The sequence below is a fragment of the Vogesella sp. genome, assembly GCF_046297735.1.
Lineage (GTDB): Bacteria > Pseudomonadota > Gammaproteobacteria > Burkholderiales > Chromobacteriaceae > Vogesella > Vogesella urethralis.
Window position 1 is genome coordinate 1 of the sequence record NZ_JBKBHK010000015.1, and the last position, 57,671, is coordinate 57,671.

Here is a 57,671-nt window from a genome sequence, read left to right on the forward strand (position 1 = left end):
TCACGCTGCCGCTGATCAAGGCCTCGGTCGAGAAATACGTGAAGGAAAAAGGCATCACCCTGCGCGATTGTGCTGCCGAGAAATAAGCCACACCCACCAGACCCACCCGGCCGGGGCAGCGGCCCCGGCCCCGGAAGGAGCCCCGCCATGCAAGCAACGCCTACGCCCTACCTGCTGTCGGTCAACAATATCGAAGTCATCTACAACCACGTGATCCTGGTACTCAAAGGCGTGTCGCTGGACGTACCGGAAGGCCAGATCGTGGCGCTGCTGGGCGCCAACGGCGCCGGCAAGAGCACCACGCTGAAAGCCATCTCCACCCTGCTACGCTCGGAACGCGGCGACGTCACCAAGGGCAGCATCGAGTTTCGCGGCCAACGTATCGACGCGCTGACGCCGGACCAGCTGGTGCGCCAGGGCGTGGTACAGGTGATGGAAGGCCGCCACTGCTTTGGCCACCTCACCGTGGAAGAAAACCTGCTGACCGGCGCCTACACCCGCGCCATCAGCCGCAGCGAGATCAAGCTGGCATTGGAGCGCATTTACCATTACTTCCCGCGCCTGAAAACCCGGCGCCAGAGCCAGGCCGGCTACACCAGCGGCGGCGAGCAGCAGATGGTGGCCATCGGCCGCGCCATGATGGCCGACCCGCGCATGATCCTGCTGGACGAACCGTCGATGGGGCTGGCACCGCAGATCGTGGAGGAAATCTTCGAGATCGTGCGCGAGCTGAACGAAAAGGAAGGCGTCAGCTTCCTGCTGGCCGAGCAGAACACCAATGTGGCGCTGAAATACGCCCACTACGGCTACATCCTGGAAAACGGCCGTGTGGTGATGGACGGCAGCGCCGACGACCTGCGCAGCAACGAGGACGTGAAGGAGTTCTACCTGGGCCTGGGCGGCGACGGCCGCAAGAGCTTCCGCGACGTCAAGCACTACCGCCGCCGCAAACGCTGGCTGGCGTGATGTTTTGCCACGGAAGCAACGGCTAACCTTTTGCCACGAAAAACACGAAAGACACGAAAAAACCCGGCAAACCAGAAACGCCATGCACGTATCGCTGCGGCGCTGGCGGATCGGGCGGCTGCCGGATGCCGTTCGTGAGATGCCTGTCGAAGCATGCATGGCTTCATGCCGTGCCACCCTGCAGCAGCGTCGTTCTCGCACCCTGCATGCGGTGCATCACGCGGCCTGGTGACACCCGGGGTTGGCGCTTGTTCGTGTTTTTTCGTGGATTTCGTGGCCAGAAACAGCTGCCGCGACGGCCACGACGCATCCATCAACCAGGAAACCGCCACCATGCCCCATCTCGACGCACTGGAAACCCGCGCCCACAGCGACCGGCTGGCTGCGCTGCTGGCACGCCTGCCGGCCCAGCTGGCGCACGCCAAAACCCATAGCCCGGCCTACGCCCGCCTGCTGGCCGACGTAGACTGCCAGCGCATCACCAGCCTGGCCGCGCTGGCCACGCTGCCGCTGACGCGCAAATCGGCGCTGTTGGCCGCACAGCAGGCCAGCCCGCCGTTTGGCGGTTTTGCCACCCTGCCTCCCGGCCAGATGGCGCGGCTGTTTGCCTCTCCCGGCCCCTTGTACGAACCCCAAGGCCAGCACGGCAACGGCTGGCGCCTGCAGCGCGCCCTGTACGCCGCCGGCTTTCGCGCTGGCGACGTGGTGCACAACGGCTTTTCCTACCACTTCACCCCCGGCGGCTGGATGATGGACGCCGGTGCCCGCGCGCTGGGTTGCGCGGTGTTTCCCGGCGGCACCGGCCAGACCGAGCTGCAAGTGCAGGCCATGCGTGACCTGGGCGCCAGCGGCTACACCGGCACGCCATCGTTCCTGAAGCTGATCCTGGAAAAAGCCGAACAGCTGGGCGTGGCGCTACCGCGCCTCAACAAGGCACTGGTCAGCGGCGAAGCCCTACCGGCTAGCCTGCGCGCCTGGTTTGCCGAACGCGGCGTCACCGTGTTCCAGTGCTACGCCACCGCCGACCTGGGGCTGATCGCCTACGAAAGCCAGCCCGGCGCCGGCATGGTGGTAGACGAAGACGTGCTGCTGGAGCTGGTCAGCCCCGGCAGCGGCCAACCCGTCGCCGACGGCGAAGTGGGCGAGGTGGTGGTCACTACCTTCGACAGCGCCTACCCGCTGCTGCGCTTTGCCACCGGCGACCTGTCGGCCACGCTGCCCGGCCCGTCGCCGTGCGGGCGCAGCAATGTGCGCATCCAGGGCTGGCTGGGGCGCGCCGACCAGAGCGCCAAGGTGAAGGGCATGTTCGTACACCCGGAGCAGGTCCACGCGGTGGCCGCCCGCCACCCACAGCTGGGCCGCGTGCGGCTGGTGATCCGCCAGCTCGACCACCAGGACCAGATGACGCTGCACGCCGAGTGCCCTACCCCGCACGACGCCGCTACCCTCGACAGCGTGGCCGCCACGCTGCGCGAGTTGACCAAGCTGCGCGGCGAGGTCTGCCTGTGCGCGCCTGGCAGCTTGCCGGCTGACGGCAAGATCATCGCCGACGAGCGCAGCCTGGTCTGATCGGCTGGCTGCTGGCCGGTGTGCGGGCGATGGCCGCCCCCTCGCCCATACCGCACCGGCCAGCACGGCTGTACCACTACCGCCACACGCCCCTTGTTTTCCGCCTGCGGCCAACATGCAAGGTGGAAAAAACCAAGCACTTGCTTTAATTTGATACTCAATTGACGTTTACGTTAACGTATACTCAAACCGTGCCCACACGGCCACACAGGAGAACACCCATGTCGCACCTGCCCACCGTCAAGCTGCTGATCGGCGGCGAATTTGTCGAATCGCGCACCACCGAATGGCGTGAGGTCGTGAACCCGGCCACCCAAGAAGTGCTGGCGCGCGTTCCGATGGCCACCGCCGACGAAGTGGCCGCCGCCATCGCTGCCGGCAAGGCGGCATTCACACGCTGGAAGAAAACCCCGATCGGCACCCGCGCCCGCATCTTCCTGAAGCTGCAGCAGCTGATCCGCGACAATATGAAAGAGCTGGCCGCGCTGCTTACCGCCGAACAGGGCAAAACCCTGGCCGACGCCGAGGGCGACATCTTCCGCGGGCTGGAAGTGGTGGAACACGCGGCCAACATCGGCACCCTGCAGCTGGGCGAGTACGCCGAAAACGTGGCCGGCGGCGTGGACACCTACACCGTGATGCAGCCGCTGGGCGTGTGCGCCGGCATTACCCCGTTCAACTTCCCGGCCATGATTCCGCTGTGGATGTTCCCAATGGCCATCGCCACCGGCAACACCTTCGTGCTGAAGCCGTCGGAACAAGACCCGCTGGTGACCATGCGGCTGGTAGAGCTGGCGCTGCAGGCCGGCGTACCGGCCGGCGTGCTGAATGTGGTGCACGGCGGGCCGGACGTGGTGAACGCGCTGTGCGACCACCCCGACATCAAGGCCATCAGCTTTGTCGGCTCCACCCGCGTCGGCACCCACGTGTACAACCGCGCCAGCCTGGCCGGCAAACGCGTGCAGTGCATGATGGGCGCCAAAAACCACGCCATTGTGCTACCGGACGCCAACAAGGAGCAGGCGCTGAACCAGCTCACCGGCGCCGCCTTTGGCGCGGCCGGCCAGCGCTGCATGGCGCTGAGCGTGGCCATTCTGGTGGGCGAGGCGCAACAGTGGCTGCCGGACCTGGTGGCCAAGGCACAAAGCCTGCGCGTGGGCGCCGGCATCGACAACCCGGACCTGGGCCCGGTAATCAGCTGCGCTGCGCGCGAACGCATCCACGGCCTGATCGAACGCGGCGTCGCCGAAGGCGCCACGCTGGCGCTGGACGGCCGCCAGGTCAGCGTGGCCGGCTACCCGCGCGGCAACTTTGTCGGCCCCACCATCTTCAGCGACGTGAAGCCGGGCATGAGCATCTACGACCAGGAAATCTTCGGCCCGGTACTGTGCCTGATAGCCGCCGACACGCTGGACGAGGCCATCGAGCTGATCAACGCCAACCCCAACGGTAACGGCACCGCCATCTTCACCCAGAGCGGCGCCGCCGCCCGCCGCTTCCAGGAAGACATCGACGTCGGCCAGGTGGGCGTCAACGTGCCGATTCCGGTGCCGGTGCCGCTGTTCAGCTTTACCGGCTCGCGCGCGTCCAAGCTGGGCGACCTGGGCCCGTACGGCAAACAGGTGGTGCTGTTCTACACCCAGACCAAGACCGTCACCAGCCGCTGGTTCGACGACGACGCCAGCAGCGGCAAGGTGCAGACCACCATCTCGCTGAAGTAAGTGCCGTGGCGCAGCGGGCGATACAGCCTGCTGCGCTTGCAATAGATCAGGCAAAAGGAAACACGATGGACTTTGCACTCAGCGACGAACAGCTGGCCTTCCAGGACAGCGCCCGCGAGTTTGCCCGCTGCGAGCTGGCGCCGCACGCCGCACACTGGGACGAACAGGAAATCTTCCCGCTGGATGTGCTGCGCCGCGCCGGCGAAATGGGCTTCTGCGGCCTGTACACCCCCACCGAATACGGCGGCCTGGGCCTGCCACGGCTAGACGCCGCCATCATCTTCGAGGCGCTGGCCGCCGGCTGCACCAGCACCACCGCCTACCTCACCATCCACAATATGGTGAGCTGGATGATCGGCAGCTTTGCCCGCCCCGACGTGGCGGCAGAATGGGTACCGGCGCTGGCCGCCGGGCACAAGTTTGGCAGTTACTGCCTCACCGAGCCGGGCGCCGGCTCCGATGCGGCCAACCTGCGCACCCGCGCTGAGCGCGACGGGGAACACTACGTGCTGAACGGCAGCAAGGCCTTCATCAGCGGTGCCGGCAGCACCGACGTGCTGGTGGTAATGGCGCGCACCGGCGGGCCGGGCGCCAAAGGCATCTCGGCGCTGGTAGTACCCGCCGACCTGCCCGGCATCCACTACGGCAAGAAAGAAAAGAAAATGGGCTGGAACAGCCAGCCCACGCGCACCATCACCTTCGACAACGTGCGGGTGCCGGCGGCCAACCTGCTGGGGCAGGAAGGCCAGGGCTTCACCTTCGCCATGAAAGGGCTGGACGGCGGCCGCATCAACATCGCCACCTGCTCGGTGGGCACCGCCCAGGCCGCGCTGGAAGCCGCCACCCGCTACGTGCAGGAACGGCAGCAGTTCGGTCAGCCGCTGGCCGAGCTGCAAAGCGTGCAGTTCCGCTTGGCCGACATGGCCTGCGAGCTGATTGCCGCGCGCCAGATGGTGCGCCTGGCCGCCTGGCAGCTGGACAACGGCAGCTCCGACGCCACCGCCTACTGCGCCATGGCCAAACGCCTGGCCACCGACACCGGCTTCAAGGTGGCCAATGAAGCGCTGCAACTGTTTGGCGGTTATGGCTATATCAAGGAGTACCCGCTGGAACGCTATGTACGCGACAACCGCGTGCACCAGATACTGGAAGGCACCAACGAGATCATGCGCGTCATCACCGCCCGCCGCCTGCTGCAAGACGGCGCGCTGGACAGCTTGCGCTAAAGAGCAAAAGCAGATTGGCCACGAAAACACGCGAAAGGCACGGAAAAAACGAGGGCAAGCCGGGCAGATCACACAACAGCAGCCTGCCTTTTCCGTGCCTTCGGTGTATTCCGTGGCAAAAACAAAACGCACTGTTACTTAGCTAGCAAATCGACAGCACAATCAGGAAACCACACCATGTCCTACACCAACCTCAACGTGGAAAAGATCGGCCACACCGCGCTGGTCACCATCGCCAACCCGCCGGCCAATACCTGGACGCTGGACAGCCTGCAGGCCCTGCAGCAGCTGGTGGCGGACCTGAACGCCGACCGCAGCATCTACGCACTGGTAATCACGGGCGAAGGTGAAAAATTCTTCAGTGCCGGCGCCGACCTCAAGCAGTTTGCCGACGGCAACAAAGGCCACGCCGCCAGCGCCGCCATGGCCTTCGGCGCCGCCTTCGAGGCGCTGTCCGGCTTCCGTGGCGTCAGTATTGCCGCCATCAACGGCTACGCCATGGGCGGCGGGCTGGAGTGCGCGCTGGCCTGCGATATCCGCATTGCCGAAGAGCAGGCGCAGATGGCGCTACCGGAAGCCGCCGTCGGCCTGCTGCCGTGCGCCGGCGGCACGCAGAATCTGCCGTGGCTGGTGGGCGAAGGCTGGGCCAAACGCATGATCCTGTGCGGCGAGCGGGTAGACGCCGCCACCGCGCTGCGCATCGGCCTGGTGGAAGAAGTGGTAGCCAAAGGTGGCGCCCGCGACGCAGCGCTAGCGCTGGCCGACAAGGTTGGCCGCCAGTCGCCGGTGGCGGTCAGCGCCTGCAAGACGCTGGTGCAGCGCGCGCGCCATGCGCCGCCTGCGGCCAACCTGATCCACGAGCGCGAGCTGTTTACCCAGCTGTTCGACAGCGAAGACCAGCGCGAAGGCGTCAACGCCTTCCTGGAAAAACGCACGCCGGTGTGGAAGAACGCCTGATCTTTTTTTGCCACGAAAAACACGAAAAGCACGAAAGTAAAACCAACCCGGCTACCGTTGGCAGACAGTAAAAAACCTGAGCCATGCGGAGAAATGTTTCGTGTCTTTTGTGGTTTTCGTGGCAAGACGGTTTTCGTATCAACACCTCGCCATTACCAAGGAACCCCATGAACGAGCTTGTGCTGTTTGACGAAATCGCCACCACCGCCGGCATGCGCCTGGGCGTGGCCACGCTGAACGCCGAGAAGGCGCTGAACGCGCTGAACCTCGACATGATCCGCTTGCTGGACGCGCGGCTGTCGATCTGGGATGCCGACGACGGCATCGCCGCCGTGCTGCTGCGCGGTGCTGGCGACAAGGCCTTCTGCGCCGGCGGCGACGTGCGGGCGCTGCGCGACGCGCTGCTGGCCGACGACTGCTACCCCAACCCGGTGGCCGAAGACTTCTTCACCCGCGAGTACGCGCTGGACTACCGCATCCACACCTATCGCAAACCGCTGCTGGTATGGGGCAGCGGCATCGTGATGGGCGGCGGCCTGGGCCTGATGGCCGGCGCCAGCCACCGCGTAGCCACCGCCAGCACCCGCATCGCGATGCCGGAAATCACCATCGGCCTGTACCCGGACGTGGCTGGCAGCTGGTTCCTGCAGCGCATGCCGGCCAAAAGCGGGCTGTTTCTGGGCCTGACCGGCGCGCCGCTGAACGCCCGCGACGCCCTGCTGGCCAACCTGGCCGACCACATCCTGCCGCAAGGTGGCTGGGACACACTGCTGGCGGCGATGGCCGCCAGCCACTGGCAGGCCGACCCGGCGGCCAACCATGCCCGCCTCACCGCTTTGTTGGGCGAGCTGGAGAACCTCAACGCCGACAGCGTGGCCGACAGCGCGCTGCAACGCAATCTGCCGGCCATCCACACGCTGATGAACAAGGGCTCGCTGCACGCTATCGACCACGCGCTGCGCCACACCGCTTTCGAAGACCCGTGGCTGGCCGCAGCCGCCAAGACCTACCTGGCCGGCTGCCCCACCAGCGCCGCCGTCACCTGGGAAATCTTCCGCCGCGCGCGCCATTTGTCGCTGGCCGAGGTCTTCCGCATGGAGCTGGCGCTGTCGCTGAACTTCTGCGCTGGCCCGGAATTCCGCGAAGGCGTGCGGGCGCTGCTGGTAGACAAGGACCGTCAACCCAAATGGGCCCGCCCCACGCTGGCCGACGTGGACAACCACACCGTGGCCGGCCACTTTACCCAACCCTGGCGCGCTGCCGACCACCCGCTGGCCGCGCTGGCCTGATCACCCGAAGCAAGGACACAAAATGACGCAAATCGCATTTATCGGCCTGGGCAATATGGGCGGCCCGATGGCGGCCAACCTGGTGAAAGCCGGCCACATGGTCAACGGTTTCGACCTGTCCGCTACCGCACTGGAACACTTCGCCGCTGCCGGCGGCCGCCCGGCAGACAGCGTGGCCCACGCCATTGACGGCGCCGAGGTCATCATCTCGATGCTGCCCGCCGGCCAGCACGTGGAAAGCCTGTACCTGGGCGAAAGCGGCCTGTTTGCCCGCCTGCCGACCGGCACGCTGGTGATCGACTGCAGCACCATCGCCGCCCACACCGCGCGTGGCGTGGCCGAAGCCGCCGCCGCGGCCGGGCTGCGCTTTCTGGACGCGCCGGTGTCCGGTGGCACCGCCGGTGCCGCCGCCGGCACCCTCACCTTCATGATCGGCGGCGATGCGGCCAACGTGGAAGCCGCGCGCCCGCTGCTGGCCAGCATGGGCAAAAACCTGTTCCACGCCGGCGCTGCCGGTGCCGGCCAAACCGCCAAGGTGTGCAACAACATGCTGTTGGGCATCCTGATGGCCGGCACCGCCGAAGCGCTGGCGCTGGGCGTACAAAACGGGCTGGACCCGGCCGTGCTGTCGCAAATCATGGGCAACAGTTCTGGCAGCAACTGGGTGCTGGATCGCTACAACCCATGGCCCGGCGTGATGGACATGGCCCCCGCCAACCGTGGCTATAGCGGCGGCTTCATGAGCGAGCTGATGCTGAAAGACCTGCGCCTGGCCAGCGAAACCGCCAGCCAGAGCCAGGCGGCCAACCCGATGGGCAGCCAGGCGCAGCAGCTGTTTGAGCAGCACGTAGCGGCCGGCAACGGCAAGCTGGATTTCTCCAGCATCGTGCAGCACTTCGCCGCACGCTAAGGCGCCGGCCACGCACCGGCATACGGCTGCCAAGCTGCCTTGATGGCGCTGGGCAGCCGTTGCATTTTGAATATTTGCTATAAAACCATGCGGTTTGCTCACATGGCAGCGCTATTCAATGTACACTTGCATCTTCGCGTCCCCACCAATCAACGCGACACCCCTCTGGCCAGGCAGCCTGCCGGCCCACCCCTTGAACTAATTGATTTGTCCGCCCGGATTGGTATTGCCATTGCAATGGGCAGACACCCTGATTGCACAATAAATGTCCGAACTGACTTTTGACGCACTAGGTCTGGCCGAGCCGCTGCTGCGTGCCGTGGCCGACACCGGTTACACCAGCCCCACCCCGATTCAGGCGCAAGCCATTCCGCAAGTGCTGCAAGGCGGCGACCTGTTGGCCGCCGCCCAGACCGGCACCGGCAAAACCGCCGGCTTCACCCTGCCGCTGCTGCACCGCCTGATGGACAAACCGTCCAAACAGAAAGGCCGTCCGCGCGCGCTGGTACTGACCCCCACCCGCGAACTGGCCGCCCAGGTTGAAGAATCGGTCCGCGAGTACGGCAAATACCTGCCGCTGAAATCGATGGTGATGTTCGGCGGTGTCGGCATCAACCCGCAAATCGCCGCCCTGCGCAAGCCGGTAGACATCCTGGTGGCCACCCCGGGCCGCCTGCTGGACCACGCCGGCCAGAAAACCGTCGACCTGTCCGGCGTAGAGATCCTGGTGCTGGACGAAGCCGACCGCATGCTGGACATGGGCTTCATCCACGACATCAAAAAAGTGCTGGCCCTGCTGCCGGCCGAACGCCAGAACCTGCTGTTCTCGGCCACCTTCTCGAAAGAGATCAAGACCCTGGCCGACAAGCTGCTGAACCAGCCCAAGCTGGTAGAAGTGGCCCGCCCGAACCAAACTAACGAACAGATCACCCAGAAGGTGCATCTGGTGGACCGTGACCGCAAGACCGAACTGCTGATCGAAATGATCAAGGCCGGTGACTGGCACCAGGTACTGGTCTTCACCCGTACCAAACACGGCGCCAACCGCCTGGCCGAGAAACTGGAAAAAGCCGGCATCGCCAGCATGGCCATCCACGGCAATAAGAGTCAGGGTGCCCGCACCAAGGCGCTGGCCGGCTTCAAGGATGGCAGCCTGCCGGTACTGGTCGCCACCGATATCGCCGCCCGCGGCCTGGACATCGAAGAACTGCCGCACGTGGTGAACTACGAGCTGCCCAACGTGCCGGAAGACTACGTACACCGCATTGGCCGCACCGGCCGTGCGGGCTGCCAGGGCGAAGCCATCTCGCTGGTATGCGTCGACGAGCTGGGCTTCCTGCGCGATATCGAAAAGCTGACCAAGCAGAGCATCGAACGCTTTACGGTACCGGGCTTCGAAGCGGACCCGGACGCCGAGCCGCAAGCCATCGAAATCGGCCTTGGCCGCTACATCCACGGCGCCCTCACCCCGACTACCGCCCCCAAAGGCGGCAGCAACAACCGTCGTGGCGGCGGCAGCAACAACCGTCAGCGCCAGGGCAAACCGGCTGCCGACAAGGCTGAAGGCCAGGCGCAAGAAAAACGCGCCCCGCGTGCTGCCAAACCGGCAGGCGAACAAGCGGCACAAGGCGCCCGCAAGCCCGCTGGCCAAAACGGCGAAGGCCGTCGCAACGGCCAGGGCAGCAAGCCGCGTGGCGATGCGCAGCCGCAGCAAGCCAAGGCCGCCGACAAGGCGCGCCAGCCGCGTCAGGAAAAACCGCGCAACAAGCAGCCGCAAGGCGAGCCGAACGGCAACTTCTACTACGATGACGGCCCGCGCCAACCGACGCTGACCATGCACGAACTGGGCATGGGCACATTGCCGACGCGCAAACCGCGCCAGCAAGCCGGTAACGGCATGGGCCAGCCTGCGCGCAACCAGGGCGGCCAAGGCTTCGGCAATGGCCGTGGCGGCAAACCGCGCCAGCAGCAATCGGCGTTGTTCAGCGCGCCAAAGCGCAAGCCGTAAGCCACGGCAGCACGACGCGAAAGCCCCGACTTGCCATGGCGAGTCGGGGCTTTTTTCTTGTGACGATGATCAGGCCCAGGTCGGCTTGTCCGATAGCGGCGCGGCAAAGCCAGGATGCCGGTAATCGCGGCCGGCACCCGGCAAACGTTGCCGGGCTTGCTGAGGCAAACCGTCACCCAGCCGGGCTAAGGCCAGCCCTTTGCCATATAGTGCCCGTAAGGGCTGGCGGACGGGAGATGCCATTATTGCAATGCAAATAGGACAATGGCAGAGAATGTACGCTACGGCTTTGCTCAGGCAACATCGAGCAAAGCCGCCTGTCACGCATCATAAGCTTGGCAGCTTGCGTTTTGGCCAAGCTTGCGATGACGGGTACTCAGACTTTGGGCTGTACGGTATAGCCCTTGGCTTGCAGCGCTTTTTGCCATTCGCTCAGTGCGATATCCACCAGCGCCGGCTGCCCGCTGAAACCGAACTCGATGTGCATCTGCGCAATACGCTCGTTGCCGAAACTGGGCAGGCTGGACAGACGCAAAGCCGGGTAGCGGGCGACAAAGTCCTGCATCAGGCTGATCAGGTCGCCTTCGCGTGCGTCCAGCGCAATGCAGCCGCGCTCGACGTCCGGGCTGTCGCTGAACAGCTGGCGGTAGTGGGTATCCAGCACCCATTCCACCATCGGCCACGCCATATTCGGGAAGCCGGGCACAAAGTGCACGTTGGCGCAGCTGAAGCCGGGAATCTGGTTGATCGGGTTGGGGATGATGCTGGCGCTGGCCGGGAAGGTGCCCATATTGATGCGGTGCGGGTAGGCTTCGTCGCCAAAACGGCCTTCGATCAGCGCCCGGGCCTCGGGGTGCACGGTCAGCGGCTCGCCCAGCGCAGCCGCTGCACAGGCGCGGGTGTGATCGTCGGGGGTGGCCCCGATGCCACCAAAGCTGAACACCAGGTCGCCACTGGCAAACGCACGACGCAAGGCGGCTTCGATACGTGCCGGGTCGTCGCCCAGGTACTCGGCCCACGCCAGCTTCATGCCGCGCGCGGCCAACATGCGGATCAACGACTGCATGTGCTTGTCCTGGCGTTTGCCGGACAACAGTTCGTCACCAATGATCAAGGCACCGGTTTTCATGGTTTCAGCTTCCAAGTTGTTGACGTATTGTATAGTACAACATTCCAACAAGCTCGCGCAGTGCCTGATGGGTTTGCTGCATCGCCACACCGGAAGGCAGCCACAGCACCAAGCCTTGGCCGTCGTAACGCACATAGCCGGTGGACCCCGGCAACACCTGCAGACCGGCCTGTGCAAAGAACGGCAACGCCCGCGGCATGTGCCAGGCCTGGGTTATCAGCACGATGCGCTGCACACCATCACGCGCCAGCAGCGCCTGGCTATAACGGGCATTTTCGAGTGTGGTACGCGAGGCCGGCTCCTGCCAGCGCGCACTCAGCCCGTAGTGCTGCTGCAGTACACGCGCCATCACCACCGCCTCCGGCTCGCCCCCCAACGGTGCACCACCGGATAGCAGTAAAGGCAGGCCGGTCTGCCGCGACAGCCAGGCGCCGTATTGCAGGCGCTGGTTAGCCGCGCCGCTCAGCACGTTGGCCGCGTACTCCGGCGCCGGCTTGACGCCGCCGCCAATCACCACGATGGCTTGGGCCGTACGCGCTTGCGCCAGCGTCAGCGGCGGGTAGCGCTCCAGCCAGCCATTAAGCCACAACGCCGTTACCGGCAGGCTGAGCAGGTAGGCCAGCAGCGCCATCATGCCCAGCACACCGTATTGCAGCAGCGGGCGGCGGCGCAAACAGAGTAAGGCAGCCAGCGCAGGCAGCAGGTAAACCAGTGGCGGCAATATCAGCGCGCCCAGCAGTTGGTGCCACAGCACCAGGGTGTCGGTTTGAGCAGTCATCAGGTTTTCCAAACATCAGGCTGCTGCATGATATCGGCAGTGCCGGCCGCAGCACAAAACAAAAACCCCCTGCCTGGGCAGGGGGTTTGGGGGGCATGCAGCGCTGCTTAGTCGCCGAGGTAGGCGTTACGCACGCGCTCGTCGGCCAGCAGCTCTTGCGCCGGGCCGCTCATGGTGATGCGGCCGCTTTCCATGACGTAACCGCGCTGCGACACTTCCAGCGCCAGCTTGGCGTTCTGCTCTACCAGCAGCATGGTCACGCCTTCCTTGGCTACCGTCTGGATGATCTCGAAGATCTTCTCCACGATCAGCGGGGCCAGACCCATCGACGGCTCGTCCAGCAGCAGCAGCTTGGGCTGGGAGATGATGGCACGTGCCATCGCCACCATCTGCTGCTCGCCACCGGACAGCGTACCGGCCAGCTGCTTCTGGCGCTCCTTCAGACGCGGGAACAGCTCGTAACCGCGTTCGATGTCGCGCTGGATACCGTCCTTGTCGTTACGGTGGTAGCCACCCATCTGCAGGTTTTCCTCGACAGTCAGCTTGCCGAAGATGCCACGGCCTTCCGGTACCATCACCAGACCGTTACGCACGAAGTTGTAGGAGGCGATGCTGTCGGTTTCCTTGCCATCAAACGTGATGGAGCCACCGGACTTTTTCACCATCCCCACCAGGGTCTTCAGCGTGGTGGTCTTGCCGGCGCCGTTGGCACCGATCAGGGTGACCAACTCGCCCTTGTTGATATGAAAATCGATGCCACGAACGGCCTGAATGCCGCCGTAAGACACTTGCAGGTTTTTGACGTCCAACAGGCTCATGAGTGTGCCGCTCCCAGGTAAGCTTCAATGACTTTCGGATCCTTGCGCACCACTTCCGGCACGCCTTCGGCGATCTTCTTGCCGTAGTCCAGCACGGCAATACGGTCGCACAGGCCCATCATCAGCTTCACGTCGTGTTCGATCAGCAGCACTGTCACGCCGTCGTTGCGGATCTTCTCCATCAATGCCTTCAGGTCTTCGGTTTCCTTCGGGTTCATGCCGGCCGCCGGTTCGTCCAGCGCCAGCAGCTTGGGCTCGGTCGCCAGCGCACGAGCGATTTCCAAACGGCGCTGATGGCCGTACGACAGGTTACGGGCACGCTCGTGTGCCACATCCTCGATACCCACGTACTTCAGCAGCTCCCAGGCTTTGGCTTCGATGGCTGCTTCCTCGTCACGGGTCGCCTTGTTACGAAGGATGGCACCCAGCGCCCCCGCTTTGGAGCGGATATGGCGGCCAACCATCACGTTCTCCAGTGCCGTCATTTCATGGAACAGACGGATGTTCTGGAAGGTACGGGCAATACCGCTTGCCACCACCACATGCGGCGGCGCACGGAACAGGTCTTTACCATCGAAGGTGAACACACCTTCATCCGGGGTGTACAGACCGGTCAACACGTTGAACATGGTAGTCTTACCGGCACCGTTCGGGCCGATCAGGCCGTAGATCTCACCCTTGTTGATATGCAGCGCTACATTGTTCAGCGCGTGAAGGCCACCAAAGCGTTTGTGGATGCCTTCGATTTTCAGCAGTACTTCAGCCATGGCTTAACCTTTCTTGGCATCTTCAAACTCGGCCTTGCGGCGCTTGGACGGCCACATGCCTTCCGGACGGGTCAGCATCATGATCACCATGGCCAGACCGAACAGCAGCATACGGGCGTTTTCCGGGTCGACAATCATCTTGCCGAAGGCGTGCATCTGCAGCGGGCCAATCACATCACGCAGGATTTCCGGTGCAATGGTCAGGACCACCGCGCCCAGAATCACACCCGGGATGTGACCCATGCCGCCCAATACCACCATGGCGAGGATCATGATCGACTCCAGCAAGCCGAACGATTCCGGCGAGATGAAGCCCTGGAAGGAAGCAAACAGGCCACCAGCTACACCACCGGACAGCGCGCCCAGGGCAAAAGCCAGCAATTTGATGTTGCGGATGTTCAGACCCATCGCCGACGCAGCGATCTGGTCTTCACGCATGGCTACCCAGGCACGGCCGATACGGGAGTGCTGCAGGCGGTAGGCCATGATGACCACACCGACGGTCAGGATCAGGAACAGGTAGTAGTACATGTGTACCGGGTTCAGCGTGAAGCTGCCGATCTCGATGGACTTGCCCAGCGAAATACCGCCAATCTGGATCGGGTCGATCAGGTTGATACCCTGTGGGCCGTTGGTCAGGTTGAACGGCGCGTTCAGGTTGTTCATGAAGATACGAATGATCTCGCCGAAACCCAGGGTCACGATAGCCAGGTAGTCACCCTTCAAGCGCAGCACCGGCGTACCCAGCAGCAAACCGAAGATGGCCGCAAACAGCGCCCCCAGCGGAATGGTGATGTAGAACGGCAGGTGGATGTCGAAGTGAGGCGAGCCCAGCAGCGCAAAGGTGTAAGCACCGACGGCGTAGAAGGCGATGAAACCCAAGTCCAGCAGGCCGGCAAAACCCACCACGATGTTAAGGCCCAGCGCCAGCATCACGTACAGCAAGGCGAAGTCGATGGTGCGAACCCAGGAGTTACCCAGGGTGCTACCCACCACGAAAGGCAGCACTGCCAGCACGATGGCCGAGGCAATGAACACGCCGAGTTTTTTGTTGGTATTCATAGCGAAACGTACCCCGTGTTAAGCGCGATCGGCCATCTTTTCGCCCAGCAGGCCGGACGGACGGAAGATCAGCACAGCAATCAGCACCATGAAGGCAAAGATGTCCTGATAGTGCGAGCCCAGGAAACCACCGGTCAGGTCGCCGATGTAACCGGCACCCAGACTTTCGATGATACCCAGCAGGATACCGCCTGCCACTGCGCCACCCAGGTTGCCGATGCCCCCCAGTACCGCTGCGGTAAACGCTTTCAGACCGATCATGAAGCCCATGTAGTAGTGGGCCTGGTCGTAGTTGGTTGCTACCATCACGCCAGCAATGGCACCCAGTGCCGAACCCATCACGAAAGTGGCAGAAATGATGGTGTTGACGTTCACACCCATCAGGCCGGCCACTGCCGGGTTCTGGCTGGTAGCGCGCATGGCGCGGCCCAATTTGGTTTTCTCTACTACGAGCAGCAGACCTACCATCATGACCAGACACAGCACCACGATGCCGACTTGCAGCTTGGTGATGGTGGCACCGAACACATCGATGGTCTCATGGCTGAGGATAGGCGGGAACGGGATGTAATTGCGGCCCCAGATCAGGATGGCCACCTGCTGCAGCACGATGGACAGACCAATCGCAGTAATCAGCGGCGCCAGACGCGGCGCATTGCGCAGCGGGCGGTAGGCCACGCGCTCGATGGTAAAACCGAGCAACATGCACGCAGGAATGGCGACCAGCAAGCCTACCAGCACCAACAAGGGGCCAGGCAGCACGACGCCAGCGTTCATCAGCACGGAAATGACGGTGATGGTAACCATGGCGCCAAACATCACCACTTCGCCGTGCGCAAAGTTGATGAGGCCCATGATCCCGTACACCATGGTATAGCCCAGTGCGATCAGGGCATAAATACTGCCCAGCACTAGTCCATTCAGGATCTGTTGCAGAAAAATGTCCACGGTGGGATCTCCTTAGATTGATGGTCCCGACAGCTTTTTTGGGGGTTTACCCTCTATATGCCATCTTGTTGCCCGGCTGCTGCAGACTGTCAACTGCGACAGCAAGCCGAGCGGATTATGGATGTGTATCCAATTGACTGTCAATCTTCCGGAATGCCAGTTTTCACCTTTTTGTCCATTTTTTTTAATTTTCTGCAAATTATTGATTTTATTGGATTTTTTTAGTCGAAATAGCGCCACAGCAATATATTGCAGTGCAAAATATTACGCATTCGGGATGTAATTTTGATAAAACCGGCATTTCATAAATTTTCACTTTTCAACTTATTGTGGGCAATAAATTTTCCTTTCCGAAAAAGCATAATTGCATTTGGTTTCGTTTTCCCGCCAATCGCAACAATAGCAACTTGTATACAATCTATCGTATTCGGTTTTGATCGTCGCATGAAAAAAGCCGCAGCCCGGAGGCTGCGGCTTTTTTCATGCCGGTGCGGTTGTTCAGACAAGCTGGAACGGATAGACCGAACCCAGCCCCAGAATGCCGCTTAGCTCATCCAGTGCGGTGCGACATTCCAGCAGCAGTTGCGGATCGGCCAGATCCTCTGGCGCCAGGCGGTCGCGATAATGACGGTCCACCCAAGCATTAAGCGTGCCAAACAGCTGCTCGCTCATCATCACGTTCGGGTTCACCGCCGCGATCTCGCTGGCAGACAGCGCAACGCGCAGGCGCAGGCAGGCCGGGCCGCCACCGTTCTGCATGCTTTGCTTCAGGTCGAACACCTTCACCTCGGCGATAGGGCCGCCGCTGGCTACCAGCTTCTGCAGGTAGGCCCACACACGCTCGATGTTGCGGCACTCTTCCGGCACCACGATGATCATCTTGCCGTCGGCCCGCGACAGCAGCTGGCTGTTGAACAGATAGCTCTTCACGGCCTCTTCCACCGTCACTTCGGCCTGCGGCACCTCGATGGGCACAAACTGTCCGCCCACGGCGGCCAACTTGCGCGACAGCTCGTCCAGCACCGCCTGTTGCTGCAGGAAGGACTTCTCGTGATGGAACAGCACATTGCGGTTGCCCACCGAGATCACGTCATTGTGGAACACGCCGGCATCGATAGTGTCCGGGTCTTGCTGCGCGTACACCACGCCTGCTTCGCTCAAGCCGTGCAGGCGCGCGACGGCATGGCAGGCTTCCAGCGTCTGGCGCGCCGGAAAGCGCGCCGGTTTCGGATAACGGCTGTCAAAAGCTGACGCACCGAACACGAAGAACTCCACCCCTGCCCCATCGTATTCGTGACAGAAACGGGTATGGTTGGCCGCACCTTCGTCGCCGAAGTGCATCTGTGCCGGCAGCGCCTCGTGCACCATGAAACGGCTGTCATCGGCAAACATCGCTTGCAGGATGCGGCGCGTGGTCGGGTGCTCGATGGAGCGGTGGAACTTGTTGTTCAGGTTGGCCGGGGTAAAGTGCACGCGGCCGTCGGCGGTATCGCCGGACGGGCTGACCGTGGCGGCGTTGGCCGTCCACATGCAGGAAGCCGACGTGGCGGCGGCCAGAATAGCCGGCGCTTCCTTGGCAGCACGGGCAATCACCTCAGCGTCGCTGCCGCCAAAGCCCAGGCGGCGCAGGCTGGCCACATCCGGGCGCTCGTGCGGGGCCAGTACGCCCTGCTTGAAGCCCAGATCGTGCAGCGCCTTCATCTTGGCCAGGCCTTGCTTGGCGGCCAGGCGCGGGTTGGACGCCGCGTTCTGGTTGCCGGTAGAGGCCACGTTGCCGAACGACAGGCCGCTGTAGTTGTGCGTCGGGCCGACCAGGCCGTCGAAATTCACTTCAAAGGCTTGGCTCATAGCGTCATCCCCGGGGAAAGTTGGGCCGGCACGGTCAGGCTGTCGCACTCGAGCGACGCCACCGGCCAGGCGCAGTAATCGGCTGCGTAGTAGGCACTGGGACGGTGATTACCGGAGGCACCAATGCCCCCGAACGGTGCAGCACTGGAGGCGCCGGTCAGCGGCTTGTTCCAGTTCACCACGCCGGCGCGCGCTTCCAGCAGGTATTGCTCGTACTGCGCACGGTCGTCGGACAGCACGCCACCGGCCAAGCCGAAGCGGGTGTCGTTGGCGATGTCGATGGCTTCGTCGAAGTCGCGGTAGCGGATCACCTGCAGCAGCGGGCCGAAGAACTCTTCGTCCGGGCGCTGCGCTGCGGTGCTATCGATAATACCGGGGCTGAGCAGCGCGCCTTCGTCCGACAGCCGGCGCATGGCCAGCAGTGCCTTGCCGCCACTGGCCAACAGCTTGTCCTGTGCGGCCAACAGTGCATCTGCTGCAGCATTGGAGATCACCGAGCCCATGAACGGCTGCGGCTCTTCATTAAACAGGCCCACTTTCAGCCGCGCCGTCACCTCTACCAGGCGTGCCAGGAAAGCATCGCCCTCGGCGCCTTCGGCCACCAGCAGGCGGCGGGCGCAGGTGCAGCGCTGGCCGGCCGAAATGAAGGCCGACTGGATCACGTGATGTACCGCCGCGTCCACCTCGGCAACCTTGCCCACGATCAGCGGGTTGTTGCCGCCCATTTCCAGCGCCAGGATTTTTTCCGGTTGGCCGCCGAAAGTCTTGTGCAGCAGGTTGCCGGTAGCCGAGCTGCCGGTAAAGAACAGGCCGTCGATGCCGGCGTGGTTGGCCAGCGCAATGCCGGTATCGCGTGCGCCTTGCAGCAGGCCGATCACACCGGCCGGCAGGCCGGCTTCCGCCCACAGGCGTACCGTTTCCTGCGCCGTCCACGGCGTCAGCTCTGACGGTTTGAAGATTACGGTATTACCGGCGATCAGCGCCGGCACGATATGGCCGTTGGGCAGGTGGCCCGGGAAGTTGTACGGGCCGAACACCGCTACCACGCCGTGCGGCTTGTGCCGCAATACCGCCTGCGCGTCGCCCATGGCGGCACTGCGCTCGCCAGTACGTTCGTGGTAAGCCTTGATCGAGATCTCTACCTTGTTGACCATGGTGGTCACTTCGGTCTGCGCTTCCCACAGCGGCTTGCCGGTTTCGCGGGCAATGATCTCGGCCAGCTGCGCCTTGTTGGCCGCCAGCAGTTCGCCAAAGCGGCGGATGATGGCGATGCGGGCATCCAGACCCAGGCGCGCCCACGGTTTGAAGGCAGCGCGGGCGGCGGCCACTGCGCGGCCAACCTGCTCGGCGCTAGCGGTCTTGCCCTGCCAGATCGGCTCGGCAGTGGCGGGGTTGGTTTTGCTCAGCAGGTCGCCTTCACCGGCAACCCAGCTGCCTTGAATGAACTGGGTAGTCACTATGCACTCTCCTTGGGCGACAGCGTGACAACGCGTACCGTATCGCCTTCTTTGATATTCAATGCCGCCGCTTGCTCGGCGTTCAGGGTGACGCTGCCGTCCCCACGTACCAGCTCGGCCAGGATGACGCGGAAGTTGTCGTAGCCGGTGTTGGCCACCAGGTACCAGTCGGCCTCGCCAGCCGGCTGGCTACCGATACAGGCCGACAGCAGGCGGCTGTCGCGCACCGCACGCACGTCCTGCACGTAGGCTTGCACCGTGGGGCCGGCGTCGAAAATGTCGACGTAGCCTTCGTAACGGAAACCTTCGCTGTGCAGCATGGCCACCGCCGGGCGGGTGTTGTCGTGGGTCTGACCGATGACGGCTTGCGCCTCCGGCGGCAGGAAGTCGATGTATACCGGAAACTTGGGCATCAGCTCTGCCACGAACGACTTCTGCCCTACCCCGGTCAGGTAGTCGGCTTCAGCGAACTCGATAGAGAAGAAATGCCGGCCCAGCGCTTCCCAGAACGGCGATTTGCCATCCGCGTCGGACACGCCGCGCATCTCGGCCACCACCACTTTGCCGAACAGCTGGTGGAACTGCGCCAGAAACAGGAAGCGGCTTTTCGACAGCAGGCCACCGTTCTTGTTGACGCGGTAATCGGGGTGCAGGAACAGCGTGCACAGTTCGCTGTAGCCGGTGTGGTCGTTGGACAGGAACAGCGTCTCGTGGCGGGTGTACACACCCAGCTCTTCGGAGGCGTGCACGATGTTGCCGACACGGTAGTTGTACCAGGGCTCTTTCAGGCCGACCGCCGCTTCCAGCGCGCAGATACCGCCAACACGGCCGGTGGCGGTGTCTTCCAGCACGAACACATAGCCGCGCTCGGCCAGGTCGGCCTCGCCGCTGAAGCTGCGCTCGGAACGCGCAATACGAGCGGCCAACCGGTCTTCGTTGACCGGCAGGCTGGTGAGGCCCACACCGGCGCTGCGCGCCAACTCCATCAGGCCCGGCAGGTCGCCGGCTTTTACGGGACGAATCACCATCATGCTTGTACTCTCCCGTGTTCCGGCAACAGCGGCACGGCGCACAGGCGCTGGCCATTGCCGACGCCCAGTGCGCGGGCGGTTTCCTGGGTAATGAAAATCACGTCGCCCACCACGCTGGCGTGGGCCTGGGTGGCGGCAAACTGGCCACTACGATGGTTGGACAGCAGCATTTCCTGGCTACCCGACGGCAACGACGGGCCGGCTTCCACCGCGTAGGTGTGTTGCTGGCGCAGGCTGAACAGCTGGTCTACCTCGGCGGTCAGCACCGCGCCGCCGTCGAAGATATCGATGTAGTCGTCAGCTTCGAAACCCTCGCGCGACAGGATGCTGAACGGGCGCTCGAAGTCGGGGTGAATCTGACCGATGGCGTTCTGCGCCTGGTCTGGCAGCAGTGGCACGTAGATCGGGTAAGTCGGCATCAGCTCGGCGATGAAGGTTTTGCTGCGCTGGGCGAAGGCCTGCTCTACCTGCGGGAAATCCATATTAAAGAAGCGGCGGCCGATGGCGTCCCAGAACGGCGACTGGTTGTCGGCGTCCAGCATGCCCTGCATTTCTACCAGGATGCGGCGGCCAAAGCGCTCGCGGGCAGCCGCCATATACAGCAGACGGGCACGCGACAGCAGCTCGTAAGCGCGCATTGTGTACTGCGGGTCGCAGTAGAAACCGCACAGCTGTACCAGGCCGGTCAGGTCGTGACACATGGTCAGCACGTGGATGCGGTTATTCACCTTCAGTGCGCGCGACGCATGCACCATGGTTTCGCTGCGGTAGCTGTAAAACGGCTCTTCAAAGCCGGCGGATGCGCTGATGGAGGCGGTACCGACCACGCGGCCTTCGTCCTCCAGCACAAACATGTAGTACTCGCGTCCAGTACCCGCAATCGCCTCGTGTTCGAAGGCGCCCAGCGAGTTCTGGATCTTTTCGTAAAGCTTTTCCCGATTGTTCGGCAAGCTGGTTACGCCGATTCCGCTCTCCACCGCCATGTGTTCCACATGCGGCAGATCGGAAATGCGTACAGGGCGCACGATCAGCATGTCAGCCTCTCTCTCGTTGTAATGTGAATGCAGGCGCAGGGCGGCCCGCACCGCTGCCCGGGCAGGCAGCGGCGTTCCTTTGTATTGGGATGAAACGGGACGAACTTAGCTGCGGCTAGCGGCAACCACGCTGGCTACGGCGGCATCGAAGCGGGCCAGGCCGTCATCGATATCCTGCTCGCTGATCACCAGCGACGGCGCAAAACGCACCACCGACAGGCCGGCTACCAGCACCATCAGTTGCTGGGCTTCGGCCGCTTTCAGGAAGTCGCGGGCGCGGCCGGCAAACTCGTCGGACACCACGGCACCGATCAGCAGGCCCATGCCGCGTACTTCCTTGAACACGTTGTACTTGGCGTTGATGGCGTTCAGGCCGTCAACAAAGCGCTGGTGCTTGGCACGCACGCCAGCCAGTACTTCCGGGCGGCTAACGATTTCCACCACTTTGCCAGCCACGGCGGCAGCCAGCGGGTTACCGCCGTAGGTGGTGCCGTGGGTGCCTACTGCCAGGCTCTTGGCAATGGCGTCGGTGGTGAGGATGGCGCCGATCGGGAAGCCACCGCCCAGGCCCTTGGCGCTGGACAGGATATCCGGGGTAATGCCGTATTCCTGGTAGGCGTACAGCGAGCCGGTGCGGCCAACGCCAGTCTGCACTTCATCGAATACCAGCAGCGCCTTGTGCGCGTCGCACAGCTCGCGCGCGGCTTGCAGGTAAGCCTGGGTCGCCGGCAGCACGCCGCCTTCGCCCTGTACCGGTTCGATCACCACGGCGCAGGTCTTGTCGGAGATGGCCGCTTTCAGCGCATCGATATCGTTGAACGGTACGTGGGTAATGCCGGCCGGGTTGGGGCCAAAACCTTCAGCGTACTTGGGTTGGCCGCCAACGTTGACGGTAAACACGGTACGGCCGTGGAAGGAGTTGGTGCAGGAAATGATTTCGTACTTGTCGGCGCCGAAGTGGTCGGCGGCGTATTTGCGTGCCAGCTTGAAGGCGGCTTCGTTGGCTTCGGCACCGGAGTTGCAGAAGAACACGCGGTCAGCGAAGGTTTTCTCTACCAGCGCGCTGGCCAGCTGCAGCGCCGGCTCGTTGGTGAACACGTTGGACACGTGCCACAGTTTGCCGGCTTGCTCGGTCAGCGCCGCCACCAGCTCCGGGTGGCAGTGGCCCAGCGAGTTCACGGCAATGCCGCCAGCCAGATCGATGAACTCGCGGCCGTCCTGGTCCCACACGCGGGAGCCTTCACCGCGCACCGGAATGAAACCGGCCGGGCTGTAGTTGGGGACCATGACCTGGTCGAAAGTGGCGCGAGTGACGGTCTTGCTCATTGATGAGTTCCTTCCTGCAATTTGTCGCAATTATTGTTCGTTACAGCCTGTGCTGCGTTTTGCACACGCCGTTACACAAGTCTTGCAACGATTCTAATCGAATCCTCGGCGCGCACCATATCCGCATTGCGACATGGGCTTACACATTTACCAGCCTTGTCCAACAATACGCACCACGTAAAAATCCTTTCAATTCATGATATTAAGAGGATACTTGCCAGATGCACGGCATACGGCATCACTTTCCACTGCAGACAAAAACCAGCAGGCCTGCCGGCCAATGGCGACCAAGTTGCGGCAAGGCAGCACCGTACGCTACCGCTCATGACAAAATGAATACTGGCAGGCTGCGCTCTACATACTGCCAAGCAGCATAATTTCAGCGGCAAAGTATCAAATTTGCAGCTACCTTTTACAGCATATGCAGTAGAGTTAAGCCCTCATTCGCAAGCGGGCGCGATAACCGCTTGTCGTCACCGGTAACCAGTCGCAATCACAAAGGAGACAGGCATGTCCGAAGCCAGGCTGCTGATCGTGGAAGACAGCAAGACACAGCGTGCATTCTATGCCGGAGTTTTCGAGGGTCATTACGCGCTGCGTTTTGCCACCAACGGCAAGGAGGCCTTGGCGTGCGTAGCAGAAGAAGTGCCTGACGTCATTCTGCTGGACGTAGAAATGCCGGAAATGGACGGTTACGAGGTGTGTCGTCAACTACGCGGCCAGGATCACGCCATGCCCATTCTGTTCGTCTCGGCCCATGTCGAGCTGTCGGAACGGCTGCTAGGTTACGATGCTGGCGGTAACGACTTCCTGTGCAAACCGATCGACCCGCGCGAGCTGGTACTGAAAGTAGAGCTGGTGCTGCGCCAGCGCACAGAACAAATGCGACTGCAAGAGAATGGCCGCACGGCTTTTTCGGCCGCCATGACCGCCATGAGCGCCATGTCGGAAATGGGCGTGTTGATCGATTTCATCCGCAATGTTTCCAAACTGGGTAACTATGTGGACATCGCCGGCGCCATCTGCACCACACTGGAAGCCTATGGCCTGCACGGCTGCCTGCAGATTTACGGCAGTGAAGGTGAACACCTGCAGTCCACCGATGGCCAGACCACACCGCTGGAAGCCAGCATCATTGCCAATGCCCGCTCGCTGTCACACATCTACTCGTCCGGCAGCAATACCTCGTTCAATTACCCGCACTGCTGCCTGGTCATCCGCGACATGCCACTGGAAGACGAAGACCGCTGTGGCCGCCTGCGCGACCACCTGGCCATTCTGGCCGAAGTGGCTGCCGGCCGGGCCCAGGCGCTGGACGACCTGAACCGCGAGATCAAGCAACTGGAAACACGGCTACAGAGCCAACAGAGCGCCTTGGTCACCCTGCGCCGCCGCCTGCCGGCAGCCAGCGCCACGTTGGGTCTGAGCCCGGAGCAACAAACCGGCCTCGGTCGCATTTTTGACCAGCTGCTGATCGCCACACCAGGGGAATGAGCCACGTCGCGCTGTAGCCACTGGCCTACAGCGCGCTTTTGCGGCAAGCTCTGCCTCCCTGCCCGCCGGTGCGGCCCCTGCATGGAGAGCAAGCATGACTACCCCCCTCAACGTCGCCCTGATCGGTTACGGCTACGCCGGCCGCACTTTTCACGCGCCGCTGCTGCGCGCCGAACCGCGTTTCCGCCTGCACACCATCGTCAGCAGCAAGGGCGAGCAGGTACTGGCCGAACAAGCCGGCGTGGCCGTGTGCAGCGACCCGGCGCAGGCACTGGCCAATCCGGCTATCGACCTGGTGGTGATTGCCAGCCCCAACGACAGCCACTTCCCGTTAGCCGAACAGGCCTTGCAAGCCGGCAAGCACGTGGTAGTGGACAAGCCGTTCACCACCACCGCTACCGAAGCCCGCCTGCTGCAGGTGCTGGCCGGCCAGCGTCAGCGCCTGCTGTCGGTGTTTCATAACCGGCGCTGGGACGCCGACTTCCTCACCCTGCGCCAACTGCTGGACGCCGGTACCCTGGGCCAGATCAGCCTGTTCGAGTCGCGCTTCGAGCGTTACCGCCCGCAGGTGCAGGTGCGCTGGCGCGAATCGGCTGTAGCCGGCGGCGGCCTGTGGTACGACCTGGGCCCGCACCTGCTGGACCAGGCGCTTCAGCTGTTCGGCACCCCGCAGGCGCTGCACGCCGACCTGGCCACGCAGCGCAACGGCGCCGTCGCCACCGATTACTTCCACGTCACACTGCACTACCCGCGTCTGCGCGTACTGCTGTCGGCCAGTTGCTTGGTCAGCGGCGGCTCGCCGCGCTTTGCCGTACACGGTGCGCTGGGCAGTTACGTGAAATACGGGCTGGACACCCAGGAAGCGCAGCTGAAAGCCGGCGGCCAACCAGGCGCTGCCGGCTGGGGGGACGACCCGCTGCCAGGCCTGCATTACGTGCAGCAGGACGGCGAGCCGCACGGCCACGCGGTGCCGATGCTGGCCGGCGACTACCGCCGCTACTACGCGGGCATCGCCGCGGCCATTCTGGACGGTGCGGCCAACCCGGTACCGGCCAGCGAAGCTGCGCTGGTGATGGAGCTGATCGAGCTGGGCATCGCCAGCGCGGCGCAAGGCCACACGCTATCGGTACGCTGAACGGCTACACCCACTCCACCTTGCTGACAAACAGGTAGCCGGCGCCGTACACGGTCTTGATCAGGCGCGGGTTGTAGCTGTCGTCGCCCAGCTTGCGCCGCAGCCGCGAGATACGCACGTCGATGCTGCGGTCGTACGGCGACATATCATCCAGCCCCAGCAGCTGTTCGCGCGGCAACACGCGGTTGGGGCGCTCCAGAAAGCGCTGCAGCATCTGGCCTTCGCCCGCGCTGAGCGTGCGCTCGCTGCCGTCGGCAGCCACCAGTTTGTAGCTGTCCATCTCGTAGCGCCAACCGGCAAAGCTGGCGCAGCGCGGCGTCTGGCGCACCGCGGCGTCCACCGGTTGCTCGCAACGGCGCAGGATGCTGCGCACGCGGGCCACCAGTTCGCGCGGCTCGAACGGCTTCATGATGTAGTCGTCGGCGCCGGTTTCCAGCCCCATCACGCGGTCGCCCACGTGGCCACGCCCGCTGAGGATGATGACGCCGCAGCGCTGCTGCTCGCGCACCTGGCGCACGATGCTCATGCCGTCCATGTCGGGCAGGCCCAGGTCGACGATCACCAGATCGGGCGCTTGCTGGCGCAGCCGCTGCAACAAGGCGGCGCCGGTGCGGAAGGTTTCGCAGCGGAACTGGTAGTCGCGCAGGATGGTAGCAATCAGGCGGGCGATGGACAGGTCGTCCTCCACCACGTACACCAGCTTGTCAGCCAGCGGGGTTTCAACGGCATTCAGGCTTGCGGCAGACACAACATGACCTCGTCTAGCAATGCGGCCAACTCGGCCGGGGTAAAGGGTTTTTCCAGTTTCGGAAACGCCGGCACCTCGTGGCGGCCTTCCTCGTAACCGCTCATCAGCACCACACGGATGCGCGGCCGCAAGCGGCGCGCGGCCACCGCCAGCGCACGGCCGTTCAGTGGGCCTGGCATCACGATATCGGTGAGCAGCAGGCCGATGTCGTCGATGTTCTCCAACATGGCCAGCGCCTCGTCTCCGCTTTCCGCTTCCAGCACCGGGTAGCCCAGGCTGGTGAGCTGCAGCCGCACCACGCGGCGCACTTCGGCGTCGTCTTCCACCAGCAGCGTCAGCGGTCGCTCGCGCCCGCCGGCCTTGCCGCTGAAATCCAGCCGCCCAGCCGGGCGGGCGGCCGGCTCGGTCTGCGGCAGCCACAGCACGAAGCGCGTGCCCTGCCCTGGCGTGCTGGCCACGTGTACGGCGCCGCCCGATTGGCGGGCAAAGCTGTACACCATGGCCAGGCCCAGGCCGCTGCCGCTGCCAAAGCGTTTGGTGGTAAAGAACGGTTCGAACACACGCAACAGGGTTTCCGGCGCCATGCCGACGCCGCTATCGGCCACTTCCAAGCGTACATAGCTGCCGGCCTGCAGCTGGCGCTCGGCGGCCTCGCGTTCGTTCAACGGCTGCTGATCCACCAGCAGCTGTAGTTGGCCGCCGTCCGGCATCGCATCGCGGGCGTTCAACACCAGGTTGAACACCGCGCTCTCCAGCTGGTGCGGGTCGGCCATCGCGTACAACGGTTGCGGCGGCCACTGCGTCTGCAGCTGGATGGTTTCCGGCAGCGAACGCCGTATCAGCTGCAGCATGCCCTGCAACAGGCTGCCGGTATCGACGGCGCTGGGCAATAGCGGCTGCTGGCGGGCAAAGGTGAGCAGCCGCCGTACCAGCGACACCCCACGCTCGGCGGCCTGCAGTGCCGGCTCCAGATAATCCAGCACCGCCGGTTGCTGCTGGTGACGGCTGCGCAGCTCGGCCAGGTTGCCGATGACCACGGTCAGCATATTGTTGAAATCGTGCGCCAAGCCGCCGGACAGCTGACCGACGGCCTCCATTTTTTGCGCCTGCACCAACGCCGACTGGGTCTGCTTCTGCTCGGTGATATCGAACGACAGCACGAAGCAGCCCAGCACCTCGCCATCGGCGGCGATCTCCGGCACCAGCGTGCTGCGGGCAAAGATATGGCTGCCGTCGTCCTTCTGCATCGTGTATTCGTAGGTAACCTGGCGCCCGGTCAGCGCCTCGTTCACATAAGCCACTACCGCCGCGTAGAACTTGCTGCCCAGCGCAGCCTCGATGTGCTGGCCGACGATGTGTTCGTTACGGCGGCCGAACCAGTCGCTATAGCCCTTGTTGGCATAACGGTAGATATGGTGCTTGTCAAAGTAGGCGATCAGCGCCGGGATGGTGTCGGTAATCAGCCGCAGCCGCTCTTCGCTACGGCGCAGTGCGGCGGTGATCTGCTCGTTGGCCGCGTGGACCTCGCGCAGTTGCTGGTTGGCTGCTTCCAGCTCGGCAGTGCGCGCCTGCACGTGCGATTCCAGGTCGGCCTTTTGCTGTTGCTGCAAGCGCTCGTACGCCTGTTGCTCAGTCTTGTCGGTATACAGTGCAATAAAACCGCCGGCCGGTAGCGGTTCACCGCGTACACGCAGCACCGAACCGTCGGGGCGGCTACGCTCGGTATCGTGCGGGTCGAAACGCCACGCCAGCGCCACCCGCTCGGCCACCTGCTGTTCCGGGTCGCCAGGGCCGTACTCGCCGCGGTAGGCGTTATAGCGGATGTAAGCGTCGAACGGCGTACCCACCTTGCCCAGCTCGGGCGGGAAGTCCAGTAGCGCCAGAAAGCGCTGGTTGCACGCCACCAGCTTCAGGTCGGCGTCGAACACGGTAACGCCCTGGTCCAGCAGGTCTAGCCCGGACAGCAGCAAGGCGTTGTGCTGCAAGGTAGTGTTGGCTGCGGGTGACTGTTGCGACATGACGACGGTTTTCTGGCCTGCGGCCATGACAAATGATGACAGGGGATGATTTTAGGCCAGCTGCCGACGGAAAAGCAGCGCTGTAATCATTCGTTACAATTGCCACAAACTTGTGCAACGGTGCGCGGCAATCATCGTGTGATAACGACAGCATCACACAGAGGAGAGTTAGCGGATGTCCCTGCACAGCTACCAGCAAGACCTTCCCCAGACTGCGGCCAACCATGTGCCCTTGTCGCCGCTGAGCTATATCGAACGCGCGGCAGCGGTGTACCCCGAGCGCACCGCCATCATCCACGGTGCCCAGCGTTACACCTGGCAGCAGGCTTATCAGCGCAGCCGGCGCCTGGCCAGCGCACTGGCCCGCCACGGTATTGCCAAGGGTGACACCGTGGCCGTGATGCTGCCCAATATCCCGGCCATGCTGGACTGCCACTTTGGCGTACCGATGTGCGGCGCAGTACTGAATACCCTCAACACGCGGCTGGACCCGGAAGCCATCGCCTTCATGCTGCAGCACGGCGAGGCACGGGTGCTGATTACCGACCGCGAATTCTCGTTCACTATCGCCCCGGCGCTGGCGATGCTGGACAAACCACCGCTGGTGATCGACGTGGACGACCCGGAATACGCCGGCCCCGGCCAGCGCCTGGGCAGCATCGAATACGAAGCTTTCATCGCCGACGGCGACCCGGACTACGCCTGGCAGCTGCCGGATGACGAGTGGGACGCCATCTCGCTGAACTACACCTCCGGCACCACCGGCAACCCCAAGGGCGTGGTCTACCACCACCGTGGTGCCTACCTGAACGCCAGCTGCAACATCCTGGACTGGGGCATGCCGCGCCACGCCACCTACCTGTGGACGCTGCCGATGTTCCACTGCAACGGTTGGTGCTTCCCGTGGACGATGGCGGCCAACGTCGGCACCAATGTGTGCCTGCGCCGCGTCGACCCGCGGCTGATCTTCGACCTGATCAAGACCCACCGTGTCAGCCACTACTGCGGTGCGCCCATCGTGCACAACATGCTGATCAACGCGCCGGACGACTGCAAACAGGGCATCGAGCACCAGGTGCATTGCCTGGTGGCCGGCGCCGCGCCGCCGTCGGCGGTGATCGAGGGCATGGAGCGGCTGGGCTTCAACATCACCCATGTGTACGGGCTGACCGAAACCTACGGCCCGGCGTCGGTGTGCGCCAAGCAGGACGAATGGGCGGCGCTGGACATCGGCGGCCGCACCGAGCGCAACGGCCGCCAGGGCGTGCGCTACACCATGCAACAAGGCATGACGGTGATGGACCCCGCCACCATGACCGAAGTCCCGCACGACGGCGAGACCATGGGCGAGATCATGTTCCGCGGCAACCTGGTGATGAAGGGCTACCTGAAAAACGCACGCGCCACCGAAGAGGCACTGGCTGGCGGCTGGTTCCACACCGGCGACCTGGCCGTTATCCAGCCGGACGGCTACGTGAAGATCAAGGACCGTTCCAAAGACATCATCATCTCTGGCGGCGAGAATATTTCGTCGATCGAGGTGGAAGACGTCTTGTGCCGCTTCCCGGGCGTGATTTCCGCCGCCGTGGTGGCACTACCAGACCCGAAATGGGGCGAGGTGCCGTGCGCCTTCCTGGAAATGCGCGAAGGTGTAGACGGCGACGAGGCCGCCGTCATCGAGCACTGCCGCGCCCACCTGGCGCGCTTCAAGGTGCCCAAGCGCATCATCTTCGGCCCCATCCCCAAAACCTCTACCGGCAAGATCCAGAAATTCCTGCTGCGCCAGCAAACCAACGCTGCTGCCGCCATCCAGTAACCAGCCGCACCGGCTCGGCCTGCGGCCAACCCTGCAACAGGGGTGTTCTGGTTGGCCGCAACGCGCCGGCAAGGCAGGCTTCGCAGCACCGCTGCGAACATTTCCCCCCTTTACCCCCGCTTCGGCGGGGTCTTTTTTTGCCTGTACGCCCGCTAGCGCACCATCGCCTGTTGCAGCTGTGCGACGAACGACGTGCTATTACCCGGCGGCCAAACGCTAAAACGGCCTGCCAGGCGGGTAATTGGCAGCCTCGGGACGACGTTCATGTTTCGTTACATTTCACACACAGTTACGCAAGGTTGGCAGGGAATCATCACTGCATAACGGAGCAAACGCTCTACGCAGCCGCCACAGAGCGGCACCCCGCAACAACACAACCGAGAAGCAGGAGAAAACATGAGTACCCAAGCCTCACACGCCATCCGGCAACACCCGCAATTCGCCATCCTGGTGCGAAAGCGTTCCACCTTGGCCTGGACGTTGGCCGCGCTGACCCTGGCCAGCTACTACCTGTTCATGCTGGTAGTAGCCGTGGCGCCCGCCAGCCTGCACCAGCCCTTGCAAGCTGGCGGTGTACTCTCGCTGGGGGTACCGGTTGGCGCCGCCATCATCGTGTTTACCTGGGCACTGACCGGCTATTACGTTTACCGCGCCAATACCGAGTTCGACCGCCTGACCGCCACCATCTTGCAGGAGAGCCAGCCATGATGCGTACGCTTGCCTTCCTGTTGGCCGCCATTGCCAGCCCAGTGGCTCTGGCCGGCCCGGCCGTGGCTGGTGCGGTAGAAAAGCAGCCGCTGAACATGGCCGCCATCGGCATGTTCATGGTGTTCGTGGTACTGACGCTGGGCATTACCTGGTGGGCCTCGCGCCGCACCCGCTCTGCCAGCGACTTCTACACCGCTGGCGGCGGCATTACCGGCTTCCAGAACGGCCTGGCCATCGCTGGTGACTACATGTCGGCGGCCACGCTGCTGGGCTTGTCCAGCATGGTGTTTGCCAAGGGCTACGATGGCTTCATCTACACCGTCGGCTTCTTTGTCGGCTGGCCCATTATTACCTTCCTGATGGCCGAACGCCTGCGCAATCTGGGCCGCTTTACCTTTGCCGATATCGCCAGCTACCGGCTGGATCAGACCAAAATCCGCACCTTTGCCGCCTTCGGCTCGCTGACGGTGGTGAGCTTCTACCTGATCGTGCAGATGGTCGGTGCCGGCCAGCTGATCCAGCTGCTGTTTGGCCTGGATTACCCGATTGCGGTCGTGGCCGTAGGTGTGGTGATGATGGCCTATGTGATTTTTGGCGGCATGATCGCCACCACCTGGGTACAGATCATCAAGGCCGTGTTGCTGCTGGCCGGCGGCACGGCACTGGCACTGATGGCAATGTCGCAATTCGGCTTCAGCTACGAAACGCTGGCACGCGAAGCCATCAGCATCCATAAAGACGGCGATGCCATCATGGGCCCGGGCAGCATGCTGGCCGACCCGGTAAACGTAGCGTCGATGTCGCTGGGCCTGGTGTTCGGCATTGCCGGCCTGCCGCACATCCTGATGCGCTTCTTTACCGTGCCCAACGCCAAAGAAGCCCGCAAGTCGGTGTTCTACGCTACCGGCTTCATCGGCTTTTTCTTTCTGGTGGTGTGTACGCTGGGCTTTGCCGCCATCGCCATCATCGGCAAGGACCCGCAGTATTTTGTCGGCGGCGAGCTGGGCGGCAAGCTGGTAGGCGGCGGCAATATGGTGGCCATGCACCTCGCCAAGGCCGTGGGCGGCAACCTGTTCCTGGGCTTTTTGTCTGCAGTAGCATTTGCCACCATCCTGGCGGTAGTAGCCGGCCTGGCGCTGGCCGGGGCCTCGGCCATTTCGCACGACCTGTACGCCACCGTGATCAAGAAAGGCAAGGCTGACGAAAAGAGCGAGCTGAAGGTGTCGCGCATTGCCGCCGTTGCCATTGGCGTGCTGGCTATCGTGCTGGGCATCCTGTTCGAGAAGCAGAACGTGGCCTTCCTGGTGGGGCTGACTTTTGGCGTGGCGGCGTCCACCAACTTCCCCATCCTGATCCTGTCGATGTACTGGAAAGACCTCACCACCCGTGGCGCGCTGATCGGCGGCTTTAGCGGCCTGATCTCGGCGGTAACGCTGGTGGTGCTGTCCAAGGCGGTATGGGTGACGGTGCTGGGCTACGAAGAGGCCATCTTCCCGTACGAGCATCCGGCGCTGTTCTCGATGCCACTGGCCTTTGCCGTCAGCGTGATCGTATCGCTGCTGGACCGCAGCCAGGCAGCCGCTACCGAACGCGCCCGCTTTGACGAGCAATTCGTACGCGCACAAACCGGTCACGGTGCGGCAGCGGCGCACAATCACTAAACCACGCTGCCCCTACCGGCATCGCCGGTGGGGGCAGGCTCGCTACGTGGCCCTGCCGGCATCGCCGGCGGGGCTTTTTGCCTTGTGCGGCCAACGTTGGCCGCCGCCGCGTCACCGCAAAACAAAACCGCCTGCTGCACAGGCAACAGGCGGTTTACATCTGGCAGCCGTACCTTGCGGTACGGCTTGATCGCTGCTTAGGCGCCGGACTTCAGACCCAGGTCACCCTGGCTGGCGTTCGGGTTGTCCAGCAGGGCCTTGATCGACAGGCGAACGCGGCCGCGGTCATCCATCTCGATGGCCTTCACTTTCACGATCTGGCCTTCTTTCAGGTAGTCGGACACGTTCTTGATGCGCTCGTGAGCGATCTGCGAAATGTGTACCAGACCATCCTTGCCCGGCATGATGGACACGATGGCGCCCACGTTGTTGTCCAGAATCTTCACGACCGGACCTTCGTAAACCTTGCCCACTTCCACTTCGGCAGTGATCTCTTCGATGCGCTTCTTGGCCGCTTCGGCGCCTTCGTTCGACACGGAGGCGATGGTGATGGTGCCATCTTCCTCGATGTTGATCTCGCAACCGGTGTCCTTGGTGATGCCGCGGATGGTTTCGCCACCCTTGCCGATCACTTCACGGATTTTCTCCGGGTTGATCTTCATCACGTACAGGCGCGGCGCGTGGCTGGACAGCTCTTGCGGGCCTTCGATGGCTTCTTTCATGTGACCCAGGATGTGCAGACGGCCTTCTTTCGCCTGCTCCAGCGCGATCTGCATGATTTCCTTGGTGATGCCCTGGATCTTGATGTCCATCTGCAGGGCGGTCACGCCAGCGGCGGTACCGGCTACCTTGAAGTCCATGTCGCCCAGGTGATCTTCGTCACCCAGGATGTCGGTCAGCACGGCAAAGCGGTTGCCTTCCAGGATCAGGCCCATGGCGATACCGGCCACGTGGGCTTTCAGCGGTACACCGGCGGACAGCAGCGCCAGGCAGCCACCGCATACGGAGGCCATCGAGGACGAACCGTTGGATTCGGTGATCTCGGACACCACACGCATGGTGTAGCCGAATTCGTCTTCCGCCGGCAGCACCTGTGCCAGTGCACGCTTGGCCAGACGGCCGTGGCCGATTTCGCGGCGTTTCGGCGGGCCCATGCGGCCAGCTTCACCGGTGGAGTACGGCGGGAAGTTGTAGTGCAGCATGAAGCGGTCGGTGTATTCACCGGCCAGCGCGTCGATGATCTGTTCGTCCTGCTTGGTGCCCAGGGTGGTGGTCACGATGGCTTGGGTTTCGCCACGAGTGAACAGCGAGGAGCCGTGTACGCGCGGCAGTACGCCGGTGCGGATGGCGATCGGGCGCACGGTGCGGGTGTCGCGGCCGTCGATACGCGGCTCGCCGGACAGGATCTGACCGCGAACGATCTCGGCTTCCAGCGACTTGAAGATGCCCTTGATCTCGTTGGCCACCAGGGTGTCGGTGTCTTCGGTGATCAGCGCGGCTTTCACGGCAGCCCAGGCAGCGTTCAGCGCTTCGGAGCGGGCACCTTTCTGGCGGATGCGGAAGGCGTTGGCGATGGCTTCGCCGGAGATGTCACGGATCTGGGCGATCAGCGCTTCGTTCTTGGCCGGCGCTTCCCAGTCCCACATTACCGGGTTCACTTCGTCAGCAAACTCGTTGATGGCGGTGATGGCAGCCTGCATCTGGTCGTGACCGAATACCACGGCGCCCAGCATCACGGCTTCGGACAGCTCTTTGGCTTCCGATTCCACCATCAGCACGGCACGTTCGGTACCGGCAACCACCAGGTCCATTTCCGAGGTCAGCAGTTCGGTCTTGGTCGGGTTCAGGATGTATTCGCCGTTGGCGTAGCCCACGCGAGCCGCACCGATCGGGCCGTTGAACGGCAGGCCGGAGATGGCCAGCGCAGCGGAGGCACCGATCATGGCCGGAATGTCGGAATCCACTTCCGGGTTGAGCGACATCACGGTGGCCACGATTTGTACGTCGTGGTAGAAGCCTTCCGGGAACAGCGGACGGATCGGGCGATCGATCAGGCGGCTGGTCAGGATTTCTTTTTCGGACTGTTTACCTTCACGCTTGAAGAAACCGCCCGGGATTTTGCCGGCAGCGTAGGTACGCTCCAGGTAGTCCACGGTCAGCGGGAAGAAATCCTGGCCCGGCTTGACGTTTTTGGAGCCGACAACCGACACCAGAACCACGGTGTCTTCCACCGATACCAATACGGCGCCAGAAGCCTGGCGTGCTACTTCGCCGGTTTCCAGAGTGACGGTATGGTTGCCGTACTGGAACGACTTGCTTACTTTGTTAAACACTTGAGGTGCCCTTTATAGGTACTTTATGCAACGGGAACCCCTATCAATCAGCACCTGCTGGATGCGGATTTATAGAGGCTCCCCCCGTTGACTCAATAGATGCGTAAAACAGGTACTGCAGAAACGAAAAAGTCGCAGACGGGCTGCGACTTTTCCGAATTCAAACCGATTACTTGCGCAGACCCAGACGAGCGATCAGAGCGCGGTAGCCTTCAGCATCGGTGCGCTTGAGGTAGTCAAGCAGACGACGACGACGGCTCACCAGTTTCAGCAGGCCGCGACGGCTGTGATGATCTTTGGTGTTGGCTTTGAAGTGCGGAGTCAGGTCATTGATACGAGCGGTCAGCAGTGCCACTTGAACTTCGGTGGAACCGGTGTCGTTTTCTTTGCGCTGGAAATCTTTAACGATGACTGCTTTTTTTTCGGCGTTCATTGCCATGAGGAATTACTCCAATATCGGTTTAGGGCGGTGAAGCCCGACAAGTGTGACGAGCCGTGACCCATTCACACTTCACACAGTGGCTGCCGGAGCAGCGCAGACCCGGACCGGGTGCAACAGACCATCGTCTCTTGCCTCTGCCAGACCGAGAAATTCCCGCGTCACCTCGCGGTAAACTCGGAAACGGCGCATTGTCTCACACTTTTCGCCGCTGCGCACGGCTTGGCCATGACAAAATCGGTCGGCGTCACGCGCGGCCAACGTTTGTTCGGCAAAGTGCTGCACCAGCACGTCTACCGGCAAGAGCAGTTGGCCGCGCGCCTCGGGCGGCGTGGCTTCCAGCTGTTCCAGCGTGATGGCGTCCTGCAGCTGAAAGCCGCCGGTGGTGGTGCGACGCAGACCGGTCAGGTGCGCCCCGCAGCCCAGCATCTCGCCAATGTCCTGCGCCAGGGTACGGATATACGTGCCCTTGCTGCACAGCACGTCGATCACGGCGGTGTCGCCATCAAAAGACAACAGATCAATGCGATGGATCACCACATCGCGCGCCTCGCGCTTGATCTCGATGCCCTCGCGCGCGTACTCGTACAAGGCCTTGCCCTGGTGCTTCAGCGCCGAATACATCGGCGGCACCTGGCTGATGGGGCCAGTGTGCGCGGCGATGGCAGCCTGCAGCTGTGGCAGGTCGAATGCCACCGGGCGCTGCAGCACCACTTCGCCTTCGATGTCGCCGGTGGTGGTGACCGCACCAAACTTCACCGTAGCGCGGTAGCCCTTGTCGGCATCCAGCAGGTAAGACGAAAACTTGGTGGCCTCACCCAGACACACCGGCAGCAGCCCGGTAGCCAGCGGGTCCAGCACGCCGGTATGGCCGGCCTTGGCCGCGCTGTACAGCCAGCGCGCCCGCTGCAGCGCGGTATTGCTGCTGAGCAGGTAGGGCTTGTCCAGCAACAGCACGCCGTTGATCGGCAACTTCACGCGGCGCGGTGCACTCATGCCTTGTCGCTACCTGCTGCGTCTTCGGCGTCATCGGCGGCGTCATCGCCCTCGTCAGCCACGTCATCGTGCTGCACGGTGGTGGCATTGCCGTTTACCTCGTCGATCAGACGGCTCATGTACACGCCGCGCTCGATGGAGTCGTCGTACACAAAGTGCAGTTGCGGCATGCTGAACAGGCGGATCTGCTTGCCCAGTTCGTTACGCAGGTAACCGGCAGCACTGTCCAGCGCCTCCTGGGTGATCTCGCGCTTGCTTTCTTCCATCACGGTGTAAAACACCTTGGCGTGCGAGTAGTCGCGGGTCACGTCTACCGCAGTGATGGTTACCCAGCCCACGCGCGGGTCTTTCAGACCCTTGCGGATGGTTTCGGCCAGCTCGCGCTGGATTTGCTCGGCCACGCGGTCCGAGCGGGAAAACCCTTTTTTGGCTTTTGCCATGTTTCAACTCCCGGCCACGGCAAAGCGGGCGACAGCGTCTGCTGCCGTGTTTGCGGTGGCGATAAACAGGAAAAGGCGAGTGCCGGCCAGCCTTGCGGCCAACCTTGCACCCGCCTCGGTACTCAGTGCATTACAGGGAACGTGCGACTTCCACGATCTCGAAGACTTCCAGCTGGTCGCCTTCGTGGATGTCGTTGAAGTTCTTCAGCATCAGGCCACATTCGTAGCCTTGCTTCACTTCCTTCACGTCGTCCTTGAAGCGCTTGAGCGAGTCCAGTTCGCCGGTGTGCACCACCACGTTGTTGCGAATCAGGCGGATGCTGGCAGCGCGCTTGATCACGCCGTCGGTCACCATACAACCGGCAATATTGCCCACCTTGGATACCGGAATCACCTGACGGATTTCCACGGTACCGATGATCTGCTCTTTCTTCTCCGGTGCCAGCATGCCGGACATGGCGGCTTTCACGTCGTCTACCACATCGTAAATGATGTTGTAGTAACGAATTTCCACGCCTTCGCTCTCTGCCAGCTTGCGCGCTGCCGCATCGGCGCGGGCGTTGAAGCCCACCACGATGGCTTTGGACGCGATCGCCAGGTTGATGTCGGACTCGGAGATACCACCCACGCCGGAGTGCAGGATGTTGACGCGCACTTCTTCGGTAGACAGTTTCTGCAGGCTGCCAGCCAGCGCTTCGTAGGAACCTTGCACGTCGGCCTTGATGATGACGGACAGGCTCTGTACTTCGCCTTCGGACATCTGGGCAAACATGTTTTCCAGCTTGGCGGCTTGCTGCTTGGCCAGACGTACGTCACGGAACTTGCCAGCACGGAACAGGGCGATTTCACGCGCCTTCTTCTCGTCGGCCAGTACCATCGCGTCTTCACCGGCAGACGGCACGTCGGACAGACCCAGGATTTCTACCGGGATGGCCGGGCCGGCTTCGTCGATCGGCTTGCCGTTTTCGTCCACCATGGCACGAACGCGACCGAAGGCAGTACCTGCCAGCACGATATCGCCCTTCTTCAGGGTACCGGACTGCACCAGCAGCGTGGCAACCGGGCCGCGGCCTTTATCCAGACGCGCTTCCACGATGATGCCCTTGGCCGGCGCGTCAACCGCAGCAGTCAGCTCCAGCACTTCGGCTTGCAGCAGGATGGCTTCCAGCAGCGCATCGATGTTCAGGCCCATTTTGGCCGACACTTCGATGAACTGGGTATCGCCGCCCCAGTCTTCCGGCACCACTTCGTGCGCTACCAGTTCCTGACGGATACGCTCGGCGTTGGCACCTTGCTTGTCGATCTTGTTCACTGCCACCACGATCGGCACACCCGCCGCCTTGGCGTGGTGGATCGCTTCGATGGTTTGCGGCATCACGCCGTCGTCGGCAGCTACCACCAGCACCACGATATCGGTAGCCTTGGCACCACGGGCACGCATGGCGGTAAACGCTTCGTGACCCGGGGTATCCAGGAAGGTGATCATGCCGCGCGGGGTTTCCACGTGGTAAGCACCGATGTGCTGGGTAATGCCGCCGGCTTCGCCAGCAGCCACTTTGGCGCGGCGGATGTAGTCCAGCAGCGAGGTTTTACCGTGGTCGACGTGACCCATCACGGTCACCACCGGCGGGCGGGAAATCTGCTCGGAAACTTCCAGGGTTTCGCCGTCGGCCAGGTAGGCTTCCGGATCGTCCGCCTGCGCAGCTTTGCCGACGTGGCCCATTTCTTCCACGATGATCAGCGCGGTTTCTTGGTCCAGTACCTGGTTGATGGTCACCATCATGCCCATCTTCATCAGTACCTTGATCACTTCAGCGGCCTTCACGGCCATCTTGTGCGCCAGGTCACCAACGGTGATGGTTTCCGGCACCAGCACTTCGTGCACGATCGGTTCGGTCGGGGTCTGGAAGGCATGCTGGTTGTTGGCATTCTTGTGTTTGCCGCCAGCCTTGCGGGCTTTCCAGTCGTTGCTGGCATCGCCACCGCGGGTTTTCAGACCCTTGCCCTTCTTGCCATCATTCCAGTCTTTGCCACCACCCTTTTTGGCCGGGCCACGCTTGTCGCCAGGACGAGCGTCACCAGCCGGGGCCGGGGCTGCCGGCGCAGCAGCTGCCGGGCCACGCGCCGGTGCACCACCAGCGGCCGGACGAGCACCCGGGCCTGCCGGGCGTTGGCCGCCTTGGCCCGGGCGCTGCCCTTGACCTGCCGGGCGTTGCTGACCGCCATTGCGGTCACCGCTACGCTCGCCACGCGGCGCATCGGTACGCTGACCAGCAGCGGCCGGCTGCATGCGCGGCTGGGTCGGCTTGGCCGAACGCGGCAGCTCTTCGGCTTTCGGCTCGGGTTTGGCCACCACCGGTGCCGGCGCAGCGGCTTCGGCCTTGGCAGCCAGACGGCGCGCTTCGCGCTCTTGCTTCTCGCGCAGCAGCGCTTGCTGACGGGCGCGGAATTCGGCCTGACGGCGCTCTTCCGCAGCGCGGGCGTCCATTTCTTCCTGGCTCAAGATGGAAGTCGGCGCCGGACGGGTCAGCGTCGGCTGCTTCACCGGAGCAACTGATGCAGCAGCTTCAGCAACGGGCTTGGCTTCGGCCTTTTTCTCTTCCACTTTCTTTTCTTCTACTTTCGGCGCGGCGGGCTTGGCGGCGACCACTGGCGCAGCAGCAGGCTTGGCAGCCTCCGCGACCGGCGCAGCAACAGCCTGGGCTGCCACCTCGACTACCGGGGCAGCCTTTGGCGCTTCAGCAGCAGGGGCCGCAGCAGCAGGCTGGTCTTCCGGGCGTACGAAAGTGCGCTTCTTGCGGGTTTCCACTTTTACTGTGCTACCGGCTGCAGTGTGGATTTCACTGGTCTGTTTGCGGGTCAGGGTAACCTTGCCTTCGTCACGAGCACCGTGCGATGTCTTCAGGTAATCGAGCAACTGCTTCTTGTCCTGTTCACTCAGGGTGTCTTCCAGACTGCGCTTGCTGACACCAGCGTTCTTCAGCTGCTCCAGAAGACGTTCCGGGGACAGCTTAAGCTCACTGGCAAACTGCTTTACATTCGTCAAAACCATGCGTATTCCTAATTCCTTCTAGCATTCTGTCCGAGAGGCGGCTGGTTCAGTTAAACCAGTGTTCGCGGGCTTTCATGATGAGAGCGCGAGCCGCGTCGGCTTCCATGCCTGTCATGTCGACCAGATCGTCAACGGCGAGATCGGCCAGGTCGTCACGGGTGGTCACGCCGTTTTCGGCCAGTTTGCGTACCAGCTCGGCATCCAGTCCTGCCAGATCCTTGAGCTCGTCGGCCACTTCTTCCACTTTTTCTTCCGATGCAATCGCCAGAGTCAGGATGGCGTCACGGGCACGGCTACGCAGCTCGTTGACCAGTGCCTCATCAAAACCATCGATTTCCAGCATTTCGGAGATTGGCACATAAGCCACCTCCTCCAGCGTTGCAAAGCCTTCCTGCACCAGCAGGGCAGCCATTTCTTCATCCACGCCCAGATGCTGGATGAAGTGCTCGCGCAGCTTGGCATCCTCTTCCAGGTGCTTTTCTTCCGCTTCGGTCACGGTCAGGATGTTTAGGTTCCAGCCGGTCAGCTCGGCGGCCAACTTCACGTTCTGGCCACCACGGCCAATGGCCAGCGCCAGCTGTTCTTCCTCGACCACTACGTCCATGGTGTGGCTGTCTTCATCCACCATGATGCGGTTCACTTCGGCAGGCGACAGCGCATTGATCACGAACTGGGCCGGCTCTGCCGCCCACAGCACGATGTCGATGCGCTCGCCGGCCAGTTCCTGGGTAACCGCTTGCACCCGGGAGCCGCGCATGCCGATGCAGGTACCTTGCGGGTCCAGACGCGGGTCGTTGGACTTAACGGCCATCTTGGCGCGCATACCCGGGTCACGGGCGGCTTCCTTGATTTCCAGCATGCCTTCTTCGATTTCCGGCACTTCCAGCTCGAACAGCTTCACTAGGAACTCGCGAGAGGTACGCGACAGCACCAGCTGCGGGCCACGACCCAGACGGTCGATGCGCAGCAGGCAAGCCTTCACGCGGTCGCCCACGCGCAGGTTTTCCTTCGGGATCATCTGGTCGCGCGGCAGCACGGCTTCCAGCTTGCCGCACTCGACGATGGCGTTGCCACGTTCGATGCGCTTGATGGTACCGGTGATCAGGCTTTCGCGGCGTTGCAGGAACTCGTTCAGCACCTGCTCGCGCTCGGCATCACGGATCTTCTGCAGGATCACTTGCTTGGCAGCCTGAGCACCGATACGGCCGAACTCCACCGCTTCCATCGGTTCTTCGATCACGCTGCCCAGTTCTGCGCGCGGGTCACGCTCGCGGGCCTCTTCCAGGCTCAGCTCGCGGTCTTCGTATTCCAGTGCCTCGGCGTCCACCACGGTCCAGCGGCGGAAAGTCTGGTACTGGCCATTGTGACGGTCGATTTCTACGCGAACGTCCAGCTCATCTTCGTTGAACTTCTTCTTGGTAGCAGACGCCAGCGCCATTTCCAGCGCCGAGAAAACCACCTCGCGGTTGACGTTCTTCTCGCTCGCCAGAGCGTCAACCAACAGCAAAATCTCGCGACTCATGCAATCCTCCAAATTCCGTATTCTTGTACGCGGCCAACGTCCTGCGAATTAAAACTCCGGCTCCAGACGAGCCTTGTCGATATTCGTCAGGGGAATGGCCACGCTACGACCATCTTCCAGTGCCAGGCTCACCACGCCATCGGCGATACCCTGGATGCGGCCCATGAAGCGCTTCTGCTGCTCCACCGGCAGGCGGGTGCGGATCTTGGCAAGACTGCCGGTAAAACGCACGTAGTCCGCTTCTTTCTTGAGCGGACGATCCAGGCCGGGGGAGGAAACCTCCAGACGCTCGTAGTCGATGTTTTCCACCATGAACAGACGTGTCAGGTGGTTACTCACCGCCACACAGTCTTCCACGGTAATGCCACCCGGTTTATCCATGAACACGCGGAAACCACCCCCGGGGGTCATTTCAAAATCTACAAGTTCATACCCCAAACCGGGCAGCGTGTTCTCGAGCAGCAAACGTACATCCATGGGCATCCAATTCCAGAAAAGAAAAATGGGCGAAGAACCGCCCATCCCTAAAATGCCGCGATTATAAACCACTCTGCGACAAAAGAAAACCAAGCCTTGCGGGCGCAAACCAAGCACATGCTTTGCACTGGATGCGACATACGGTACAGTTGCTGTGGGCTACGAAACAAACGTTCGCCGAAACAATCTATATTGAATCTGCACCAAGCAGATCCCCCTTGCGCCACCCGATAAAAACAATGGGGGCCACGAACCAACACGATGGAGAAGACAAACGCCATGGAAAAAATCTGGCTGAAGAATTACCAGAGCGGGGTTGCTGCCGAGATCGACATCAACGAGTTCCAGTCGGTAGCGGAAGTATTTGAACGCAGCGCCGCCAAGTTCCGCGACCGCCCGGCATTAGCCTGCATGGACAAGATCCTGAGCTACGGCGAACTGGACCAGCTGTCGGCAAACTTTGCCTCCTACCTGCAGAACACGTTGGGTTTAGGCAAAGGCAGCCGTGTGGCCATCATGATGCCCAACTTGCTGCAGTACCCGGTAGCCGTATTCGGTACCTTGCGCTCAGGCTGCACCGTGGTGAACGTCAATCCGCTTTACACGCCACGCGAACTGGAACATCAGCTAAAAGATTCTGGCGCCGAAACCATCGTCATTCTGGAAAACTTCGCCAACGTACTGGAACAGGTACTGCCGCGCACGCCGGTGAAGAACGTGGTCATCGCCACCATCGGTGACATGCTGGGCTTCCCCAAACGCCTGATCGTCAACTTCGTAGTACGCAAGGTCAAGAAGATGGTGCCACCGTGGCAGATTGCCGGCCACACCAGCTTTAACGACGCGCTGGCACTGGGCGCGCGCCAACCGATGCGCAAGGTTGCCATCGGCCATGACGACATCGCCTTCCTGCAATACACCGGCGGCACCACTGGCGTCTCCAAAGGCGCCATGCTGACCAACGCCAACATTGTGGCCAACATGCTGCAAGCCGGTGAGTGGGTGAAGCACTCGGTACGCGAAGGTCAGGAAATCATCGTCACCGCCCTACCGCTATATCATATCTTCTCCCTCACCGCGAACCTGATGGTGTTTACCGAACTGGGTGCGATGAGCATCCTCATCACCAACCCGCGCGACATCCCCGGCTTTGTGAAAGAGCTGAAAAAATACAAGGTTACTGCTATCACCGGCGTCAACACCCTGTTCAACGCGCTGCTGAACAACCCCGACTTCAAAACCGTGGATTTCTCCACCTGGCGCCTGGCACTGGGCGGCGGCATGGCCGTGCAAAAGGCAGTAGCCGACAAATGGAAAGACGTCACCGGGACACCGCTGATCGAAGCCTATGGCCTGACCGAAACCAGCCCGGCCGCCTGCATCAACCCGCTGGACCTGAAAGCCTACAACGGCACCATTGGTGTGCCGATTCCGTCCACTGACATCCAGATTCGCGACAACGAAGGTCGCGAAGTGGGCATCGGCGAACCAGGCGAGCTGTGCATCCGCGGCCCTCAAGTGATGAAGGGCTACTGGCAGCGACCGGAAGAAACCGCCAAGGTTATCGACAGCCAGGGTTTCCTGGCCACCGGCGACATGGCCATGATCACCCCGGACGGCTTTGTCAAATTGGTGGACCGCAAGAAAGACATGATTCTGGTGTCCGGTTTCAATGTGTACCCGAACGAGATCGAAGACGTGGTTGCACTACACCCCGGCGTACTGGAAGTGGCCTGCATTGGCGTGCCGGACGACAAATCAGGCGAAGTGGTGAAGGTGTTCGTGGTCAAGAAAGATCAAGGCTTAACAGAAGCCGATGTACTGAGCCACTGCCGCGCCAACCTCACCGGTTACAAGGTACCGAAGGCGGTAGAATTCCGCCAGGAGCTGCCCAAAACCAACGTGGGCAAGATCCTGCGCCGCGCCCTGCGCGACGCCGAAGTCAAGCCAAACTAAGCGCCAGCCGCTACCTGCACACAACCCGCCCAAAGGCGGGTTTTTTCTTGCTTGCGGCCAACGCTATGGGTATGACGATAAATGCCATCGCGCCGCGTTTCGCGTTAGACTAAGCGCATGACTGTCACCCGCCATGCGTACTACCCACCATGCTGATGCTGCCGTTTTTCAAGCTGATGGCCGACAAGAAGGCCAGCGACCTGTTCTTTTCCTGCGGCACCCCTCCCCAGATCAAGATCGACGGCCAGACCCTGCAGGTCAACGACAAGCCGCTGACACCGGACAACGTCAAACGCCTGGCCTACAGCCTGATGAGCGAGGACGACATCGCCACCTTCGAAGCCGAGATGGAAATGAACTTCGGCCGCCAGGTAGACGGGCTGGGCAACTACCGCGTCAACATCTTCCGCCAGCGCGGCCAGGTGGCGATGGTGATCCGCTACATCACCCCCAGCATCCCCAGCCTGGCGTCGCTAAACCTGCCCGACTCGCTGCAAGACCTTATCCGCCAGCGCCGCGGCCTGATCTTCATCGTTGGCTCCACCGGCTCCGGCAAGAGCTCCACCGTCGCCGCCATGCTGGAGCACCGCAACCAGACCCAGCCCGGCCACATCCTGACGGTAGAAGACCCGATCGAGTTCATCTTCGAGCACAAGCGCGCCATCATCAACCAGCGCGAGATCGGCGTGGACACCCACAGCTACCAGAACGCGCTGAAAAACGCCATGCGCGAGGCGCCGGACGTACTGATGATCGGCGAGATCCGCGACGCCGAAACGCTGACCTACGCCATCAACTACGCCCAATCGGGCCACCTGTGCATTTCCACGCTGCACGGCAATAACAGCTACCACACGCTGAACCGCATCATCAGCTTCTTCCCGCTGGAAAACCGCAACGCGCTGCTGATGGACCTGGCCGCCACACTGAAAGCCGTGGTATCGCAGCGGCTGGTGCAAACCGTGGACGGCAAGCGCCGCCCGGCGATGGAGATCATGTTCAACACCGCCCACGTGTCGGAGCTGATCCGCAACGGCGAGATCGACAAGATCAAGGAAGCCATCGAAAGCAGCATGAGCGAAGGCTCGCAGACCTTCGAGCAGTCGCTGTTCCGCCTGTACAAAGATGGCATGATTACGCTGGACGAGGCGCTGCAGAATGCCGACTCGCCTACCAACCTGTTCTGGCTGGTCAACCACGACAGCGCCAGCGGCCAGAGCAAGCAAGACACCACCACCTTCACCGGCTTTACACTGAACCACTAGACCATGATCACCCTCTACGGCATTCCCAACTGCGACACCGTCAAGAAGGCCCGCACCTGGCTGAGCAGCCAGCAACTGGACTTCACTTTCCACGACTTCAAGAAACAGGGCATAGACGAGGCCACCTTGCGCACCTGGATCGCCGCCATCGGCCTGGACAAGCTGGTCAACCGCGCCGGCACCACCTGGCGCGCACTGGACGACGCCGAGAAAGCGCAAGCGGCCAACCCCGACACCGCCATTGCCCTGCTGCAAGCCAAACCGTCGCTGATCAAGCGCCCGGTGCTGGACAACGGCGGCAAGCTGCGCGTCGGCTTCAAGGACGTGGATTACGCAGCGGAGTTCGGCCGATGAGCAGCACACTCGACCTCACCCAGGCGCTGATTCGCCAGGACTCCATCACCCCGCGCGACGAAGGCTGCCAGGAGATGATGATCGCCCGCCTGGAAGACCTGGGCTTCACCATCGAGCGCATGCCGTTCGGCGACGTCAGCAACTTCTGGGCACACCGCGGCCACGGCGCCCCGGTACTGTGCTTTGCCGGCCACACCGACGTGGTGCCCACCGGCCCGCTGGACAAATGGGACAGCCACCCGTTCGAACCCACCATCCGTAACGGCCACCTGTTCGGCCGCGGCGCCGCCGACATGAAAGCCTCGCTGGCTGCCTTCATCACCGCCAGCGAACGCTTCATTGCGGCCAACCCCGACCACGCCGGCACCCTGGCCTTCCTCATCACCTCGGACGAAGAAGGCGTGGCAGCAGACGGTACGGTACGGGTGGTCGATACGCTGGAAGCGCGCGGCCAGCAGCTGGACTACTGCATCGTGGGCGAACCCACTTCGTCGCAAGTATTTGGCGACACCATCAAGAACGGACGCCGCGGCTCGCTGTCCGGCCACCTGATCGTGCACGGCATCCAGGGCCATATCGCCTACCCGCACCTGGCGAAAAACCCCATCCATCTGGCGGCCCCGGCGCTGGCCGAGTTGGCCGCCGAAGTATGGGACCACGGCAACGACTACTTCCCGCCCACCAGCTGGCAGGTGTCCAACATCCACGCCGGCACCGGCGCCACCAACGTGATTCCGGGTAGCTGCGAGATCAAGTTCAACTTCCGCTTCAGCACCGAACACACCGCAGAGACCCTGAAAGACCGCGTGCACGCCATTCTGGACCAGCACCAGCTGGCCTACGAACTGCACTGGGCGCTGTCGGGCAACCCGTTCATCACCGCCCCGGGCGCGCTGACCGACGCCATCAGCCAGGCCATCGTGGACACCTGCGGCGTGACGCCGGAGCTGAACACCACCGGTGGCACCTCGGATGGCCGCTTCATCAAGCGCATCGCGCGCGAGCTGGTGGAGTTCGGCCCGATCAACGCCAGCATTCACAAGCTGAACGAATGCGTGTGTGTGGACGACATCGAGCCGCTGGCCTGCGTCTACGAAAAAACGCTGCACACCCTGCTGCGCTGATCACCAGCCCCGCAGGGCTAATGCCAGCCATTTAGGCGAATGTGCTTTCAAGTAGCAGGACGTGAGTGCAGCGCCCCATCCCGTTGGCGCGAGCCGGTCAAAATGGTGCGCCCCAGGTTTTAAGACGTCGATTTGTTTGAGCCCCGAGCCGTTAGCGAGGGGCGAGTTCGGCGGCGCCTGGGGCGTGCCATTTTGGACGGGGTTTCGAGCAGCCCCGGGTTGCGGGGGAATGAAAAGGGGGCGGCAACCCGCCCCCTTTCCTGTCTGCCGGGCGGAACCGGCATCTAAACATCGTCCGCATCGCGGACACAATAGCACTCTTCAAACACAACAAACCCCTAGCCAAAAAACGCCAGTCAGCGCTAACTGACTGGCATTACCCCGCAGGGCTGGCTTTTGTGTTGCCGGATAGCACCCGAGATACTGGCGCGCCTAGCCGACGTTGCGGCGCTCGTACATGGCTTGGGCCAGCGTGCCCGGGTCCACGTTTTCCAGCTCGCCGCCTACCGGCATGCCGCGTGCAATGCGGCTGACGCGCAAGCCCTGCGCCTTCAGCATCTCGCTGATCAGATGCGCCGTCACCTCGCCTTCGGCGGTGAAGTTGGTGGCAATGATCACCTCCTCCACCTGGCCATCGGTAGCGCGTGCCACCAGCCGTTCCAGGTCGATGTCTTTCGGGCCGACGCCGTCCATCGGCGATAGGCGCCCCATCAGCACGAAGTACAGCCCGTCGTAGCAGCGCGTCTGCTCCAGCATCAGCAGGTCGGCTGGCATTTCCACCACGCACAGCAAATCCTGGCGCCGCTCGGCGTCGGCACAGACGTTGCACAGCGGGGTTTCGCTGAAGGTATGGCAGCGCTCGCAGTGGCGCAAATTCATCAGCGCATGGTCCAGCGCACGCGCCAGCTTGTCGGCGCCACCACGGTCTTTCTGCAGCAGGTGAAACGCCATGCGTTGCGCGGATTTGGGGCCGACACCGGGCAGCACTTTCAGCGCCGCGATCAGCTGGTCAAGCGAGGGCGGGTTCTTCATGGAGGCTCCAGTAAAAAAGGTTGGCCGCAAGCAACTGCCTGCGGCCAACCTTGATCAGATCAGCGAACGATCAGAACGGCAGCTTCATGCCGGCCGGCAGGTTCATGCCGGCGGTAAAGCCCTGCATGCGCTCGGCGGAGGTTTCGTCGGCCTTGCGGCTGGCGTCGTTGAACGCGGCGGCGATCAGGTCTTCCAGCATGTCCTTGTCTTCCTTGGCATCGGCCAGCAGGTCGTCGCTGATCGATACGCGGCGGGTAACGTGGGAGCAGGTCATCACGACCTTCACCAGACCGTTACCGGCCTGGCCTTCCACTTCCACCTGGGCCAGTTCTTCCTGGGCTTTTTTCATGTTTTCCTGCATTTGCTGGGCCTGCTTCATCAGGCCAGCGATACCGGCTTTACCAAACATCGCGGCTTACTCCTGAACGGGTTGTATTGTATCGGCGAGCAGCATGGCACCCATTTCCTGCACCAGCTGCCTGACCACCGGGTCGTTTTCCATGATCTGACGCGCTTCCGCCTGCAGCTCGCGCTTGGCGCGGGCATCGCGCATGGCGGGGGTCTCCATGTCGAGGGTCTCTACCGACACCCTCAAGGTGATGTCCCGGCCGAGATGCTCGGCCAGAACGGTTTTCAGTTTGTCCTGGTAATCGCGCGTGGCCATGCTGCGGAAGGCTTCCGGCACCGCCAGGTCGAACAGGCCGTTATCCCACTGCTTCAGCGCGGCGTTCTGCGCCAGCATGCGCGCGGCGCCCAGCTTGTTGCCCAGGCGGCGCACCAGCTCGGCCCAGTCGCCGTCGAAGGCTGGGGCGGCAGGCTCAGACGGCGCATCGGCCATCAAGGCGCCAAAATCCTCGTCCATCATCATGGCGTAGGCCGGCAGCTCGTCGTCGCTGGCGGTATCCAGGTTTTCCGGCTCGCGCTCGTCGTCGGCGTCAGCCGCCTCGCTGGCCGGGGCCGGGGCCGGGGCGATGGCGGGTGCGGCGACCGGCGCAGGTGCTGCCACGGGGGCAAGCACAGCCGGCTTGGCGGGCGCAGCCACGGTGACCGGGGCCGGGGCGTCTTCCCAAGGCGCCGGCTCACGCGGCGCGGCCGGGGCCGCTTTGGCAGTGGCGACGGCTAGCGGCGCAGCAGGCCGCGCAGGCTCGGGTTCCGGCTCGGCCGGTGCCGGCTTGTCGGCGGCCGGCGCACTGCGCTCGGCCGGCTTCATGCCCAGCTGGGCCAGCGCCGCCCGCGCCGGCGATACACCGGCAGCCGCAGCCGCCGAGGCAGCCGGGTTGGCCGCATGGCCAGCCGGGGCCGGTTGCGACGGGCGCGCCGACGACAACGGCCGCGCCACGCTGTCGCCACCGTTTACCGGGTGGAAAGCCAGCATGCGCAGCAGCGTCATGCTGAAGCCGGCGTGTTCGTCTGGCGCCAGCGCCAGGTCGCGGCGGCCGTGCAAGGCGATCTGGTAGTACAGCTGTACGTCTTCCGGCGCCAGCGTGGCGGCCAGCGTAAACAGCGCGTCGCGCTCCGGCTCGTCGCCGGCAATGGCGTCGGGCACGGTCTGCGCCAGCGCGATCTGGTGCAGCACGTTGGCCAGCTCGGCCAGCGCACTGTCAAAACCGATACCGCGCGCGGCCAACGCTTCCACTTCGGCCATCAGGCGGGCACCGTCGGCGGCGGCCAGCGCGTCCAGCAGGGTAAACAGATAGCGTTTGTCCACCGCGCCCAACATGGCGCGCACGCCCTCTTCTTTCACTTCACCCAGCCCGTAGGCGATGGCCTGGTCCAGCAGCGACTGCGCGTCGCGCATGGAGCCGGCGGCAGCCCGGCCCAGCAGCGCCAGCGCCGGGCTTTCGTAGGCAATGTCCTCTACGTCCAGCATGTGCGCCAGATGGCTGGCCACCTGTTGCGGCGTCATGTTGCGCAGGCTGAACTGCAGGCAGCGGCTCAGCACCGTGACCGGCACTTTTTGCGGGTCGGTGGTGGCCAGGATGAACTTGACGTGGGCCGGCGGCTCTTCCAGCGTCTTCAGCATGGCGTTGAAGGCACTTTTGGACAGCATGTGCACTTCATCGATGATGTAGACCTTGTAGCGGCCCATGGTGGGCGTGTACTGGGCGTTTTCCAGCACTTCGCGGATATTGTCGATACCGGTATTGGACGCGGCATCGATTTCCAGCAGGTCGACAAAGCGGCCGGCGTCGATCTGGGTGCAGGCCTGGCACACACCACACGGCTCGGCCGTGGTACCGGTTTCGCAGTTCAGGCTCTTGGCCAGAATACGGGCGATGGTGGTCTTGCCCACGCCACGGGTACCGGTGAGCAGGTAGGCGTGGTGCAGGCGGGATTCTTTCAGCGCATTGGACAGGGCGCGCACCACGTGCTCCTGGCCGACCAGGTCGGCAAAGCGCTTGGGGCGCCACTTGCGGGCGAGAACTTGATAGGTCATGGCGGCCGATTCTAAAGGGATTCGCCAGCGATGGCGACTATTTCTGTGCTGGCCGCCCCGCCCCGATTCAGTTCACGCTGCCTTGGCTGGCGGCCATTCTGGCCTGCAGAAAGCGGGCGCGCATTTCCTGCGACAACTCGTGCGCCACCATCGCGTACAGCGTGCTCTTGTTGTAGCGGGTGATGGTGTAGAAGTTGTTCAGGCCCAGCCAGTAGCGTGTGACGCCCGGCGCTACTTCCAGCGGCACCAGCACCGCCAGCGCATCGTCGCGCACCGGCGCTTGCGGCAGCACGCCACGCGCTTTCAGCTCGGCCACCGTGTAGTGCAGGTTGAACTTGTCGGCGGCCAACTCGTCCGGCACCGTGCCCGGCGCCAGCTCGGCCGGAATCACCACGTCGTCGCCCCCCAGCCAGCCGTGCTCGCGGAAGTAGTTGGCCACGCTGCCGATGGCGTCCACCGGGTTGTTCCAGATGTCCTTGTGGCCATCGCCGTCAAAATCCACCGCCCACTTGCGGTAGCTGGACGGCATGAACTGCGGCAAGCCCATGGCGCCGGCGTAACTGCCCTTCAGGCTCAGCGCGTTGACGTTCTCGCTGCGCGCCAGGCGGAAAAACTCGGTCAGCTCGGCACGGAAGAAGTCGGCACGGCGCGGGTAATCGAACGCCAGCGTGGTCAGCGCATCGGCCAGGCGGAAGCTACCGGTATTGCGGCCGTAGCGCGTTTCGATGCCGATGATAGCCACGATGATCTCGGGCGCCACGCGGTAGGTCTCGGCGGCACGTTGCAGCGTGGCTTCATTTTGCTGCCAGAAGGTCACGCCCTCCTGCATCAGCTTGTCGCTATAGAAGTTGGGGCGGAACTGGTACCACGGCCGTGCGGTGGACGGCTTGTCCATGATGGCGATGATGTTCGGCTTCGGCTCCACATTGGCAAACACGGTTTCCAGCTCGGCACGGGTCAGCTCGCCGCTGGCGACCTGCTCGTCGATATAGCGCTGCACGTCCGGGCGCATCAGTAGCGCCACGTCGGCATGGGTGGCAACGCTGGCCAGCAGCAGGCCGGCCGCGGCCAGCACGGTCTTGAAAGTCATGGCGATTATCCGCAGGAAAGGTTGGCCGCAAGGCGGCCTAGTCATTGAAATTGAGGGCGCTGGACACCAGGCGCGCGGTGATGTCCACGATCGGAATCACCCGCTCATAGGCCATGCGCGTGGGCCCCACCACGCCCAGCGTGCCCACTACCTGGCCGTTCAGGCGATACGGCGCGATCACCACGCTGCAGTCGTCCAGCGTCATCACGCCGGACTCGTCGCCGATGAAAAGGTTCACCCCCGGCGCGCGGCGGCTTTGTTCCAGCAGCTGCAGCAGCTCGGTCTTGCGCTGGAAGGTATCGAACAGTTCGCGCAGCCGGTTCAGGTCACCAGAGAAGTCGCTGACATTCAGCAGCTTGCCCTCGCCGCTGATCACCAGATCGTCGCCGCCGGACAGCGCTTGCTGCCCGAACAGGATGGCCATCTGCATCAGCTCGGAGATGTCGCCGCGCAGTTGCTGCAGCTCCTCGCCCACCCGGCTGGCAATGCGGTCGAAGGCGTGGCCGGCGTAATGCTGGTTGAGGAAGTTGGCCGCCTCCACCAGCTCGCTGCTGCTGTAATCGCGCGCGGTGTTGAACAGGTGGTTCTGCACATCGCCTTCCAGCGTCACCAGGATCAGCAGCACCCGGCGCTCGGACAAGCGCAGGAACTCCACCTGGCGGAAGGCAGCGTCGGCGCGCTGCGGCGTCATCACCACGCCGGCAAACTGCGTCAGCTCCGACAGCAGCTGCGACGCAGCCTGCACCACGCGCTGCGGGCTATCCGGCTGCAGGTTGTGGCGCAGCTCGGCCACCGCCGGCTCACCCAGCTGCTGCACGGTAAGCAAGCGGTCGACAAACAGCCGGTAACCGCGCGGCGTGGGCACGCGCCCGGCCGACGTGTGCGGCGAGGCGATCAGGCCCAGGCCTTCCAGGTCGGCCAGCATATTGCGGATGGACGCCGGCGACAGCTCCAGGCCGGACACCGCCGCCAGCGTCTTGGACGCTACCGGCTGGCCGTCGGCGATGTAGCGCTCTACCAGAACCTTGAGCAGATGTTGGGTGCGATCGTTCAGCATGCAGCCATTCTGTCACAGCTTGCCGCATCGCCAAAGCCCCGCCGCGACACGGCCAACCGGGCCGGCCATTCGTGCGATAATCAGCGCTTGGCCAGCCACCCTGCGTGGCCGGTGTGGCGTTCTTGCACCGGCGGCTGCGTTTTTATTTGGCAGGCCGGATGAAAACGTACATAATCAAACCCATCACGAATTTGAACTCAACGATTTCCGATTGGAGCAAGCATGGCAGAGCGTTCCGAAGACAAGAGCAAGGCACTGAGCGCAGCGCTGGCGCAGATTGAAAAGCAGTTCGGCAAAGGCTCGATCATGCGCATGAGCGACAACCAGATCACCGAAAACCTGCAAGTGATCAGCACCGGCTCGCTGGGCCTGGACCTGGCACTGGGCGTGGGTGGCCTGCCGCGCGGCCGTGTGGTGGAAATCTACGGCCCGGAATCGTCGGGTAAAACCACGCTGTGTCTGCAAGTGGTGGCCGAAGCCCAAAAACTGGGCGGCACCTGCGCCTACATCGACGCCGAAAACGCGCTCGACCCGCAATACGCGCAGAAACTGGGCGTCTCGGTAGAAGACCTGCTGATCTCGCAACCGGACACCGGCGAACAGGCACTGGAAATCTGCGACATGCTGGTTCGCTCCGGCGGCGTGGACGTGATCGTGGTGGACTCGGTTGCCGCGCTGGTGCCGAAGGCCGAAATCGAAGGCGAAATGGGCGACAGCCACGTCGGCCTGCAGGCCCGCCTGATGAGCCAGGCGCTGCGCAAACTGACCGGCAACATCAAGCGCACCAACACGCTGGTGATCTTCATCAACCAGATCCGCATGAAGATCGGCGTGATGTTCGGCAGCCCGGAAACCACCACCGGCGGTAACGCGCTGAAGTTCTACGCCTCGGTGCGCATGGATATCCGCCGCATCGGCGGTATCAAGAAGTCTGACGAAGTGGTAGGTAACGAAACCCGCGTCAAAGTAGTGAAAAACAAGGTATCGCCACCGTTCAAGCAAGCCGATTTCGACATCCTGTACGGCGAAGGCATCAGCCGCGAAGGCGAGATCATCGAGCTGGGCGTGGAGCACGGCTTCATCGACAAATCCGGCGCCTGGTACGCCTACAACGGCCAGAAGATCGGCCAGGGCAAAGACAACACCCGCGAGTGGCTGAAATCCAACCCGGCCATCGCCCAGGAAGTGGAACGCAAGATCCGCGAAGCCGTCGGCGTGAAAGTACAGATCACCGAAGGCCAGCCGGACGAAGACGAAGCCCTGCTGGACGACACCTTCGACGCCTGATGAGTACGGGCAAAAGCCTGAAGGCGCGAGCCGTCGACCTTCTTTCCCGCCGCGAGCACACGCGGCTGGAACTGAAGCGGCGGCTCGCGCCGTTTGTACAGGAAGGCGACGACCTCGACGCCGTACTGGACGAACTGGCCGGCAACCGCTGGCAATCGGACAGCCGCTTTGCCGAGCAGTTTGCCGATAGCCGCAGCCGCAAGTACGGCAGCCGCCGCATCGCCATGGAAATGCGTGAACGCGGCGTGGACGCCGACACCATCAAGGCCACGCTGTCCGGTCGCAGCGACCTGGCCACCGCGCGCCAGCTGTGGCTGAAGAAATTCGGCCAGCCACCCGCCGACGCTGCCGAGCGCGCCAAACAGATGCGCTTTCTGGCCAGCCGCGGCTTCGGCATGGACACCATCCGCCAGGTGATCAAGGGCAGCGACGACTGGCCCGACGAGCACGACGGCGATTTATAGCAAGCGGCAGCGCCAGCCGCGCCAAAAAGCCGCGTTTCGGGTGCAAAGGTTGGCCGCAAGGCTTGCCAGCAACGTGTGCAGTTGCCACAATCGACCCGATATTCACGCGTCGCGTGTCGCCGTTTTCAGAATCCGATTCAATACGACCCAATCCCTATGAAAACTTCTGCCATCCGCCAGAAATTCCTGGAGTTCTTTGCCTCCAAAAACCACCAGGTTGTGGCTTCCAGCAGCCTGATTCCGGGCAACGACCCCACCCTGATGTTCACCGTCGCCGGCATGGTGCAGTTCAAAGACCTGTTCCTGGGCTTCGAAAAGCGCGACTACACCCGCGCCACCACCAGCCAGAAGTGCCTGCGCGCCGGCGGCAAACACAACGACCTGGAAAACGTCGGTTATACCGCGCGTCACCACACCTTCTTCGAAATGCTGGGCAACTTCAGCTTTGGCGACTACTTCAAACACGACGCCATCACCTACGCCTGGGAATTCCTCACCGGCGAACAGTGGCTGAACCTGCCGAAAGACAAGCTGATGGTCACCGTGTACGCCAGCGATGACGAAGCCTACGACATCTGGCACAAGACCGTCGGCCTGCCGGCAGAGAAGATTGTCCGCATCGGCGACAACAAGGGCGCGCCGTACGCGTCCGACAACTTCTGGACCATGGGCGACACCGGCCCCTGCGGCCCGTGTACCGAGATCTTCTACGACCACGGCCCGAGCGTGGCCGGCGGCCCTCCGGGCAGCCCGGACGAAGACGGCGACCGCTTCATGGAAATCTGGAACAACGTTTTCATGCAGTTCAACCGCGACGAAACCGGCACACTGCACCCGCTGCCGAAACCGTCCGTCGACACCGGCATGGGCCTGGAGCGCCTGTCCACCGTGCTGCAGAACGTGAAGTCCAACTACGAAACCGACGCCCTGGCCTGCCTGGTGCGCGCCGCTGCGCGTGAAACCGGCGTGCCGTACAGCCAGGACGTGCCGTCGCTGAAAGTGATCGCCGACCACATCCGCGCCTGCTCGTTCATGATCGCCGACGGCATCCTGCCGTCCGCCGACGGCCGCGGCTACGTGCTGCGCCGCATCGCCCGCCGCGCCATCCGCCACGGCTACAAGCTGGGCCAGAAGGGCCTGTTCTTCCACAAGATCGTTGCTGATTTGGTAGCCGAGATGGGTGACGCCTACCCGGAACTGCGCCAGAAGCAGGCCGAGATCGAAGACGCGCTGCGCGCCGAAGAAATCAAGTTTGCCGAAACGCTGGATACCGGCATGGCGCTGGTTGATGCTGCACTGGCCGGCGGCAAGACCGCCATGGACGGCGACACCATCTTCAAGCTGTACGACACCTACGGCTTCCCGGTCGACCTGACCGCCGACATCTGCCGCGAGCGCAATATCGAAGTGGACATGGCCGGCTTCGAGCGCGCCATGGAAGCGCAGCGCACCCGCGCCCGCGCCGCATCGGCATTCAAAGTAGCCGGCAACCTCAGCTACGAAGGCAGCGATACCACCTTCCACGGCTACAGCCAAACCAGCGTCGACGCCCGCATCGTGGCCCTGTACAAAGGCACCGAGCAAGTGGACGCCCTGGCAGCCGGCGACGAAGGCGTGGTGGTGCTGGACCACACCGCCTTCTACGCCGAAGGCGGTGGCCAGGTCGGCGACGTAGGCGAAATCTCGGTCACTGGCGGCGTAGACGCGCTGTTCGACGTGGCCGACACCCAGAAAGTGAAAGCCGCCGTCTTCGGCCACACCGGCCGTCTGGCCCGTGGCGCGCTGAAAGTGGGCGACACCGTACAGGCCACCATCGACCTGCACAAACGCCTGGCCACCACCCGCAACCACTCGGCCACCCACCTGCTGCACGCTGCACTGCGCAAGGTACTGGGCAGCCACGTGGCGCAAAAAGGCTCGCTGGTGAACCCGGAACGTACCCGCTTCGACTTCGCCCACGGCCAGCCGGTGACTGCCGACGAGATCGCCGAGATCGAGCGCCTGGTCAACCACGTGATTGCGGCCAACTACGACGTCAAAGCCGAACTGATGAGCTTCGACGACGCCGTGCGCGCTGGCGCCATGGCGCTGTTTGGCGAGAAATACGGCGATGAAGTACGCGTACTGACCATGGGCGACTTCTCCGCCGAACTGTGCGGCGGTACCCACGTACAGCGCACCGGTGACATCGGCTTCTTCAAGATCGTGACCGAAAGCGGCGTAGCTGCCGGCGTGCGCCGTATCGAAGCCGTTACCGGCGAAGGCGCGGTGGCCTACGTACAAGCCCAGGACGCCCTGCTGAAAGCCGCTGCGGCCAACCTGAAGGCACAAAGCAGCGACGAAGTACTGGGCAAGATCGGCAGCCTGCAGGCCGACGTGAAAGCCCTGGAAAAAGAACTGGCCGCCATCAAGGCCAAACTGGCCGCCAGCGCCGGCGACAGCCTGGCCGAGCAAGCCAGCGACGTGAACGGCGTCAAGCTGCTGGCCGCGGAGCTGGAAGGCGCCGACAACGCCACCCTGCGCGACACGCTGGACAAGCTGAAAGACAAGCTGGGCTCCGCCGTCATCGTGCTGGGCAGCAAGGCTGACGGCAAGGTAGCCCTGATCGCCGGCGTCACCAAGGACCTGACCGGCCGCTTCAAGGCCGGCGAACTGGTGAACCACGTGGCACAGCAGGTAGGCGGCAAAGGCGGTGGCCGTCCGGACATGGCCCAGGCCGGCGGCACCCAGCCGGAAAACCTGGCTGCCGCACTGGCCAGCGCCAAAGACTGGCTGGCTGCCAAGTAAGACAGCCACCCGGCAAGCAACACCCCCGCGCCCAGGCCCGGGGGTGTTTTTTTTGATGACGCACCGGCAAAGCAACACATCCTTGCAGTTCGTGCCGCATCAGCCACACTGAATGGGTAGCCCAGCCGGACACCCCGCCATGCGCCCTGCCCACCCGCCTCGCTCCAGCACTGCCTACCGCCGCAAGCTGCGTGGCCTGCGCCTGACTGGCGTGTTGTTGCTGGGCTGTTGCAGCGCTGCTGGCGCGCAGCAAAACGGCAACGAGCTGATTGCCGTCACCGAGCCATGGGCACCGTACAACACCTTCAGCAACGACGAGACCGCCGACGGTGCCCATGCCCTGATTGTGCAGCGCGCACTGGCGCTTGGCGGCCTCAGTGCCACGATCAGCGTTTATCCGTGGGCACGCGCCATGGCGCTGGCAGAAAACCGCCCCAACACGCTGCTGTTCAGCCTGGCGCGCACACCCGAGCGGGAAAACCGTTTTATCTGGATAGGCAAGCTCAGCCAGACGCAACAGTTCCTGTGGCACCTGCCAGCCAGCGCCGGCAGCAGCAATCTGCAACAGATCATCGCCTGCTGCCGCATCTGCACGGTACGCAAGGATGTCAGCGAAGAGGCACTACGGGAACAGGACAAGGCGCAGCGGAGTCAGCTGGTACTGACCGGCAGCCATCACGACTGCCTGCGCATGCTACGGGGCGGTAGCGTGCAGTACATGGCCGGCTCGCCATACCGGATCAAGGCCACGCTGCTACAGGCCGGCCTACCCGCCAGCCTGCTGCAACGCGACGTGGCCATCGCCCCGCCGCGCGAGCTGTATTTTGCGGCCAACCTGCACACATCTACAGCCACCATCCGCAAGCTGCAACAAGCGATACAGCAATTGCAGGACAGCGGCGAAAGCGAACGGCTGCTGCAACAGGTACTGACCAGGCCGCTACCGATGGCAGAGAAACCGGCACCGCCATGATGGCGACGCACAAAGCAAAAAAGACAAACCCGCCAAAAGGCGGGTTTGTCTTGATGGTGGCTCCCCGAGCAGGGCTCGAACCTGCGACCTGCGGATTAACAGTCCGTCGCTCTACCGACTGAGCTATCAGGGAACATACTGCGTGAAGCACCGCCCGAGGGC

At 63.0% G+C, this 57,671-nt stretch carries 46 protein-coding genes and 1 tRNA gene; 21 read left to right on the forward strand and 26 right to left on the reverse strand.

What is annotated here, in order from left to right; translation table 11 throughout:
• The first annotated feature begins 147 nt into the window (after positions 1 to 147).
• From ACK4FZ_RS14660 to ACK4FZ_RS14695, 8 genes are all read left to right on the forward strand, one after another.
• Positions 148 to 966 (forward strand): ABC transporter ATP-binding protein, encoded by an 819-nt coding sequence (locus tag ACK4FZ_RS14660; protein ID WP_144373062.1) that lies wholly within the window; start codon positions 148 to 150, stop codon positions 964 to 966.
• 333 nt (positions 967 to 1,299) lie between these two features.
• Positions 1,300 to 2,535 (forward strand): phenylacetate--CoA ligase family protein, encoded by a 1,236-nt coding sequence (locus tag ACK4FZ_RS14665; protein WP_409822090.1) that lies wholly within the window; start codon positions 1,300 to 1,302, stop codon positions 2,533 to 2,535.
• A gap of 221 nt (positions 2,536 to 2,756) precedes the next feature.
• Positions 2,757 to 4,256, forward strand: a complete 1,500-nt coding sequence (locus tag ACK4FZ_RS14670; protein ID WP_409822092.1) for a CoA-acylating methylmalonate-semialdehyde dehydrogenase — start codon at positions 2,757 to 2,759, stop codon at positions 4,254 to 4,256.
• A 65-nt stretch (positions 4,257 to 4,321) separates the two neighbouring features.
• Entirely contained in the window at positions 4,322 to 5,482 is a 1,161-nt protein-coding gene (locus tag ACK4FZ_RS14675) for an acyl-CoA dehydrogenase family protein (protein WP_409822093.1), read from the forward strand.
• A 177-nt stretch (positions 5,483 to 5,659) separates the two neighbouring features.
• Positions 5,660 to 6,439: an enoyl-CoA hydratase gene (locus ACK4FZ_RS14680; RefSeq protein WP_409822095.1), complete on the forward strand. Its 780-nt coding sequence runs from the start codon at positions 5,660 to 5,662 to the stop codon at positions 6,437 to 6,439.
• A 167-nt stretch (positions 6,440 to 6,606) separates the two neighbouring features.
• Complete coding sequence (locus ACK4FZ_RS14685) at positions 6,607 to 7,728, forward strand: enoyl-CoA hydratase/isomerase family protein (RefSeq protein ID WP_409822097.1); 1,122 nt, start codon at positions 6,607 to 6,609, stop codon at positions 7,726 to 7,728.
• A gap of 22 nt (positions 7,729 to 7,750) precedes the next feature.
• Positions 7,751 to 8,638: a 3-hydroxyisobutyrate dehydrogenase gene (mmsB, locus tag ACK4FZ_RS14690; protein WP_409822099.1), complete on the forward strand. Its 888-nt coding sequence runs from the start codon at positions 7,751 to 7,753 to the stop codon at positions 8,636 to 8,638.
• A 265-nt stretch (positions 8,639 to 8,903) separates the two neighbouring features.
• Positions 8,904 to 10,646: a DEAD/DEAH box helicase gene (locus tag ACK4FZ_RS14695; protein WP_409822101.1), complete on the forward strand. Its 1,743-nt coding sequence runs from the start codon at positions 8,904 to 8,906 to the stop codon at positions 10,644 to 10,646.
• A gap of 376 nt (positions 10,647 to 11,022) precedes the next feature.
• Here the strand turns inward: ACK4FZ_RS14695 and ACK4FZ_RS14700 are convergent, their stop codons facing one another.
• The 11 genes from ACK4FZ_RS14700 to ACK4FZ_RS14750 all read right to left on the reverse strand — a co-directional run bounded on the left by ACK4FZ_RS14700 (position 11,023) and on the right by ACK4FZ_RS14750 (position 22,844).
• Entirely contained in the window at positions 11,023 to 11,775 is a 753-nt protein-coding gene (locus ACK4FZ_RS14700) for a competence/damage-inducible protein A (protein WP_409822103.1), read from the reverse strand.
• A gap of 4 nt (positions 11,776 to 11,779) precedes the next feature.
• Positions 11,780 to 12,553 carry a YdcF family protein gene (locus ACK4FZ_RS14705; RefSeq protein ID WP_409822105.1) on the reverse strand — a complete coding sequence of 258 codons (774 nt, stop codon included), beginning with the start codon at positions 12,551 to 12,553 and terminating at the stop codon, positions 11,780 to 11,782.
• Between the two features lie 107 nt (positions 12,554 to 12,660).
• The gene (locus ACK4FZ_RS14710) at positions 12,661 to 13,371 is read right to left on the reverse strand and encodes an ABC transporter ATP-binding protein (protein WP_409822107.1); all 711 of its coding nucleotides are present in this window, start codon (positions 13,369 to 13,371) and stop codon (positions 12,661 to 12,663) included.
• Positions 13,368 to 14,138: an ABC transporter ATP-binding protein gene (locus ACK4FZ_RS14715; protein ID WP_409822109.1), complete on the reverse strand. Its 771-nt coding sequence runs from the start codon at positions 14,136 to 14,138 to the stop codon at positions 13,368 to 13,370. The genes ACK4FZ_RS14710 and ACK4FZ_RS14715 overlap by 4 nt, the downstream gene beginning before the upstream one ends.
• 3 nt (positions 14,139 to 14,141) lie before the next feature.
• Positions 14,142 to 15,200 carry an ABC transporter permease subunit gene (locus ACK4FZ_RS14720; RefSeq protein WP_409822110.1) on the reverse strand — a complete coding sequence of 353 codons (1,059 nt, stop codon included), beginning with the start codon at positions 15,198 to 15,200 and terminating at the stop codon, positions 14,142 to 14,144.
• Between the two features lie 18 nt (positions 15,201 to 15,218).
• Positions 15,219 to 16,148 carry a branched-chain amino acid ABC transporter permease gene (locus tag ACK4FZ_RS14725; protein ID WP_409822112.1) on the reverse strand — a complete coding sequence of 310 codons (930 nt, stop codon included), beginning with the start codon at positions 16,146 to 16,148 and terminating at the stop codon, positions 15,219 to 15,221.
• Between the two features lie 498 nt (positions 16,149 to 16,646).
• Positions 16,647 to 17,996: an N-succinylarginine dihydrolase gene (gene astB, locus ACK4FZ_RS14730; RefSeq protein WP_409822114.1), complete on the reverse strand. Its 1,350-nt coding sequence runs from the start codon at positions 17,994 to 17,996 to the stop codon at positions 16,647 to 16,649.
• Positions 17,993 to 19,453 carry a succinylglutamate-semialdehyde dehydrogenase gene (astD, locus tag ACK4FZ_RS14735; protein WP_144373079.1) on the reverse strand — a complete coding sequence of 487 codons (1,461 nt, stop codon included), beginning with the start codon at positions 19,451 to 19,453 and terminating at the stop codon, positions 17,993 to 17,995. Before astD ends, astB begins: the two co-directional genes overlap by 4 nt.
• Entirely contained in the window at positions 19,453 to 20,484 is a 1,032-nt protein-coding gene (astA, locus tag ACK4FZ_RS14740) for an arginine N-succinyltransferase (RefSeq protein WP_409822117.1), read from the reverse strand. Before astA ends, astD begins: the two co-directional genes overlap by 1 nt.
• On the reverse strand, positions 20,481 to 21,518 hold the full coding sequence (gene aruF, locus ACK4FZ_RS14745) for an arginine/ornithine succinyltransferase subunit alpha (RefSeq protein ID WP_144373081.1): 1,038 nt from the start codon (positions 21,516 to 21,518) through the stop codon (positions 20,481 to 20,483). Before aruF ends, astA begins: the two co-directional genes overlap by 4 nt.
• Positions 21,519 to 21,623: 105 nt before the next feature.
• Positions 21,624 to 22,844, reverse strand: a complete 1,221-nt coding sequence (locus tag ACK4FZ_RS14750) for an aspartate aminotransferase family protein (RefSeq protein WP_144373082.1) — start codon at positions 22,842 to 22,844, stop codon at positions 21,624 to 21,626.
• 510 nt (positions 22,845 to 23,354) lie between these two features.
• Here ACK4FZ_RS14750 and ACK4FZ_RS14755 point away from each other — a divergent pair.
• Both ACK4FZ_RS14755 and ACK4FZ_RS14760 read left to right on the forward strand, forming a co-directional pair.
• The gene (locus ACK4FZ_RS14755; protein ID WP_409822119.1) at positions 23,355 to 24,338 is read left to right on the forward strand and encodes a response regulator transcription factor; all 984 of its coding nucleotides are present in this window, start codon (positions 23,355 to 23,357) and stop codon (positions 24,336 to 24,338) included.
• Between the two features lie 94 nt (positions 24,339 to 24,432).
• A complete protein-coding gene (locus tag ACK4FZ_RS14760; protein ID WP_144373084.1) occupies positions 24,433 to 25,473 on the forward strand; it encodes an oxidoreductase in 1,041 nt (346 codons plus the stop codon).
• Between the two features lie 4 nt (positions 25,474 to 25,477).
• Here the strand turns inward: ACK4FZ_RS14760 and ACK4FZ_RS14765 are convergent, their stop codons facing one another.
• Positions 25,478 to 26,221, reverse strand: a complete 744-nt coding sequence (locus ACK4FZ_RS14765; protein WP_240802179.1) for a response regulator transcription factor — start codon at positions 26,219 to 26,221, stop codon at positions 25,478 to 25,480.
• The gene (locus ACK4FZ_RS14770; RefSeq protein WP_409822121.1) at positions 26,203 to 28,239 is read right to left on the reverse strand and encodes a PAS-domain containing protein; all 2,037 of its coding nucleotides are present in this window, start codon (positions 28,237 to 28,239) and stop codon (positions 26,203 to 26,205) included. The genes ACK4FZ_RS14765 and ACK4FZ_RS14770 overlap by 19 nt, the downstream gene beginning before the upstream one ends.
• 175 nt (positions 28,240 to 28,414) lie before the next feature.
• On the opposite strand from ACK4FZ_RS14770, the gene ACK4FZ_RS14775 reads away from it, so the two are divergent.
• The 3 genes from ACK4FZ_RS14775 to ACK4FZ_RS14785 all read left to right on the forward strand — a co-directional run bounded on the left by ACK4FZ_RS14775 (position 28,415) and on the right by ACK4FZ_RS14785 (position 32,424).
• Positions 28,415 to 30,055, forward strand: coding sequence for an acyl-CoA synthetase (locus tag ACK4FZ_RS14775; RefSeq protein WP_409822123.1), 1,641 nt, complete (start codon positions 28,415 to 28,417; stop codon positions 30,053 to 30,055).
• Positions 30,056 to 30,451: 396 nt separating this feature from the next.
• Complete coding sequence (locus tag ACK4FZ_RS14780; RefSeq protein ID WP_409822125.1) at positions 30,452 to 30,763, forward strand: DUF485 domain-containing protein; 312 nt, start codon at positions 30,452 to 30,454, stop codon at positions 30,761 to 30,763.
• Positions 30,760 to 32,424: a cation acetate symporter gene (locus ACK4FZ_RS14785; RefSeq protein ID WP_409822127.1), complete on the forward strand. Its 1,665-nt coding sequence runs from the start codon at positions 30,760 to 30,762 to the stop codon at positions 32,422 to 32,424. The genes ACK4FZ_RS14780 and ACK4FZ_RS14785 overlap by 4 nt, the downstream gene beginning before the upstream one ends.
• Before the next feature lie 197 nt (positions 32,425 to 32,621).
• On the opposite strand, the gene pnp is transcribed toward ACK4FZ_RS14785, so the two are convergent.
• The 7 genes from pnp to rimP form a co-directional block, all read right to left on the reverse strand.
• Positions 32,622 to 34,757 (reverse strand): polyribonucleotide nucleotidyltransferase, encoded by a 2,136-nt coding sequence (pnp, locus tag ACK4FZ_RS14790; protein ID WP_409822129.1) that lies wholly within the window; start codon positions 34,755 to 34,757, stop codon positions 32,622 to 32,624.
• 169 nt (positions 34,758 to 34,926) lie between these two features.
• Complete coding sequence (gene rpsO, locus ACK4FZ_RS14795; protein ID WP_144373089.1) at positions 34,927 to 35,196, reverse strand: 30S ribosomal protein S15; 270 nt, start codon at positions 35,194 to 35,196, stop codon at positions 34,927 to 34,929.
• 72 nt (positions 35,197 to 35,268) lie between these two features.
• Complete coding sequence (gene truB / locus ACK4FZ_RS14800) at positions 35,269 to 36,192, reverse strand: tRNA pseudouridine(55) synthase TruB (protein WP_409822131.1); 924 nt, start codon at positions 36,190 to 36,192, stop codon at positions 35,269 to 35,271.
• Complete coding sequence (gene rbfA, locus ACK4FZ_RS14805; protein WP_144373091.1) at positions 36,189 to 36,632, reverse strand: 30S ribosome-binding factor RbfA; 444 nt, start codon at positions 36,630 to 36,632, stop codon at positions 36,189 to 36,191. Before rbfA ends, truB begins: the two co-directional genes overlap by 4 nt.
• 130 nt (positions 36,633 to 36,762) lie before the next feature.
• Positions 36,763 to 39,684, reverse strand: coding sequence for a translation initiation factor IF-2 (gene infB, locus ACK4FZ_RS14810; RefSeq protein WP_409822133.1), 2,922 nt, complete (start codon positions 39,682 to 39,684; stop codon positions 36,763 to 36,765).
• A gap of 46 nt (positions 39,685 to 39,730) precedes the next feature.
• A complete protein-coding gene (gene nusA, locus ACK4FZ_RS14815) occupies positions 39,731 to 41,206 on the reverse strand; it encodes a transcription termination factor NusA (protein WP_409822135.1) in 1,476 nt (491 codons plus the stop codon).
• 48 nt (positions 41,207 to 41,254) lie between these two features.
• Positions 41,255 to 41,683 carry a ribosome maturation factor RimP gene (gene rimP / locus ACK4FZ_RS14820; protein ID WP_409822137.1) on the reverse strand — a complete coding sequence of 143 codons (429 nt, stop codon included), beginning with the start codon at positions 41,681 to 41,683 and terminating at the stop codon, positions 41,255 to 41,257.
• A gap of 279 nt (positions 41,684 to 41,962) precedes the next feature.
• On the opposite strand from rimP, the gene ACK4FZ_RS14825 reads away from it, so the two are divergent.
• From ACK4FZ_RS14825 to dapE, 4 genes are all read left to right on the forward strand, one after another.
• A complete protein-coding gene (locus ACK4FZ_RS14825; RefSeq protein ID WP_409822138.1) occupies positions 41,963 to 43,639 on the forward strand; it encodes a long-chain-fatty-acid--CoA ligase in 1,677 nt (558 codons plus the stop codon).
• Between the two features lie 149 nt (positions 43,640 to 43,788).
• On the forward strand, positions 43,789 to 44,904 hold the full coding sequence (locus ACK4FZ_RS14830; protein WP_409822140.1) for a PilT/PilU family type 4a pilus ATPase: 1,116 nt from the start codon (positions 43,789 to 43,791) through the stop codon (positions 44,902 to 44,904).
• A 3-nt stretch (positions 44,905 to 44,907) separates the two neighbouring features.
• A complete protein-coding gene (locus ACK4FZ_RS14835; RefSeq protein ID WP_409822142.1) occupies positions 44,908 to 45,258 on the forward strand; it encodes an ArsC family reductase in 351 nt (116 codons plus the stop codon).
• Complete coding sequence (dapE, locus tag ACK4FZ_RS14840) at positions 45,255 to 46,382, forward strand: succinyl-diaminopimelate desuccinylase (protein WP_409822144.1); 1,128 nt, start codon at positions 45,255 to 45,257, stop codon at positions 46,380 to 46,382. Before ACK4FZ_RS14835 ends, dapE begins: the two co-directional genes overlap by 4 nt.
• Before the next feature lie 432 nt (positions 46,383 to 46,814).
• On the opposite strand, the gene recR is transcribed toward dapE, so the two are convergent.
• From recR to hrcA, 5 genes are all read right to left on the reverse strand, one after another.
• On the reverse strand, positions 46,815 to 47,414 hold the full coding sequence (gene recR / locus ACK4FZ_RS14845) for a recombination mediator RecR (protein ID WP_144373098.1): 600 nt from the start codon (positions 47,412 to 47,414) through the stop codon (positions 46,815 to 46,817).
• A 70-nt stretch (positions 47,415 to 47,484) separates the two neighbouring features.
• Positions 47,485 to 47,823 carry a YbaB/EbfC family nucleoid-associated protein gene (locus ACK4FZ_RS14850; RefSeq protein WP_144373099.1) on the reverse strand — a complete coding sequence of 113 codons (339 nt, stop codon included), beginning with the start codon at positions 47,821 to 47,823 and terminating at the stop codon, positions 47,485 to 47,487.
• 6 nt (positions 47,824 to 47,829) lie between these two features.
• On the reverse strand, positions 47,830 to 49,851 hold the full coding sequence (gene dnaX / locus ACK4FZ_RS14855) for a DNA polymerase III subunit gamma/tau (protein WP_409822147.1): 2,022 nt from the start codon (positions 49,849 to 49,851) through the stop codon (positions 47,830 to 47,832).
• A gap of 67 nt (positions 49,852 to 49,918) precedes the next feature.
• Positions 49,919 to 50,941, reverse strand: a complete 1,023-nt coding sequence (gene mltB, locus ACK4FZ_RS14860; RefSeq protein WP_409822148.1) for a lytic murein transglycosylase B — start codon at positions 50,939 to 50,941, stop codon at positions 49,919 to 49,921.
• Positions 50,942 to 50,978: 37 nt separating this feature from the next.
• Positions 50,979 to 51,998: a heat-inducible transcriptional repressor HrcA gene (gene hrcA, locus ACK4FZ_RS14865; RefSeq protein ID WP_144373102.1), complete on the reverse strand. Its 1,020-nt coding sequence runs from the start codon at positions 51,996 to 51,998 to the stop codon at positions 50,979 to 50,981.
• A gap of 222 nt (positions 51,999 to 52,220) precedes the next feature.
• Here hrcA and recA point away from each other — a divergent pair, with 222 nt between their 5' ends.
• The 4 genes from recA to ACK4FZ_RS14885 all read left to right on the forward strand — a co-directional run bounded on the left by recA (position 52,221) and on the right by ACK4FZ_RS14885 (position 57,509).
• A complete protein-coding gene (recA, locus tag ACK4FZ_RS14870) occupies positions 52,221 to 53,285 on the forward strand; it encodes a recombinase RecA (RefSeq protein WP_409822151.1) in 1,065 nt (354 codons plus the stop codon).
• Positions 53,285 to 53,749: a recombination regulator RecX gene (recX, locus tag ACK4FZ_RS14875; protein ID WP_409822153.1), complete on the forward strand. Its 465-nt coding sequence runs from the start codon at positions 53,285 to 53,287 to the stop codon at positions 53,747 to 53,749. The genes recA and recX overlap by 1 nt, the downstream gene beginning before the upstream one ends.
• A gap of 156 nt (positions 53,750 to 53,905) precedes the next feature.
• Entirely contained in the window at positions 53,906 to 56,536 is a 2,631-nt protein-coding gene (alaS, locus tag ACK4FZ_RS14880; RefSeq protein ID WP_409822155.1) for an alanine--tRNA ligase, read from the forward strand.
• A 139-nt stretch (positions 56,537 to 56,675) separates the two neighbouring features.
• Complete coding sequence (locus ACK4FZ_RS14885; protein ID WP_409822157.1) at positions 56,676 to 57,509, forward strand: substrate-binding periplasmic protein; 834 nt, start codon at positions 56,676 to 56,678, stop codon at positions 57,507 to 57,509.
• Between the two features lie 57 nt (positions 57,510 to 57,566).
• Here the strand turns inward: ACK4FZ_RS14885 and ACK4FZ_RS14890 are convergent.
• Positions 57,567 to 57,642, reverse strand: a tRNA-Asn gene (locus ACK4FZ_RS14890).
• Positions 57,643 to 57,671 lie beyond the last annotated feature (29 nt).

Coding starts and splice junctions, on each gene's coding strand:
- dapE (WP_409822144.1), top strand. CDS start 45,255: ATGAGCAGCACACTCGACCTCACCCAGGCGCTGATTCGCCAGGACTCC.
- ACK4FZ_RS14675 (WP_409822093.1), top strand. CDS start 4,322: ATGGACTTTGCACTCAGCGACGAACAGCTGGCCTTCCAGGACAGCGCC.
- ACK4FZ_RS14885 (WP_409822157.1), top strand. CDS start 56,676: ATGCGCCCTGCCCACCCGCCTCGCTCCAGCACTGCCTACCGCCGCAAG.
- ACK4FZ_RS14835 (WP_409822142.1), top strand. CDS start 44,908: ATGATCACCCTCTACGGCATTCCCAACTGCGACACCGTCAAGAAGGCC.
- recA (WP_409822151.1), top strand. CDS start 52,221: ATGGCAGAGCGTTCCGAAGACAAGAGCAAGGCACTGAGCGCAGCGCTG.
- ACK4FZ_RS14850 (WP_144373099.1), bottom strand. CDS start 47,823: ATGTTTGGTAAAGCCGGTATCGCTGGCCTGATGAAGCAGGCCCAGCAA.
- infB (WP_409822133.1), bottom strand. CDS start 39,684: ATGGTTTTGACGAATGTAAAGCAGTTTGCCAGTGAGCTTAAGCTGTCC.
- dnaX (WP_409822147.1), bottom strand. CDS start 49,851: ATGACCTATCAAGTTCTCGCCCGCAAGTGGCGCCCCAAGCGCTTTGCC.
- ACK4FZ_RS14760 (WP_144373084.1), top strand. CDS start 24,433: ATGACTACCCCCCTCAACGTCGCCCTGATCGGTTACGGCTACGCCGGC.
- hrcA (WP_144373102.1), bottom strand. CDS start 51,998: ATGCTGAACGATCGCACCCAACATCTGCTCAAGGTTCTGGTAGAGCGC.
- ACK4FZ_RS14660 (WP_144373062.1), top strand. CDS start 148: ATGCAAGCAACGCCTACGCCCTACCTGCTGTCGGTCAACAATATCGAA.
- ACK4FZ_RS14685 (WP_409822097.1), top strand. CDS start 6,607: ATGAACGAGCTTGTGCTGTTTGACGAAATCGCCACCACCGCCGGCATG.
- rimP (WP_409822137.1), bottom strand. CDS start 41,683: ATGGATGTACGTTTGCTGCTCGAGAACACGCTGCCCGGTTTGGGGTAT.
- mmsB (WP_409822099.1), top strand. CDS start 7,751: ATGACGCAAATCGCATTTATCGGCCTGGGCAATATGGGCGGCCCGATG.
- ACK4FZ_RS14705 (WP_409822105.1), bottom strand. CDS start 12,553: ATGACTGCTCAAACCGACACCCTGGTGCTGTGGCACCAACTGCTGGGC.
- nusA (WP_409822135.1), bottom strand. CDS start 41,206: ATGAGTCGCGAGATTTTGCTGTTGGTTGACGCTCTGGCGAGCGAGAAG.
- recR (WP_144373098.1), bottom strand. CDS start 47,414: ATGAAGAACCCGCCCTCGCTTGACCAGCTGATCGCGGCGCTGAAAGTG.
- astA (WP_409822117.1), bottom strand. CDS start 20,484: ATGATGGTGATTCGTCCCGTAAAAGCCGGCGACCTGCCGGGCCTGATG.
- mltB (WP_409822148.1), bottom strand. CDS start 50,941: ATGACTTTCAAGACCGTGCTGGCCGCGGCCGGCCTGCTGCTGGCCAGC.
- ACK4FZ_RS14695 (WP_409822101.1), top strand. CDS start 8,904: ATGTCCGAACTGACTTTTGACGCACTAGGTCTGGCCGAGCCGCTGCTG.
- rbfA (WP_144373091.1), bottom strand. CDS start 36,632: ATGGCAAAAGCCAAAAAAGGGTTTTCCCGCTCGGACCGCGTGGCCGAG.
- ACK4FZ_RS14770 (WP_409822121.1), bottom strand. CDS start 28,239: ATGTCGCAACAGTCACCCGCAGCCAACACTACCTTGCAGCACAACGCC.
- ACK4FZ_RS14830 (WP_409822140.1), top strand. CDS start 43,789: ATGCTGATGCTGCCGTTTTTCAAGCTGATGGCCGACAAGAAGGCCAGC.
- ACK4FZ_RS14825 (WP_409822138.1), top strand. CDS start 41,963: ATGGAAAAAATCTGGCTGAAGAATTACCAGAGCGGGGTTGCTGCCGAG.
- ACK4FZ_RS14785 (WP_409822127.1), top strand. CDS start 30,760: ATGATGCGTACGCTTGCCTTCCTGTTGGCCGCCATTGCCAGCCCAGTG.
- aruF (WP_144373081.1), bottom strand. CDS start 21,518: ATGCTGATCGTGCGCCCTGTACGCATTTCCGATCTGCCGCATGTGGAA.
- ACK4FZ_RS14665 (WP_409822090.1), top strand. CDS start 1,300: ATGCCCCATCTCGACGCACTGGAAACCCGCGCCCACAGCGACCGGCTG.
- recX (WP_409822153.1), top strand. CDS start 53,285: ATGAGTACGGGCAAAAGCCTGAAGGCGCGAGCCGTCGACCTTCTTTCC.
- alaS (WP_409822155.1), top strand. CDS start 53,906: ATGAAAACTTCTGCCATCCGCCAGAAATTCCTGGAGTTCTTTGCCTCC.
- astB (WP_409822114.1), bottom strand. CDS start 17,996: ATGAGCCAAGCCTTTGAAGTGAATTTCGACGGCCTGGTCGGCCCGACG.
- rpsO (WP_144373089.1), bottom strand. CDS start 35,196: ATGGCAATGAACGCCGAAAAAAAAGCAGTCATCGTTAAAGATTTCCAG.
- ACK4FZ_RS14750 (WP_144373082.1), bottom strand. CDS start 22,844: ATGAGCAAGACCGTCACTCGCGCCACTTTCGACCAGGTCATGGTCCCC.
- ACK4FZ_RS14715 (WP_409822109.1), bottom strand. CDS start 14,138: ATGGCTGAAGTACTGCTGAAAATCGAAGGCATCCACAAACGCTTTGGT.
- ACK4FZ_RS14755 (WP_409822119.1), top strand. CDS start 23,355: ATGTCCGAAGCCAGGCTGCTGATCGTGGAAGACAGCAAGACACAGCGT.
- truB (WP_409822131.1), bottom strand. CDS start 36,192: ATGAGTGCACCGCGCCGCGTGAAGTTGCCGATCAACGGCGTGCTGTTG.
- ACK4FZ_RS14700 (WP_409822103.1), bottom strand. CDS start 11,775: ATGAAAACCGGTGCCTTGATCATTGGTGACGAACTGTTGTCCGGCAAA.
- ACK4FZ_RS14780 (WP_409822125.1), top strand. CDS start 30,452: ATGAGTACCCAAGCCTCACACGCCATCCGGCAACACCCGCAATTCGCC.
- ACK4FZ_RS14710 (WP_409822107.1), bottom strand. CDS start 13,371: ATGAGCCTGTTGGACGTCAAAAACCTGCAAGTGTCTTACGGCGGCATT.
- ACK4FZ_RS14680 (WP_409822095.1), top strand. CDS start 5,660: ATGTCCTACACCAACCTCAACGTGGAAAAGATCGGCCACACCGCGCTG.
- ACK4FZ_RS14720 (WP_409822110.1), bottom strand. CDS start 15,200: ATGAATACCAACAAAAAACTCGGCGTGTTCATTGCCTCGGCCATCGTG.
- ACK4FZ_RS14775 (WP_409822123.1), top strand. CDS start 28,415: ATGTCCCTGCACAGCTACCAGCAAGACCTTCCCCAGACTGCGGCCAAC.
- ACK4FZ_RS14670 (WP_409822092.1), top strand. CDS start 2,757: ATGTCGCACCTGCCCACCGTCAAGCTGCTGATCGGCGGCGAATTTGTC.